56 protein-coding genes, 2 rRNA genes and 1 pseudogene are annotated in these 54,966 nt (G+C 69.7%); 38 read left to right on the top strand and 21 right to left on the bottom strand.

What is annotated here, in order from left to right:
* Positions 1-166 precede the first annotated feature (166 nt).
* The 3 genes from AB0M48_RS10530 (at position 167) to AB0M48_RS10520 (ending at position 2,240) form a co-directional block, all read left to right on the top strand.
* Positions 167-889, top strand: a complete 723-nt coding sequence (locus tag AB0M48_RS10530) for a MaoC/PaaZ C-terminal domain-containing protein (protein ID WP_363838575.1) — start codon at positions 167-169, stop codon at positions 887-889.
* Positions 890-908: 19 nt separating this feature from the next.
* Complete coding sequence (locus tag AB0M48_RS10525) at positions 909-1,469, top strand: LuxR C-terminal-related transcriptional regulator (protein WP_363838571.1); 561 nt, start codon at positions 909-911, stop codon at positions 1,467-1,469.
* A 147-nt stretch (positions 1,470-1,616) separates the two neighbouring features.
* The gene (locus AB0M48_RS10520) at positions 1,617-2,240 is read left to right on the top strand and encodes a DUF1345 domain-containing protein (protein WP_363838568.1); all 624 of its coding nucleotides are present in this window, start codon (positions 1,617-1,619) and stop codon (positions 2,238-2,240) included.
* 15 nt (positions 2,241-2,255) lie between these two features.
* Here the strand turns inward: AB0M48_RS10520 and AB0M48_RS10515 are convergent, their stop codons facing one another.
* Positions 2,256-4,199, bottom strand: a complete 1,944-nt coding sequence (locus tag AB0M48_RS10515) for a LuxR family transcriptional regulator (RefSeq protein WP_363838565.1) — start codon at positions 4,197-4,199, stop codon at positions 2,256-2,258.
* A gap of 189 nt (positions 4,200-4,388) precedes the next feature.
* Here AB0M48_RS10515 and AB0M48_RS10510 point away from each other — a divergent pair, with 189 nt between their 5' ends.
* Positions 4,389-4,805: an SsgA family sporulation/cell division regulator gene (locus tag AB0M48_RS10510; RefSeq protein WP_363839902.1), complete on the top strand. Its 417-nt coding sequence runs from the start codon at positions 4,389-4,391 to the stop codon at positions 4,803-4,805.
* A gap of 1,386 nt (positions 4,806-6,191) precedes the next feature.
* Here the strand turns inward: AB0M48_RS10510 and AB0M48_RS10505 are convergent.
* The 3 genes and pseudogenes from AB0M48_RS10505 to AB0M48_RS10495 form a co-directional block, all read right to left on the bottom strand.
* Positions 6,192-7,103 (bottom strand): annotated as a pseudogene (locus tag AB0M48_RS10505) (helix-turn-helix transcriptional regulator); the annotation flags it as partial.
* Between the two features lie 4 nt (positions 7,104-7,107).
* On the bottom strand, positions 7,108-9,363 hold the full coding sequence (locus AB0M48_RS10500; RefSeq protein WP_363838561.1) for a helix-turn-helix domain-containing protein: 2,256 nt from the start codon (positions 9,361-9,363) through the stop codon (positions 7,108-7,110).
* Positions 9,364-9,373: 10 nt separating this feature from the next.
* Positions 9,374-10,027 (bottom strand): GntR family transcriptional regulator, encoded by a 654-nt coding sequence (locus tag AB0M48_RS10495; RefSeq protein ID WP_363838557.1) that lies wholly within the window; start codon positions 10,025-10,027, stop codon positions 9,374-9,376.
* A gap of 103 nt (positions 10,028-10,130) precedes the next feature.
* On the opposite strand from AB0M48_RS10495, the gene AB0M48_RS10490 reads away from it, so the two are divergent.
* From AB0M48_RS10490 to AB0M48_RS10445, 10 genes are all read left to right on the top strand, one after another.
* Complete coding sequence (locus AB0M48_RS10490; RefSeq protein WP_363838552.1) at positions 10,131-11,084, top strand: asparaginase; 954 nt, start codon at positions 10,131-10,133, stop codon at positions 11,082-11,084.
* Between the two features lie 64 nt (positions 11,085-11,148).
* The gene (locus AB0M48_RS10485; RefSeq protein ID WP_363838547.1) at positions 11,149-11,439 is read left to right on the top strand and encodes a hypothetical protein; all 291 of its coding nucleotides are present in this window, start codon (positions 11,149-11,151) and stop codon (positions 11,437-11,439) included.
* A gap of 112 nt (positions 11,440-11,551) precedes the next feature.
* A complete protein-coding gene (msrB, locus tag AB0M48_RS10480) occupies positions 11,552-11,974 on the top strand; it encodes a peptide-methionine (R)-S-oxide reductase MsrB (protein WP_363838544.1) in 423 nt (140 codons plus the stop codon).
* A 258-nt stretch (positions 11,975-12,232) separates the two neighbouring features.
* On the top strand, positions 12,233-13,126 hold the full coding sequence (locus AB0M48_RS10475; protein ID WP_363838539.1) for a TIGR04222 domain-containing membrane protein: 894 nt from the start codon (positions 12,233-12,235) through the stop codon (positions 13,124-13,126).
* Positions 13,127-13,215: 89 nt separating this feature from the next.
* Positions 13,216-13,989: a TIGR04222 domain-containing membrane protein gene (locus AB0M48_RS10470; RefSeq protein WP_363838536.1), complete on the top strand. Its 774-nt coding sequence runs from the start codon at positions 13,216-13,218 to the stop codon at positions 13,987-13,989.
* 11 nt (positions 13,990-14,000) lie between these two features.
* Positions 14,001-14,771 carry a TIGR04222 domain-containing membrane protein gene (locus AB0M48_RS10465; RefSeq protein ID WP_363838532.1) on the top strand — a complete coding sequence of 257 codons (771 nt, stop codon included), beginning with the start codon at positions 14,001-14,003 and terminating at the stop codon, positions 14,769-14,771.
* On the top strand, positions 14,771-15,532 hold the full coding sequence (locus AB0M48_RS10460) for a TIGR04222 domain-containing membrane protein (protein WP_363838529.1): 762 nt from the start codon (positions 14,771-14,773) through the stop codon (positions 15,530-15,532). The genes AB0M48_RS10465 and AB0M48_RS10460 overlap by 1 nt, the downstream gene beginning before the upstream one ends.
* The gene (locus AB0M48_RS10455) at positions 15,532-16,350 is read left to right on the top strand and encodes a DUF692 domain-containing protein (RefSeq protein WP_363838525.1); all 819 of its coding nucleotides are present in this window, start codon (positions 15,532-15,534) and stop codon (positions 16,348-16,350) included. The genes AB0M48_RS10460 and AB0M48_RS10455 overlap by 1 nt, the downstream gene beginning before the upstream one ends.
* A complete protein-coding gene (locus AB0M48_RS10450) occupies positions 16,343-16,714 on the top strand; it encodes a hypothetical protein (protein ID WP_363838521.1) in 372 nt (123 codons plus the stop codon). Before AB0M48_RS10455 ends, AB0M48_RS10450 begins: the two co-directional genes overlap by 8 nt.
* A 174-nt stretch (positions 16,715-16,888) precedes the next feature.
* A complete protein-coding gene (locus AB0M48_RS10445) occupies positions 16,889-19,969 on the top strand; it encodes a S8 family serine peptidase (RefSeq protein ID WP_363838518.1) in 3,081 nt (1,026 codons plus the stop codon).
* A gap of 51 nt (positions 19,970-20,020) precedes the next feature.
* On the opposite strand, the gene hemQ is transcribed toward AB0M48_RS10445, so the two are convergent.
* From hemQ to hemE, 3 genes are read right to left on the bottom strand one after another with little or no spacing between them, the layout of a single operon-like run.
* Positions 20,021-20,713, bottom strand: coding sequence for a hydrogen peroxide-dependent heme synthase (gene hemQ, locus AB0M48_RS10440; protein WP_363838515.1), 693 nt, complete (start codon positions 20,711-20,713; stop codon positions 20,021-20,023).
* Between the two features lie 23 nt (positions 20,714-20,736).
* Entirely contained in the window at positions 20,737-22,164 is a 1,428-nt protein-coding gene (gene hemG, locus AB0M48_RS10435) for a protoporphyrinogen oxidase (RefSeq protein ID WP_363838512.1), read from the bottom strand.
* The gene (gene hemE / locus AB0M48_RS10430; RefSeq protein WP_363838508.1) at positions 22,164-23,198 is read right to left on the bottom strand and encodes a uroporphyrinogen decarboxylase; all 1,035 of its coding nucleotides are present in this window, start codon (positions 23,196-23,198) and stop codon (positions 22,164-22,166) included. Before hemE ends, hemG begins: the two co-directional genes overlap by 1 nt.
* A 72-nt stretch (positions 23,199-23,270) precedes the next feature.
* On the opposite strand from hemE, the gene AB0M48_RS10425 reads away from it, so the two are divergent.
* On the top strand, positions 23,271-23,819 hold the full coding sequence (locus tag AB0M48_RS10425; protein ID WP_229905701.1) for a DUF3000 domain-containing protein: 549 nt from the start codon (positions 23,271-23,273) through the stop codon (positions 23,817-23,819).
* Here the strand turns inward: AB0M48_RS10425 and AB0M48_RS10420 are convergent.
* Positions 23,816-24,964, bottom strand: coding sequence for a dipeptidase (locus AB0M48_RS10420; RefSeq protein WP_363838503.1), 1,149 nt, complete (start codon positions 24,962-24,964; stop codon positions 23,816-23,818). The two genes, AB0M48_RS10425 and AB0M48_RS10420, sit on opposite strands and share 4 nt — an antisense overlap.
* Before the next feature lie 318 nt (positions 24,965-25,282).
* Between AB0M48_RS10420 and AB0M48_RS10415 the strand changes: the two genes are divergently transcribed.
* Entirely contained in the window at positions 25,283-25,936 is a 654-nt protein-coding gene (locus AB0M48_RS10415) for a response regulator transcription factor (RefSeq protein WP_181320591.1), read from the top strand.
* Between the two features lie 70 nt (positions 25,937-26,006).
* A complete protein-coding gene (locus tag AB0M48_RS10410) occupies positions 26,007-27,269 on the top strand; it encodes a ribonuclease D (RefSeq protein WP_363838499.1) in 1,263 nt (420 codons plus the stop codon).
* Between the two features lie 11 nt (positions 27,270-27,280).
* Here the strand turns inward: AB0M48_RS10410 and AB0M48_RS10405 are convergent, their stop codons facing one another.
* Positions 27,281-27,766, bottom strand: a complete 486-nt coding sequence (locus tag AB0M48_RS10405) for a class I SAM-dependent methyltransferase (RefSeq protein ID WP_363838496.1) — start codon at positions 27,764-27,766, stop codon at positions 27,281-27,283.
* Between the two features lie 69 nt (positions 27,767-27,835).
* On the opposite strand from AB0M48_RS10405, the gene AB0M48_RS10400 reads away from it, so the two are divergent.
* The gene (locus AB0M48_RS10400; RefSeq protein WP_363838493.1) at positions 27,836-28,429 is read left to right on the top strand and encodes a TetR/AcrR family transcriptional regulator; all 594 of its coding nucleotides are present in this window, start codon (positions 27,836-27,838) and stop codon (positions 28,427-28,429) included.
* Positions 28,426-28,914 (top strand): GNAT family N-acetyltransferase, encoded by a 489-nt coding sequence (locus tag AB0M48_RS10395; RefSeq protein ID WP_363838488.1) that lies wholly within the window; start codon positions 28,426-28,428, stop codon positions 28,912-28,914. Before AB0M48_RS10400 ends, AB0M48_RS10395 begins: the two co-directional genes overlap by 4 nt.
* Positions 28,915-29,275: 361 nt before the next feature.
* Here the strand turns inward: AB0M48_RS10395 and AB0M48_RS10390 are convergent, their stop codons facing one another.
* Positions 29,276-29,917 carry a MerR family transcriptional regulator gene (locus AB0M48_RS10390; RefSeq protein WP_363838485.1) on the bottom strand — a complete coding sequence of 214 codons (642 nt, stop codon included), beginning with the start codon at positions 29,915-29,917 and terminating at the stop codon, positions 29,276-29,278.
* Between the two features lie 106 nt (positions 29,918-30,023).
* Between AB0M48_RS10390 and AB0M48_RS10385 the strand changes: the two genes are divergently transcribed.
* The 4 genes from AB0M48_RS10385 (at position 30,024) to AB0M48_RS10370 (ending at position 34,717) form a co-directional block, all read left to right on the top strand.
* A complete protein-coding gene (locus AB0M48_RS10385; RefSeq protein ID WP_363838482.1) occupies positions 30,024-30,860 on the top strand; it encodes a hypothetical protein in 837 nt (278 codons plus the stop codon).
* Positions 30,857-31,306 carry an ABA4-like family protein gene (locus AB0M48_RS10380; RefSeq protein WP_363838479.1) on the top strand — a complete coding sequence of 150 codons (450 nt, stop codon included), beginning with the start codon at positions 30,857-30,859 and terminating at the stop codon, positions 31,304-31,306. Before AB0M48_RS10385 ends, AB0M48_RS10380 begins: the two co-directional genes overlap by 4 nt.
* Before the next feature lie 91 nt (positions 31,307-31,397).
* Positions 31,398-32,612 (top strand): thiolase family protein, encoded by a 1,215-nt coding sequence (locus AB0M48_RS10375; RefSeq protein ID WP_363838475.1) that lies wholly within the window; start codon positions 31,398-31,400, stop codon positions 32,610-32,612.
* Positions 32,609-34,717: a 3-hydroxyacyl-CoA dehydrogenase NAD-binding domain-containing protein gene (locus AB0M48_RS10370; protein ID WP_363838472.1), complete on the top strand. Its 2,109-nt coding sequence runs from the start codon at positions 32,609-32,611 to the stop codon at positions 34,715-34,717. The genes AB0M48_RS10375 and AB0M48_RS10370 overlap by 4 nt, the downstream gene beginning before the upstream one ends.
* Before the next feature lie 75 nt (positions 34,718-34,792).
* On the opposite strand, the gene AB0M48_RS10365 is transcribed toward AB0M48_RS10370, so the two are convergent.
* On the bottom strand, positions 34,793-35,119 hold the full coding sequence (locus tag AB0M48_RS10365) for a hypothetical protein (RefSeq protein WP_363838469.1): 327 nt from the start codon (positions 35,117-35,119) through the stop codon (positions 34,793-34,795).
* A 59-nt stretch (positions 35,120-35,178) separates the two neighbouring features.
* Between AB0M48_RS10365 and AB0M48_RS10360 the strand changes: the two genes are divergently transcribed.
* The gene (locus AB0M48_RS10360) at positions 35,179-35,721 is read left to right on the top strand and encodes an HAD domain-containing protein (RefSeq protein ID WP_363838465.1); all 543 of its coding nucleotides are present in this window, start codon (positions 35,179-35,181) and stop codon (positions 35,719-35,721) included.
* On the opposite strand, the gene AB0M48_RS10355 is transcribed toward AB0M48_RS10360, so the two are convergent.
* The 3 genes from AB0M48_RS10355 to AB0M48_RS10345 all read right to left on the bottom strand — a co-directional run bounded on the left by AB0M48_RS10355 (position 35,672) and on the right by AB0M48_RS10345 (position 36,998).
* Entirely contained in the window at positions 35,672-36,175 is a 504-nt protein-coding gene (locus tag AB0M48_RS10355) for a DUF2199 domain-containing protein (RefSeq protein ID WP_363838460.1), read from the bottom strand. The genes AB0M48_RS10360 and AB0M48_RS10355 overlap by 50 nt on opposite strands.
* 140 nt (positions 36,176-36,315) lie before the next feature.
* A complete protein-coding gene (locus AB0M48_RS10350) occupies positions 36,316-36,723 on the bottom strand; it encodes a type II toxin-antitoxin system VapC family toxin (RefSeq protein ID WP_363838455.1) in 408 nt (135 codons plus the stop codon).
* Entirely contained in the window at positions 36,711-36,998 is a 288-nt protein-coding gene (locus tag AB0M48_RS10345; RefSeq protein WP_363838452.1) for a type II toxin-antitoxin system prevent-host-death family antitoxin, read from the bottom strand. The genes AB0M48_RS10350 and AB0M48_RS10345 overlap by 13 nt, the downstream gene beginning before the upstream one ends.
* Before the next feature lie 72 nt (positions 36,999-37,070).
* Here AB0M48_RS10345 and AB0M48_RS10340 point away from each other — a divergent pair, with 72 nt between their 5' ends.
* Together AB0M48_RS10340 and AB0M48_RS10335 are read left to right on the top strand one after the other, a co-directional pair.
* A complete protein-coding gene (locus tag AB0M48_RS10340; protein ID WP_363838448.1) occupies positions 37,071-37,787 on the top strand; it encodes a DUF72 domain-containing protein in 717 nt (238 codons plus the stop codon).
* 94 nt (positions 37,788-37,881) lie between these two features.
* A complete protein-coding gene (locus AB0M48_RS10335; RefSeq protein WP_363838444.1) occupies positions 37,882-39,582 on the top strand; it encodes a cellulase family glycosylhydrolase in 1,701 nt (566 codons plus the stop codon).
* On the opposite strand, the gene AB0M48_RS10330 is transcribed toward AB0M48_RS10335, so the two are convergent.
* Entirely contained in the window at positions 39,537-40,271 is a 735-nt protein-coding gene (locus tag AB0M48_RS10330; RefSeq protein ID WP_363838441.1) for an arylamine N-acetyltransferase, read from the bottom strand. The genes AB0M48_RS10335 and AB0M48_RS10330 overlap by 46 nt on opposite strands.
* A 17-nt stretch (positions 40,272-40,288) precedes the next feature.
* On the opposite strand from AB0M48_RS10330, the gene AB0M48_RS10325 reads away from it, so the two are divergent.
* The 6 genes from AB0M48_RS10325 (at position 40,289) to AB0M48_RS10300 (ending at position 47,871) form a co-directional block, all read left to right on the top strand.
* Positions 40,289-41,098, top strand: coding sequence for a DUF72 domain-containing protein (locus AB0M48_RS10325; RefSeq protein ID WP_363838437.1), 810 nt, complete (start codon positions 40,289-40,291; stop codon positions 41,096-41,098).
* 39 nt (positions 41,099-41,137) lie between these two features.
* Entirely contained in the window at positions 41,138-41,494 is a 357-nt protein-coding gene (locus tag AB0M48_RS10320) for a peptidase inhibitor family I36 protein (protein ID WP_363838434.1), read from the top strand.
* A 155-nt stretch (positions 41,495-41,649) separates the two neighbouring features.
* Positions 41,650-44,016, top strand: coding sequence for an AAA family ATPase (locus tag AB0M48_RS10315; protein WP_363838431.1), 2,367 nt, complete (start codon positions 41,650-41,652; stop codon positions 44,014-44,016).
* On the top strand, positions 44,013-44,399 hold the full coding sequence (locus tag AB0M48_RS10310) for a hypothetical protein (protein ID WP_363838428.1): 387 nt from the start codon (positions 44,013-44,015) through the stop codon (positions 44,397-44,399). Before AB0M48_RS10315 ends, AB0M48_RS10310 begins: the two co-directional genes overlap by 4 nt.
* A gap of 8 nt (positions 44,400-44,407) precedes the next feature.
* Entirely contained in the window at positions 44,408-45,244 is an 837-nt protein-coding gene (locus AB0M48_RS10305) for a metallophosphoesterase (protein WP_363838424.1), read from the top strand.
* Positions 45,241-47,871, top strand: coding sequence for an AAA family ATPase (locus AB0M48_RS10300; RefSeq protein ID WP_363838421.1), 2,631 nt, complete (start codon positions 45,241-45,243; stop codon positions 47,869-47,871). The genes AB0M48_RS10305 and AB0M48_RS10300 overlap by 4 nt, the downstream gene beginning before the upstream one ends.
* 55 nt (positions 47,872-47,926) lie before the next feature.
* On the opposite strand, the gene AB0M48_RS10295 is transcribed toward AB0M48_RS10300, so the two are convergent.
* Complete coding sequence (locus AB0M48_RS10295) at positions 47,927-48,409, bottom strand: very short patch repair endonuclease (RefSeq protein ID WP_363838418.1); 483 nt, start codon at positions 48,407-48,409, stop codon at positions 47,927-47,929.
* A 15-nt stretch (positions 48,410-48,424) separates the two neighbouring features.
* On the opposite strand from AB0M48_RS10295, the gene AB0M48_RS10290 reads away from it, so the two are divergent.
* Entirely contained in the window at positions 48,425-49,057 is a 633-nt protein-coding gene (locus AB0M48_RS10290) for a hypothetical protein (protein WP_363838415.1), read from the top strand.
* On the opposite strand, the gene AB0M48_RS10285 is transcribed toward AB0M48_RS10290, so the two are convergent.
* On the bottom strand, positions 49,054-49,344 hold the full coding sequence (locus AB0M48_RS10285; RefSeq protein WP_363838412.1) for a hypothetical protein: 291 nt from the start codon (positions 49,342-49,344) through the stop codon (positions 49,054-49,056). The two genes, AB0M48_RS10290 and AB0M48_RS10285, sit on opposite strands and share 4 nt — an antisense overlap.
* Positions 49,345-49,444: 100 nt before the next feature.
* Between AB0M48_RS10285 and AB0M48_RS10280 the strand changes: the two genes are divergently transcribed.
* The 3 genes from AB0M48_RS10280 to AB0M48_RS10270 all read left to right on the top strand — a co-directional run bounded on the left by AB0M48_RS10280 (position 49,445) and on the right by AB0M48_RS10270 (position 52,465).
* Positions 49,445-50,344, top strand: coding sequence for a helix-turn-helix domain-containing protein (locus tag AB0M48_RS10280; RefSeq protein WP_363838409.1), 900 nt, complete (start codon positions 49,445-49,447; stop codon positions 50,342-50,344).
* Positions 50,345-50,420: 76 nt separating this feature from the next.
* On the top strand, positions 50,421-51,428 hold the full coding sequence (locus tag AB0M48_RS10275; protein WP_363838406.1) for a hypothetical protein: 1,008 nt from the start codon (positions 50,421-50,423) through the stop codon (positions 51,426-51,428).
* A 122-nt stretch (positions 51,429-51,550) separates the two neighbouring features.
* Positions 51,551-52,465, top strand: coding sequence for a hypothetical protein (locus AB0M48_RS10270; protein WP_363838402.1), 915 nt, complete (start codon positions 51,551-51,553; stop codon positions 52,463-52,465).
* Here AB0M48_RS10270 and AB0M48_RS10265 read toward each other — a convergent pair.
* Positions 52,438-53,238 (bottom strand): NAD(P)H-binding protein, encoded by an 801-nt coding sequence (locus AB0M48_RS10265; RefSeq protein WP_363838398.1) that lies wholly within the window; start codon positions 53,236-53,238, stop codon positions 52,438-52,440. The genes AB0M48_RS10270 and AB0M48_RS10265 overlap by 28 nt on opposite strands.
* An 88-nt stretch (positions 53,239-53,326) precedes the next feature.
* Here AB0M48_RS10265 and AB0M48_RS10260 point away from each other — a divergent pair, with 88 nt between their 5' ends.
* Both AB0M48_RS10260 and AB0M48_RS10255 read left to right on the top strand, forming a co-directional pair.
* A complete protein-coding gene (locus AB0M48_RS10260) occupies positions 53,327-53,686 on the top strand; it encodes a nucleotide pyrophosphohydrolase (RefSeq protein WP_363838395.1) in 360 nt (119 codons plus the stop codon).
* Positions 53,683-54,273: a hypothetical protein gene (locus AB0M48_RS10255; RefSeq protein ID WP_363838392.1), complete on the top strand. Its 591-nt coding sequence runs from the start codon at positions 53,683-53,685 to the stop codon at positions 54,271-54,273. Before AB0M48_RS10260 ends, AB0M48_RS10255 begins: the two co-directional genes overlap by 4 nt.
* A 2-nt stretch (positions 54,274-54,275) precedes the next feature.
* Here AB0M48_RS10255 and AB0M48_RS10250 read toward each other — a convergent pair whose 3' ends face one another.
* The 3 genes from AB0M48_RS10250 to AB0M48_RS10240 all read right to left on the bottom strand — a co-directional run.
* Complete coding sequence (locus AB0M48_RS10250) at positions 54,276-54,440, bottom strand: hypothetical protein (protein WP_319988587.1); 165 nt, start codon at positions 54,438-54,440, stop codon at positions 54,276-54,278.
* 164 nt (positions 54,441-54,604) lie between these two features.
* Positions 54,605-54,721: ribosomal RNA gene (rrf, locus tag AB0M48_RS10245) — 5S ribosomal RNA — on the bottom strand.
* A gap of 108 nt (positions 54,722-54,829) precedes the next feature.
* Positions 54,830-54,966 (bottom strand): 23S ribosomal RNA (locus tag AB0M48_RS10240); the annotation flags it as partial.

Genomic DNA, 54,966 nt, shown 5'->3' with positions numbered 1-54,966 from the left:
GAAGGTTGCCGGGGGAATTCGCGGTCAGACGGGTGCATCGTGGTGCCGCCCCCACGTCCTCGTACTGGATGTACGGGGGCGTGGGGGCGGTGCCGCGAGGCGCCCTGCTGAGCGTGGATCACCTCGCCAACGTTCCGGGTCGCGCCACTGGCCCTATCTTGGGGAAGTGCTCAACCACGACATCCTCGGCGTCGTCGAACGACAGGTCCGCACCTGGTCGGCCGGCGACGCCGAGGTGTACGCGGCGGCGGCCGGCGGCCCCTCCCCCGCGTTCGCCATCCCGTTGCTGCAGCACGGCGGCCCGCAACTCGGCCTGACCGGCGCCGACATGACCCAGGTCCTGCACGCCGAGCAGTCGTTGTGGCTGCACGGCAAGCTCCCGGCCCACGGTTCCACGGTCGTCACCAAGACCGTGACGGACATCTACGACAAGGGATCCGGCGCTCTCGTCGTCAGCACGTGGGAGTCGGAGTACGCGACAACGCGCTCGTCGTGCTTCATCAAGGGCGAGGGCGGCTTCGGCGGCGAACGCGGTGAGACGCGCGAGCTCACCGTTCCCGCCACCCGCCCGGAGATCAGCTTCTTCCGGACGACGGCGGACCAGGCGCTGCGGTACCGCGAGACCGGTGACGTGAACCCGATGCACCACGACGCCGAGTTCGCGCGCCGGGCCGGGTTCGCGACACCCATCCTGCACGGCCTCTGCACGCTCGGGATCACCGTGGCCCACCTGGACTTCACCGAACTGCACGCCCGGTTCACCGCGCCCGTGACGCCCGGCGACGAGCTCCGGATCGAGCGCTGGCCGACCGGCGAGTTCCGCACGTTCGCGAACGGCCGGCAGGTTCTGCTCGGATCGGTTCGGTTTTCCGAAGTGGACAGCCGCTGAAAGTTCGCACGATCGTCACATGAGTACTGCTCTGGCAACCGTGGACTCCGGAATCGAACCGGTGCGCGTGGCGGTGGAGTCCCGTGACCTGATCAGCGCGGCCGGCGTGACGCACCTGTTGAAGAACTCACCGCGCGTGCGCGTGGTGCAAGACCGTTTGGACGCACACGTGCTGCTGGCCCTGGTGAACGAGCTGTGCGCGCAACAGGCCGCACGGCTGAGGGCCTGCGGTTCGCCCAAGATCGTGGTGATCGCGGCCCGAGTGCACGACCTCACCCCGTCGATCGCGGCCCAGGCGGGGCTGGCGGTTCCGTTGCGGCGGGCGGACGTCAACGCCGAACGCCTGATCAAGCTGCTCGTCGGCGGCCAGGCGGTGCAGGACCGCTCACCGGTGCTGAACGACCGCGACCTGCAACTGCTGAAGCTGCTGGCCGACGGCGCGACCATCGCGGAGGTCGCCGCCCGGCTGTTCTGTTCGGAGCGGACGGTGAAGTACGCGCTGCACCAGTTGCTGGAACGGTTCGGGCTGCGCAACCGGGTGCACGCGGTGGCGTGGGCACTGCGCTCCGGTCTGCTCTGACAGCTCCGCGACTCCTGTTGAGACGCAACGGATCGATCAACCGCGGACGGCCTATAACCTCTCCCCGAGATCGCTCCCGCGGAATGGCCTTCGTCATCCGGACGAGGTGGGCGACGACCACCCCTGCTGTTCCGACGAAGGAAAGTCATGCGCTTCAGCCCGTCCATCGTGCTGTCCCGGATCCTCGAGGGCACGCTCGCCCTGCTCGGTGTCCCCATCTTCTTCGCGGAGGTGAACGACACCAGATGGATCGCGTTGTGGGACCTCATCGCCGTCGTCTACCTCACGATCCGCGTCATCCGCCTCAGTCGCAGCAAGCGGGCGGGCGACGACAAGGGCGCGTGGGTCAAGAGCGCGCTGGGCCGCCGCAGCGGCACCCTGTTCACCCTGTTCACCAGCCTCGTCGGGATCACGGCCGGCCTGACCATCGTGCTCATCGAGGAAGGCACCCAGGCGGCGGTGGCCGCCAAGGCCATGGGTGTGCTCGCCGTGCTGCTGGCGTGGGCGATCCTGCACTTCGGCTACGCCGACCGCTACGCGCAGGCCTACTACAGCGCCCTGCCCGAGAAGCTGCTGGTGTTCCCCGGCACCGAGCACCCGACGTACATCGACTTCACGTACTTCTCGTTCACCGTCGGCACCACGTTCGCGGTCTCCGACGTCGACTCGCAGACCTCCGGGATGCGGCTGCGGATCCTCGCGCACGGCGTGCTCTCGTTCATCTACAACACCGCGATGCTCGGCATCGCCATCGGCGTGATCGGCGGCTGATCACCCGAGTGGCCGTCAGGCAAGGCCGAAGACGGAGGAGAGCTGCACTCGCCTGCTGATGCCGACCTTGCGGTAGACGCGGGTGAGGTGCAGCTCGACCGCCCGCTGCGTGACGTTGAACCGCGCCGCGATCGCCCGATTCGTCTCGCCTTCCAGCACCAGCAAGACTATTCGCGACTCGTGCGGCGACAACCTGTCCCACGCCGCCCCGCGCGGCGGCCGGTGTTCCCGGCCCAGCGCCGCCCGTGCCTGGTCCACCAACTCGGCCGCCCCGGCGCGTTCGGCGTCGGCCAGCGCGGCACGGGCGGATCCGAGCGCGAGATGCATGCGAGCGCGCTGGTGCACCAGCAGCGTGCACGCCCGTACCGGCGGCAGCGTTCCGGTGTAACCGAGCCGCACCAGCATCTCCCGTGCCTCGCCAGGACGGCCGCCGTCCACACAGGACGCGACGAACGCCGCCGCCCCCAGCGCCACACAACCCCGCAACGGTGACGCCTGGGCGAGTTCCCGCATCAGCCGCGAGACCTCGGCGTGGTCCCCGCCGGCCCGATGGGCCCACATCTCCAGAGCGGTCAGCCAGTCCCGTTCCGTGCCGACGAGCTGCGACCGCAGCTGGGGCACGAGATCCAGCACGACCCGTTCGGAACCCCGGCGCAGCAGACCGAGTCCGGCGAGGGCGAGCGGAACGACCCGCGGCCCGCTCTCGGGAAGAGTGCGCAGGACCCGCTCGGGATCCTCCGGGACGACGGGGTCGGCCGAGTGACCGAGCAGGTCCTCGTCGCACTGCCAGTCGAGCACCACCGCGTCGAACCACTCCCCCGCGGCGAGCCGCTGCCGGGCGAGTTCATCGGCCCGCGGCGCGATGCCGCACCGCAGGTGGAGCTTCGCCATCGCCACGGCCACGCGTTCCGCGATTCCGCCGTCCAACGGCTCGCGCAGAGCGGCACGCAGGCACCTCACCGCCTGTTCCGGCCGCCCGGCCGCCTGGTGCAGCCGCGCCGCCCCGTGCAGCACCGGCGCCGCCCACCGCGCCCCGACGGGTTCCGCGCACGCCACCACGTGCTCGGCGACGGCTACCGGTGGATCGCACCGCCGATGCAGGACCTCGGCGGCCGCGCGGTGCAAGGACTCGCGCGCCTCAGGTGCCATCTCGTGCCGGATCGCATGACTCAGCGCCGGCGACCGGACGCGCATCGGCTCGCCGACCGCGAGACGCGCGTCGACGAGGCGTTCGAACGCGGCCAAGGTGCGGAACGACCCCATCCCGACGACCTCGCACAGCACGTCGAGCGGCGCGCTGCCCAGCACCGCCAGCGAACGGGCGACCGTGATCGCGTCGGCGTCCAGCACCTCCCAGCTCCGCCGCACGGCCCGCAACAGGCGCGGCAGGCGCAGGCCGGGAAGCACGGCGGGCAACGAGGACAGGTCCGTGACCACGTCCAGGACGTCGCTCAGCACACCGGGAGCCCCGCCGCTGTACTCCAGGCACATCGCGGTCAGCTCCGGCGGCACCTCGGTGTCGAACCGCCGCCGGATCATCTCCGCGACCGCGTCGGCGCCGACCGGCCGCAACGGCACCCGCACGGCGTCCACGACCGCCAGAGCGTCCGGATCGCAGTCGCCCGCGAGCAGCACCGCGCCCCGGAAACGCGCCAGCCGGTCGGCCTCCTCCGCACAAAGCCGCTCGGCGTCGTCGACCACCAGCACCGTGTGGCCGTCCACCCCGCTCAACGCCCGCAATCCGCGCACCGGCCGCAACCCGCTGCGCACCGCGATTGAAGACGCAACGGACAGCAATGCGCTTTTGCCCATACCAGTTGCACCATGCACAACGCACGAGCGAGCGCCACCGCTCAACGCCTCCGTCAGAACGGCGATCTCCCGCTCACGGCCGACGAGCAGGCCACCGGCCCTGCGCACGGCGGTGCCCACGAGACCTGGGCTGAGTGGGGCGACCATGTCAACCAGCAAATCGTGCACCGACCTGCAGGACCATGCAGAACCACCGGCAGAAGTTCCGCAGGTCTGCCCCTTCGCACAGCATCGGACGCCGAAGCACCCGCCGGGAACGCGAAAACATTCGACCAATCAATTGGTAATGACAACAACAGCTCGTGAACCAATTCGCTGCCGATTACGTGATTCCCTATGTACACCTCACGAACACCTCTAGGAGTTCCGATGCGGGTCGCGTCACGCACCGTCTTCGACTTCGTCCGGCCGAACGGCTCCACCGCGCCGGTCGAGACGGAGCTGCTCTACCGGTCGGAAGACCCGTTCGCGGTGACGATGAGGTTCAGCGCGGGCGGCTCGGTCGCCACCTGGATCGTGGGCAGGGACCTGCTCGTCGAGGGCATGGGCGCGAGATCGGGTGACGGCGACGTGCGGCTGCGGCCGCACTCGAGCCGGGTGCTGGTGCTGGAGCTCGTCTCCGACCGGCACATGACGGTCTTCCGCGTGCCGGCGCGCACGCTGCGCAAGTTCCTCGACGCCACCGACCGGCTGGTGCCGCGCGGCACCGAGCGGTTCGACGCCGACGCGTTCCTGAGCACCGTCCTGCGCTGAGAGGCCGAGCTCCTCCGAGAGCTCGTGCTGCAGCTTCGTCATGCCGGGCGACTCGTAGCCCTCGCTCTCGGCCAGCGCCCGCACCCGGTGCCGGACGGCGGCGTCGTGGTCGCCCGCGCGGTCGCATAGCCCGGCGATCTCCATCAGCACGGCCACCTTGACCTCCGGGTCGGACAGCGACTCCACCGCCGCGGCCAGCTGGTCGCGTGCCTCGGCGAACCGTCCGGCGGCGGCCAGCACGCGGCCACGGGTGTGCCTGGCCATCGACAGCAGGTTCGCCGAGCCCCGTCCGAGGAGTTCCTCGGCGTGCGCCACCACGTTCAGCGCCTCGTCGTGCTCGCCGGCCTCGACGAGGGCGTCCGCCAGGCGGAGCGCCAGCTGGGCGGCGTTCTCCAGCGCCACGCCACGCTGGTCGCCGCGCAACGCGCGTTCCTGCTCGACACACGCCCGGTGCGTGTCGACGGCCTCTTCGAACCGGCCCTGCCGTTGCAGCAGAACACCCGAGTACGACAGCGCGAACACCACGTCCATCGGCCGGCCCGCCTCCCGGAACAGCTCGGCGGCCTTCCTGGCGTGGGTCACGCCGTCCGCCTGAGTGCCGTCGCGGTTCGCGATGGCCGCCCGGTAGTAGTGCGCCCAGGCCCTCTCCGTCAGCGAGCCGCACTCCCGCGCCGCCCGCATCGCCTCGTGGTGCCACCGCTTGGCCAGCGGGATGTTGGTGTGCCGCGCGATGTAGACCCAGCACACGAAGTTGAGCTGCTGGGCGCGCTGTTCCTCCTCGCCCAGTGCCGTGGCCGCGCCGACGCCCGCCGTGTAGACCTCCCGCCACAGCTCGCCCGTGCCGCGGTGGTCCGAGTACCAGTGCATCGACATCGCCAGCGCCAGCACCTGCTCGTGAGCGCCGTCGGCGACCGCCTCGCGGAACGCGCCACGCCAGTTCGCGAGCTCCCCCGACAACCAGCGGTCCGCAGCGGCCAGATCGGCCGCCCCCTGGTCGTCCGGCAGGAACGCCGACGCGAACCGAGTCGCGGTGGCCAGCAACCAGTCACGCGTGCGCAGGCGGTGTGTCTCGACATCGGGTTCGTCGCTGTGCAGCCGTTCGCGCGCGTAGTCGCGGATCAGGTCGTGGAACGAGTACCGGCCCGGAACGCCCGCACGGAGAAGGCTGGCGTCCACGAGCTCCTCCAGCAACGCCTCGACGTCGTCGGCTCCGGCCGCCACGGCGGCGAGTTCGACGGACGTGTCCGGCCCGTGGATCAGCGCGAGCCGGCGGAACAGGGTCGCCGCTTCGGGTGCGAGCAGACGGTAGGACAGCTCGAACGCGGTGCGGACCTGGACGTCACCGGTCGCGAGCACGCCGAGCCGTTCGCGTTCGTCGGAGAGCTGGTCGGCGAGGTGCCGCAACGACGACGTGGTGCGGCCCGCGATGGTGAGCGCCAGCGGCACCCCTCCGCACAGCGCCGCGACCCGGTCCGCCGACTCCAGGTCGGCCGCGATCCGCTCGGCCCCGGCGGTCGCGGCGAGCAGAGCGACGGCGCGGTCGTGCCGCAGCGGGCCGAGGTCGAGCCGCGTGCGGCTGTTCAGTCCCGCCAGCACGTTGCGGCTGGTCACGATCACGAGCGAACCGGGGCTCACGGCGAGCAGCGGCCGGACCTGGGCCTCGTTCGCGGCGTTGTCGAGCACGAGCAGCACCGTCCGTTCGCGCAGCAGCGAGCGGTAGAGGCGAAGGCCGTCGTTCGGATCGGACGGCATCTTGGCGTCCGGCACTCCGAACGCCCGCAGCAGCCGCGCGACGGCCCGTTCCGCCGAGAGCGGCGACGGGTCCATGCCGCGCAGGTCGAGGTGCAGGCAGCCGTCGGTGAACTGACCGGCGAACCGGTGCGCCGCGTCCACCGCGAGAGAGGTCTTCCCCACGCCGGGAGGTCCGTGCACGACCACGACGTCCAGCACGGGCGACGCCGCCGCACGGCTGACGTAGTCGGCTATCTGCTTCTGCTCGGCTTCCCGGCCGATGAGTGTCTCGGCCTTGGGTGGCGTGCAGCCTGTGCGTTCAGGACGCGGTTGCGAGGCCTCAGACGACCGTGCGAGCGCTACGAACCCCTCAGCCTCTTCGTTCCGCAGACCCAGTCCGCTCACCAGCAGGTCGACGGTCTGGGCCTGCGGGGTGTGCACGCGGCCGCGTTCGAGGTCGCTCAGCGTGCGGACGCCCAGGCCGGTGCGGGCGGCGAGGTCCTCCTGGGTGAGTCCCCTGCGGCGCCGGTAGAAGCGCAGGAACTCGCTGAAGGTGGTCGCCCGCATCCCCTCACCCTCCGGACAGGCACTTCCGCACCTCGGCGGCGATCTCGCGCGTCGCGTCCGTGTCCCACCGTTCGCACGCCGCGAGCGAGTCTCGCAGAAGACGACGGCACGCGCTGTGGTCACCGCGTAGCTCCGCGTTGTCCGCGAGCGCCCGCAGGATCTCGATCTCGCCCACGCCGTCACCCAACGCGCGGAACGCGGTGAGCGCCCGGTCCAGGTCCTCGTCCGACTCCGCGAGGCGGCCTGCCGCGCGGTGGGCGAGACCGCGGTGCCACAAGGTCGTGGCGAGCCAGGACGCCATCTGGGCGCGCCTGTAGACGGCCTCCGCCTCGGTGAGCGCCGTGACGGCGTCGTCCGGCCTGTCGACGTCTATCAGCGCGAGGCCGAGCCATCCGAGCGTGCGGCCCAGGGCGGAGAGTTCGTAGATGGTGTCGGCGTAGGCGCGCTGTTCCTTCGCTACTTCTTCGTGTGCGGTCACGGCGGCGATCGGGCGGTCCATCAACCGCCACAGGACACCGAGAACGGACCGCGCGTAGTGCTCGTCCATCGGTTCGTGCATCGAGTCGATCGCCTTGAGGCACACGCGTTCGGCCTCGTCGAACTGCCCGAGCCCGCTGTACGAGGCCGACGCGATCAGCCGGACCCAGCCGAGGTGCCCGGTCTCCCCCGACTCCTCGGCGATCCGGACCGCGCCGGTCAGCACCTCCAGCGCCGGTCCCGGCCGGTGCGCGACGTCGAACAGCACCCAGCCGAGCTGGGCGCGCACGACGACCTCCTGCCACGGTTCGCGTGCGGAGGCGAGCGCGAGGCGGTAGACGCGTTCCCAGACCAGGCCCGGTTCGATGGCCGCGTAGTGCGAGAGGGCGATCACCGCGCGGGTCACGTCCTCGTGCAGACCCCTGGCCTGCGCCCGCTCGACGATCTCGGGCAGCAGGTCGCGGTGCTCGTCCAGCCAGCGCCGTCCCGTCGCGACGTCGTCGAAGGTCCTGCGCCGCGGACTCACCCGGCGGGCGTCCCCGGTCTGTCCGAAGAGGACTCCGGCGGCCACGGTCGTCTCCAGGAGCCAGGCGAGCATCCTGCGGTCCGCGTCGTCGTCGGTGGCGTCGACCAGGCCGGTGGCGAACGTCCGCACGAGGCCGTGGATCGCGTAACCGCGGTCGTCGGGGTCGAGGAGGCTGACGTCGGCGAGGTCCTCCAGCGCCTGTTCGGCCTCGTCGACGGTGATGCCGGCCAGCTCGGCCGCGAGCTCCGGGCCGACGTGGGTGCCGACGAGCAGCCCGAGCCGCCGGAACACCAGCCGCGCGGTCTCCGGCAGGTGCGCGAGCGACACCTCGAACGCGCCGCGCACGTCCAGGTCGCCCGCGGTGAGCGCGGCCAGGCGGCGTTCCTCGATCTGCTCCACGAGGTGACCGAGAGGCCAGCGCGGACGGCTGGCGAGCCGGTTGCCGGCGATCCGGAGCGCGAGCGGCGACGCCCCGCAGAGCCGGACGAGTTCCCGCGCGGTGCCGGGATCGGCCTCGACGCGGTGGGCGCCGATGATCGACGCGAGCAACGCGACGGCGCACGGTTCGGTGAGCCCGCCGAGCCGGATCCACGTCGCGCCCGCCAGCCCGGCGAGCCGGTGCCGGGACGTGACGATCGTGAGGCAGCCCGGATCCGCTCTCAGCGTGCGGACCTCCTCCTCCGTGGTCGCCCCGTCGAGCACGAGCAGCAAGCGTTTGCCCGCGAGCAACGACCGGTAGAGCCGCATCTGGCCGTGCACATCCTCTGGCACGTGTTCGGCAGGCACCCCGAGGTCTTTGAGCAACCGCTGGAGCGGCTGCGCAGAGCTCTCCAGGTCGATGAGCAGCTGACCGTCCGGAAAGCGGCCCTCCAGCAGATGGGCGGCCCTCACGGCGAGGCTCGTCTTACCGGTGCCGGCAGCCCCGTGCAGCACTACGAGCCCGTTGGATTTGTGCGCGATGGCGTCGAGTTCGGCGTCGCGGCCGACGAGGTCCGCCACGTACATCGGGAGCGACCAGACCGGGCCGGTCAGCGCGACCCGGCCGGTCCTGGCGAGCCGCCGCAGTTCGGCCTGGTCGTGTTCGCCGAGGTCCAGCGCGTCGATCAGGGCCTCGGTCGTGCGGCGCTGCGGGCAACGGGCGCGGCCGCGTTCCATGTCGCTGATCGCGCGGACGCTCACCCCGGACCGCTCGCTGAGCTCTTCCTGGCTGAGCCCGGCGTTCTTGCGGTGCCGCAGGAGCCGGGCGCCGAACGTCATGTCACAGAAGTTAGTGGGTCAAGCTCGTGATCATCTGGGCGCACACGCGGGAGAGGTGCCGGCGCATCACCGTCGCCGCCCTGGCCGCGTCTCCGTCCGCGATCGCGTGGACGAGTTCGTCGTGGTCGTCCATCGACGCGTGCTGGTGTGGCGGGTCGTCGTCCAGCGCGCTGCGCAGCAGCACCACTCGTTGCTGCACGAGCCGCACCTGCTCGGCGATGTACGGGCTGCGGGCGGCCTCGATCAACGTCTGGTGGAACGCGAGGTCCAGCCGGTACGGGAACGGCTGCCCGGCCTTGTAGTTGCGGCGGCTCTCCGCGCACACGTCCTGCAGCCGCACGAGGTCGACATCGGTACGCCGCGACGCCGCCAGCTCCGCGGCCGCGCATTCCAGCGCGGTGCGCAGCTCGAACAACGCCCGCACGTCCTCGGGGCTGGCGTCGGGCACGAACGCGCCGCGGTGCGGGACGAGCGTCAGCAGCCCTTCGGAGGCCAGGTGCCGGATGGCCTCGCGCAACGGGCCACGGCTGATGCCGAGCTTCTGCGCCACCTCGACCTCGTTGACCCGCGAGCCCGGCGGGATCTCCCCGGTGAGCACCTGCTCGCGCAGCACGTCCACGGCCTGCCCGGCCAGGCTGAGGTGCAGTGGGACCGGAGGTGTCACCTTCGTCTCCTGATCTGGACGGCACCGGCCGTCCTCCCGCTAAACTAGCGAACGTGTCAACTGTCGACAGTTGGCAATTTTACTCACGGGCTGGAGGGGCGACATGGCACACGAAGTGGTGGCTGAGGTCTGGCGGGGCGATTTCCTCGAGTCGGTGCACCACGGCACCGTCGTCGCCACCGATGCCTCCGGTGACCCGATCCTCTCCATCGGACGCCCCGGCGACGTCGCGTTCCCGCGGTCGTCGAACAAGCCGCTCCAGGCCCTCGCGATGCTGCGCAGCGGCCTCGACCTCGACGGCGCGCTGCTCGCCCTGGCCTGCGCGTCGCACTCGGGCGAGGACTTCCACGTCGCCGGCGCCCTGCGGATCCTGGCCTCGGCGGGTCTCGGCGAAGACGCCTTGCAGTGCACTCCCGACCTCCCGCTCGGCGAGCAGGCGCGCGCCCAGCACCTCGCGCAGGGCCTGGCCCCCGCCCCGAAGTACATGAACTGCTCCGGCAAGCACGCCGCCATGCTCGCCACCTGCGTCGTCAACGGCTGGTCGACCGGCGACTACCTGGACCCGGCGCACCCGTTGCAGGTCGCGACCCGCCTCACGATCGAGGACGTGGCCGGCGAGCCCGTCGCCCAGGTCGGCGTGGACGGCTGCGGCGCCCCGATCTTCGCCATCAGCCTCACCGGCCTCGCCCGCGCGTTCGGCCGTCTCGCCAGCGCCGCCGAGGGCACCCTCGAACACCGCGTCGCCACCGCCATGAACACCTACCCGCAGTGGGTCGGCGGCACCGGCCGCGACGTCACCACGCTCATGGACGCCCTGCCCGGCGTCGTCGCCAAGGACGGCGCCGAGGGCGTCTACGCGGTCGGCCTGCCCACCGGCGAGGGCGTGGCGCTGAAGATCGCGGACGGTTCGTCGCGCGCCCGCGCGGTCGTCGTCGTCGCGGTGCTCAAGCGGCTCGGGGTCGACGTGAGCAAGGTCGAGGACCTCGCCACGGTGCCGGTCCTCGGGCACGGCCGCGCGGTCGGCGCCGTCAGGCCGTCGCTCGCGCTGGCGAGTTGACGCCCGCCGCCCGTGAACGGCCGCCGAGCCCGAATCCCGCGCCCCAGCCACTAAGCTGGGGTTTATGGGCGATTCGAAGGACGAGGACGAGAAGTTCCAGGAGGAACTGATCGGCCTCGACCCACACGACCCCGAGACGAAGGCGTTCGCCGACCATCTGGACAAGATGAAGCGGCAACGCCCGGGCTTCACCGTCGAGGGTTACCTGGAGGGCGTGCGGGACTTCGCCGACTCGGCGAACCGCACGACGGGCCACCAGAGGCTCGTCGCCGTGATCGTCGTCGGGCTCATCCTGCTGGGCGTGCTCCTCACGATCTGGTTCGCACTCGGCGACATCATCGCCATCATCTTCTGAGTCGAACGTCTTCTGGGCACAAACGAGAACGAGACCTTAACGGGGCCTTACGGCGCCGCACCCCACAGCGTCGCCGGGAAGCCCTGAGGGCAGGCCGGAGTTATAAAGAGACATGGAACCTGTTGTCGGCGCCACCCCCAAAGTCGTGCGTTCCGAAGAGGAATGGCGCGCCCAGCTCAACCCCGCCGAGTTCGCGGTGCTGCGGCAGGCGGGCACGGAGCGTCCATGGACCGGCGAGTACACCGAGACCAAGACCGAGGGCGTCTACGAGTGCCGTGCCTGCGGAGCAGAACTCTTCCGCAGCGACACCAAGTTCGACTCGCACTGCGGCTGGCCGTCGTTCTTCTCGCCGCTGGCCGGAGACGCGGTCATCCTGCGTGAGGACCGCGCCCTCGGCATGAAGCGCGTGGAGGTCATCTGTGCCACGTGCCACAGCCACCTCGGGCACGTCTTCGAGGGCGAGGGGTATCCCACCCCGACGGATCAGCGGTACTGCATCAACTCCGTCTCCTTGAAACTCGTTCCGTCCGAATAGGAGACTGAGCGCCAGTCCGGTCACCAAGGCATCGGACGGACCCTGGGAGGCACAATGATCTTCCGCATCGCCCTGCGCGGCACTGACGGTGAAGGCTCCGGCGGAGTCGACGGCGGCTCCTCGAGCTAGCCACAGGCAGTAGCCAGAGGCAGAAGACCGGCAACCCTAAGGCTTCGTCAACAAGCCTTGTGGGGCTGTGGCGCGGACCACACCATTGACTCACCGAAGCAGTTTCGGGGCAGTCAGGGGGTGGGTCGCATGCCAAGGCCTTGGGGATTGTCCGGACCTGAGTTCCTTCAGCTGTACTGGATCGGGCTGGCACTGGCGGTGCTGGTCGCGATCGTCGTCCGGGTACGCGTGCGGGCGGGTCACAGCACCCAGCCCGTGCGCTCACTCGACATGGACGAGCTCGCATTCCTCGCGGGCGGTCCAAGGCGCGTGGTCGAAACGGCCGTCGCGCGGCTGCTCACCTCGGGTGAGCTCAGGCCTTCACGGCGGGGCACCGTTCAGGTCACGTCCACCACGCAGTCACTCAACCCGGTGGACCGCGCGGTCATCACCGACTGCCAGCGCTACACCAACCGCACGGTCAAGCTGATGATCGAGTCCGTCTCGGCGGACCGCGTGGTCACGGGGATCGGCCAGCGACTCGAGGACATGGGTCTCCTGGTCAACCGGGACGTCGCGAAAAGCGCGTTGCGCAAGGGATCCATCGCCCTCTGGGCGCTGCTCGCGATCGGGATCGCGCGCTGGGTCAACGGCATCGCGATCGACGCGCCCGTCGGCTGGCTCACGCTGCAGCTCGTCCTCACCGGCCTGCTGATCCTGTTCCTCACCCGGCGCGGCACGAAGATCGTGCGCACCGGCAAGGGCAGTGCGGTTCTCGACGACGCTCGCCGCACGAGCACCAAGGCGGCGGGAAGCGTGGACGAGGTCCTGTACGCGGGCGCGGCCGGCGCGGTCCTCTTCGGCGGTCTCGTCATGTATCCGGATCTGGCGGTGCGCACGTCGTTGCTCGCCTCCTCCAGTACCAGCAGCTACAGCAGCGGCAGCCACAGCACGTGTTCGACCGGTTCTTCTTCGTGTTCAAGCGGAAGCAGCTGCGGCGGCGGCGGGGGCGGCGGTTGCGGCGGCGGCGGAGGCGGCGGCTGATCGGTCGTTCGGTCCTTTTCAGGTAACAACAGGAACCCAGGGGTAGATCTCACGTCGAAGAGTCACTGACACCAGTGAGGGGAGTGCTGATGTCCGAGTCTTCGGCACCGCACCGGACCACGTGGTCCGCGGAGGAGATCGGGTTCCTGGCAGGGGGACCGGGAAGAGCGGCACACGCCGCTCTCGCCCGGCTGGTGGACGGCGGTCTCGTGCGCGTCTCCCGCGAGGGACTCGTGACCGCCGTTCACCAGAACGGCTGGGGTGCCTCGACTCCGCTGGAGGCGTACGTCCTCGCCGGACTCCAGGGCACCGCTCGTCCTGTCCCGCAGGTCATCCAGGTGGCGATGGCGAGCCACGAGATGGGCGCGCTGGCGCAGAGCTTGATCGCTCGCGGAGTCGTGCAGCCCCGGTGGGGCAGGCCCGACGGCGGCAGGAGCGCGCTGCGCGTGGTGTTGTTCCTGCTGGCCTTCATCTCGATCTTCGTCGCCTTCGCGGTCGAGTCGTGGGTGTTCGTGCTCACCGGGATGCTGTTGGTGGGGGCACTGCTGTTGCGCAAGCAGGGCAGGCTCACGGCGAACGGCAGGACCGTGGTCCGGTACGCCTTCCGGAGCGCGCGCAGCCGCGCGGAGCACGTGGCGTTGTTCGGACTGCGACCGGGCAAGCCCGGCATGAAGACGTCCACTCCGCACGTGAGCAGCGGCAGTTGTGGTTCCTACGACTGGAACCACCACGGCTGCGCCGGTTCGTCGAGCTGTTCGAGCAGCAGTTGCAGCAGTTCCAGCAGCAGTTGTTCCAGCAGCAGCAGTTCAAGTTGCAGCAGCAGTAGCAGCAGTAGTAGCTGCAGCAGCAGTTCCAGCAGTTGAGGGGGAAGCTGATGGAAACACCGGCAACGGCGCAGGGGACGTGGCTGTCCGCGGAGGAGGCCGGCTTCCTGAAGGCCGGTCCCCGACGGGCCGCGGAGACCGTGCTGGCCCGGCTGATCGACACCGGACTCGTGCGGGTCTCCCGCGACGGCCTCGTCTCCGCGGTGCACCAGGACGACCACGGCGCCACCACCTCGGTCGAGGCGCGGCTGCTGAGCCACGCGCAGACTCCCGTCCGGTTCGACATGATCGTGCAGTCGATCGCGCGGAGCACGGAGATCGCCGACCTGTACCGGCACCTGTTCAGCCGCAGGCTCATGCAGGTGCCTCGCCGCCGCGGCGAGGGCTGGTGGTTCTCCCTCGCGGTCGCGGGCCTGCTGACCCTGGCGGGCTTCGTCTCACCGCCGTTCTTCGCCGGCGTGCCGATCGCCCTGTGCTTCTCCTTCCTGCAGTACGGCAGGAGCCCCGTCACCAAGGCCGGCAAGGCCGCGCTGAAGCAGGTGACCACGCACGACAGGGTGCACGCGGTGGCGCTGCACGGGTTCACCGGAAAGGCCGGCGGGCGGAACGTCAGCGAGTTGTTCGAACTGCCGCAGAGCGTCGTGAAGATGATCCCGCCCAAATCGCGCAAGCCCGGGAAGCGGTCCCACTCGGACGGTGGCGGAGGCGGTGCGGCGTCGAGTTGCAGCAGCTGTGGTACCACTTCCAGCGGTTGCGGCAGTTCGAGCGGTTCGAGTTGCGGCGGCAGCAGCAGCTGTGGCGGCGGAGGAGGAGGCGACTGATGGCGACACCGACGACAGCACGCGGAACGCGGTTGCCCCCGGAGGAGATCGGCTACCTGGTGGCGGGACCCGGCCGGGCGGCGGAGACCGCACTGGCCAGGCTGCTCGACGCCGACCTGGTGCGCGTGTCGCGCGACGGGCTCGTGTCCGCCGTGCACCAGACCGAGCTGGGGGCCTCGACCGCGGTCGAGACGGTCATCCTCGTCAACCTGCGCAAGGCGGTCCGGTTCGACGCGGTCGTGCGGAACGCCGCGAAGAGCGCGGAGATGCGGGCGTTGCACCAGCAGCTGCGGGCACGCGGGCTGACGCGTGACCCCCGTCCCCGGCTCGCGGTGTGGTGGGTCTTCCTCGCGATCGGCGTCGTCCTGAGTGCGCTGGCCTTCCTGGAGCCGTGGACCCTCTTCGGTGCGGTGATGTTCCTGGGAGTCGCGTACTGGACGTTCGGCGCGAAGCCGCTCACCAGGGCGGGCCGGGCGGCCTTGAAGGACGTGACCGCGAGCGACAGGGTTCTCGCGGTGGCACTAAAAGGCTTCCGCGGCAGGATCGGCAACCAGAGCGTCGGCGAGCTCTTCGGGCTGCCGCAGAGCGTCGTGAAGATGTTGCCGCGCAAGAAGAAGAGGAAGGCCGGCAGCGGAGGCGCCGCGGGCACGGCCGGCTGTGGCAGCAGCAGTTGTGGCACCAGCAGCAGTTGTTCGTCGGGCAGCGGCAGCAGCTGCGGTGGCGGCAGCAGCTGTGGCGGTGGCGGAGGAGGAGGCGACTGATGGCGGGCATCAAGGACCTGGGTGTCGGCATCGGCTGGCGTTCCGAGATCGACCTGACCGTGGAACGGCTGCCCGGCGTGGACTTCGTCGAGGTCGTCGCCGAGAACCTCCACATCGGACACCTGCCGGAGTCGGTGACGCTGCTGCTGGAGCGCGGCGTACCGGTGCTCCCCCACGCCGTGTCGCTCTCGCTGGGCAGTGCCGACCAGGTCGACCTCCACCGGGTCGAGCACCTGGGCGCCGTCGCCGAGGCGGTCGGCGCGCCGATGGTCAGCGACCACGTGTGCTTCGTGCGGGCGGGCGGGCTCGACTCCGGCCACCTGATGCCGGTGCCGCGCACCAGGGACGCGCTCGACGTGCTCGTCGCGAACGTGAAGCTGGCGCAGCGGAACCTGCCCGTGCCGCTCGCGCTGGAGAACGTCGCCGCGCTGCTGGAGTGGCCGGACGGCGAGCTGTCCGAAGGCCAGTTCCTCGCCGAGCTAGTCGAACGCACGGGCTGCTGGTTGCTCGTGGACGTCGCGAACCTCTACGCGAACGCCCGCAACATCGGCACGGACCCGGAGCGGTTCCTCGACGAGATCCCGCTGGAGCGCCTGGCCTACGTGCACGTGGCCGGCGGCGAGCAGAACGGCGACATCTACCACGACACGCACGCGCACGCGGTTCTGCCGGAAGTCCTGGAGGTGCTGGACGAACTGTGTTCGCGCGTCGCCCCGCCCGGCGTTCTGCTGGAACGGGACGACAACTACCCGTCCGACACCGAAATCGCGAGCGAGCTGGCCGCGATCCGCGCGGTGGTGGACAAACATCGTGGCTGAAATCGCGGAAGGAAATGGCCTTTCGTCCGCACGCGAAAGGCTTGCCACCCAGCAGGCCGAGCTGCTAAATGCATTGCTCGCGAACGGACCGGCACCGGCGGGATTCGACGAACAACGCCTCGGCGTCGAACGTCGCGCGTTGCTGTCGAAACGGCGCGGCATCGTGCGGATGCTCGGCCCCGCGGTCGCCGACGAGCTCGGCGACCGGTTCCGGCCGCTCTTCGACGCCTACGCCGCTGATCACCCACGTCGTGCGGGGTCTCGCGCACGCGAGGATGCCGCGGCGTTCGCGGAATGGTGCCGCGCTTCCGGAGAACTGCCAGAAAAGCGCAAGGCGCGCTGGAAGTTCTGGCAGTCGAACTGACGGGCGAGCAAAACGGGGGCCAGAATCCCCCGTTCGGCCCTGTGTGACCCTCAGCGCCATCGATACGTTCGAAAGGGTTGGGGGACCTTTTCGCACTGCCTTCGCTTTACCGCGAAAGGCCTTCCGGCCTGCGCGGACCACAGCGCGCAGAATTCGAACCACGAGGGGATTCGAATGCGCGGAAAATCCAAAGTGCTGGGCGCCGTCACGGCGCTCGCCCTGACCGTGGCACCGGCCGCCACAGCCGCGGCCGCTCCACCAGCGGGCAACGCCCCGCAGAAGACCGCCGACGAGGTCACCCTCGTCACCGGCGACAAGGTCCTGCTGGGACACGACAGGCAGGTCGTCGCGATCCAGCCCGGTGAGGGCCGCGGGAACATGGCCTTCAAGACCGCCCGCACCGCGGACGGTCACACGATGGTCGTGCCGAAGGACGCGTTCGAGCCCCTGGCGGCGGGCCGGCTCGACCGCAGGCTCTTCGACGTCACGACGTTGCTGGAGTTCGGCTACCGCGACCGCATGCCGTTGATCGTGGACGGCCGGGCGAGACTCGGCGCCAGGTCCTCGAATGACTGGACGGCGCTCAAGGCCGAGGCCGCGACCGGCGACAAGGTCTGGCTCGACGGCATCCGCAAGCCGAGCCTCGACCGCAGCGTCGCCCAGATCGGCGCGCCGGCCGCCCACCAGAACGGCATCACCGGCCAGGGGATCAAGGTCGCGATCGTCGACACCGGTGTCGACGAGAAGCACCCGGACCTCGCCGGCCAGCAGATCGCGGAGAAGAACTTCACGACCGACCCCGACAACACCGACAACGTCGGCCACGGCACGCACGTCGGGTCGACCGTCGCGAGCCGCGACTCGAAGTACGGCGGCGTCGCGCCCGGCGCGCAGCTCATCGACGCGAAGGTCTGCGTCGAGTTCGGCTGCCAGGAGTCCTGGATCCTCGACGGCATGCGCTGGGCGGCGGAGCAGGGCGCCCAGGTCGTCAACATGAGCCTCGGCGGTGGCGACACCCCCGAGATCGACCCGCTGGAGCAGGCCGTCAACGACCTGACGGCCCAGTACGGCACGTTGTTCGTCATCGCGGCGGGCAACTCGGGTTCGTCCGGCTCGGTCAGCTCACCCAGCACGGCCGAGGCCGCGCTGTCGGTCGGCGCCGTCGACCGCGACGACAAGATCGCGCCGTTCTCCAGCAAGGGCCCTCGCGTGGGAGACAGCGGGCTCAAGCCCGAGGTGACCGCGCCGGGTGTCGACATCGTCGCCGCCAAGGCCGGTGGCGCGGACCACTTCGCGGCCAGCGGCACGTCCATGGCGACCCCGCACGTGGCGGGCGCGGCGGCGTTGCTCAAGCAGCAGCACCCGGAGTGGACGCCCGCACAGCTCAAGTCGGTGCTCGCGACCACGGCCAAGCCCACCGAGGGCGTCAGCGCGTTCGACCAGGGCGCCGGGCGCATCGACGTGGCCAAGGCCATCGGGCAGGTGCTGACCGGCGACGTCACCGTCAACCTCGGCCTGCACGAGTGGCCGCACGGTGACGACAAGCCGGTGACCAAGCCGATCACCTACACCAACCCGACGGACGCGGCGATCACGCTCGACCTCGCGTTCAGGGGCAGTGCCCCGGCGGGCATGTTCACGCTGGGCGCCACGAAGGTCACCGTGCCGGCCAAGGGCACCGCGTCGGTGAACGTCACCGGTGACTCGCGTGCCGGCACCAAGGACGCCGCGTACGCGGGCGAGGTCGTGGCCACGTCCGGTCCGCACACCGTCCGCACGCTCGTCGGCATCGACCGCGAGGTGGAGAGCTACACCCTCACGATCGACATGATCGGCCGCGACGGCGGGGACCCGGATTCGTTCACGTTCCTGGTGGGTCTGGACAACAACACGTTCAAGCCGGTCGCCGGTACGGGCGACGTCAAGATCCGCCTGCCCAAGGGCACGTACTTCCTCGACACGACGATGTTCAGCGGCGAGCGGGGCACGGACCTGCTCTACCAGCCCACCGTGAAGCTGACCGGCGACACGACGATCAAGCAGGACGCCCGCCTGGCCCAGCCCGTGTCGGTGAAGGCGCCGGAGGAGACCGGTGACTTCACGCTCGGGATCATCGCCTTCCGCCGTGCGGTCGACGGTGAGAGCCGCCTGCAGGGCACGATGCTCATGTTCGGCGGGTTCGAGGGCGTCGGGATCGCGCAGGCAGGCGGACCGTTGCCGCCCGCCGACCTGTCGTCGCTCGCGATGCTGCAGGCCAACACCACGGCCGACCCGCACACGTTCTACCGGCTCGCCTATCCGGTTCCCGGCGGTCTCCCCGTCGGCCTCGTCAAGGCGCCTGCCCGCAAGGACCTGGCCAGGGTCGAGGCCACCATCGGCGGCCAGAAGCCGGACAGCCAGGCGTCGAAGGGCGAGCTGCCGGTGACCCAGCTGGGTTTGGGCGGCAGCACAGCGCTCTACCCGGTGGCGCCGGGCGCGACCGCGGTCGACTACGTGAACACCGAGGACGTGCGCTGGCAGTCCGCGATCATGACGCGCCACGCCAACGGCGCCCAGGAGCGCATCACCTCGGCGACCCGCACGTACAGGGCGGGCAAGACGTACGAGGAACGTGAGGTCCGGCCGGTGTTCTCGCCGGGTCTGCCCGAGGCCGAGTACGGGTTCCTCGAGCGGTACGGCACGCAGTTCTACGTCAGCCCGCCGATGACGAGCGACGGCACGCACGGCGACGGCACGTCCACTGTGGACACGGCGAGGGCCGCCCTGTACCGCAACGGGGTGCTGCTCGGCGAGACCGACACCCCAGGCGGCCTGTTCTCAGGCGTGCCGCTGCCGCAGGGCGACTTCCGCGCCGAGGTGAGCCTCGACCGGAGCTCGCAGTTCGAGTTCAGCACCAAGGTGTCGGCGGCGTGGAACTTCAAGTCCCAGGGCACCGAGGGCGAGATCGTCGCGCCTTCGCTGCCGGTGGTGAAGTTCGAGCCGAGGCTCGACGCCGACGGCGCGGTGCCCGCGGGCACGTTGCAGCGCGTCGGACTGCTCACCCAGTCGCAGGGCGACGCGGGCAGGGTGCGCGTCACCGGCGTCGAGTACTCGCACGACGACGGCAAGTCGTGGCGCCGTGCGGGTGTGGTGGGCAACAGCGCGTTGATCTACCACCCGGCCGGCGCGAAGTGGACCTCGCTGAAGGCCACGGCGAAGGACGCCAACGGCCACACCGTCGAACTGACGGTGATCCGCGCCTACAAGGTGGCGTAGGAGAACGGAAAGGGCCGCCTGGACACCGTCCAGGCGGCCCTTTCGCCGTTGTTACGGCAGGTTCAGCACGAGCTCGGCCGCCGGCACGCGGGTGCCCGTGTAGAACGGGATCTCCTCGCGCACGTGCAGCCGCGCCTCGGTGCCGCGCAGGTGGCGCATGAGGTCGACGATGCGGTGCAGTTCGTCGGCCTCGAACGCGAGCAGCCACTCGTAGTCGCCGAGGGCGAACGACGCGACGGTGTTCGCGCGCACGTCCGGGAAGTCGCGGGCCTCCTTGCCGTGGTCCGCCAGCATCTTGCGGCGGTCCTCCTCCGGCAGCAGGTACCACTCGTAGGACCGCACGAACGGGTAGACGCAGACGTACTTGCGCGCCTCTTCACCCGCGAGGAACGCGGGGATGTGGCTGCGGTTGAACTCCGCGGGGCGGTGCAGGGCGACCTGCGACCAGACCGGCGTGGAGACCTTGCCGAGCGGGGTGCGGCGGAAGCCCGTGTAGGCGGCCTGCACCTGCTCGATCTCCTCGGCGTGCCACCAGATCATGAAGTCCGCGTCGGCGCGCAGACCGGCCACGTCGTAGACGCCGCGGACGACGACGCCCTTGCCCTCCAACGCGTCCAGGTAGTTCTGGGTCTCGCTGGCCGCGGCCGAACGGTCGTCCGGCAGCTTGCCGGGTTCGACCCGGAACACCGACCACATCGTGTAGCGGATGGTGTCGTTGAGCTCGTTGTAGTTGAGGCGCGCCATACGTCCATCTTGGCACGGGCCCCTCAACGGCGAACGCGGCCCAGCAGGTGGGCTGCGACACGGGCGGCGGCCGCGTCGGCGGTCGCGATGCAGGCAGGCACACCCACTCCGTGCAGCGTGGCGCCCGCGACGGCGAGGCCCGGCACGTCGGCGATGCCGCGTTCGATGGTGTCCACCAGGTCGACGTGACCGACGCCGTACTGCGGCAGCCCTCCACCCCAGCGTTGCACCACGTAGTCGATCGGCGCGGCCTTGATGCCCGTCAGCTCGTGCAGGTCGTTGCGCACGGCCTTGACGAGGTCGGCGTCGCTGCGCTGCAGGAGCGCCGTCTCGCCGTGCCGCCCGACCGAACCGCGCAGGACGACCGGCTCGCCGTAGTGCGCCCACTTGCGGCTGGAGAACGTGAACGCCTTGGCGGTGAAGGGGGTGATGCGGTCGGAGTACCGCTCCCCCTCCGCGATCAGGATGCCGGAGCGCCGCGGCAGTTCGGTGCCCGGCGGCAGCGCCAGCGCGACGACCGCCATCGAGGCGACCTCGACCTTGCCGTACGCGGCGGACACCTGCGGGGCGATCTCGTGCAGCAGCTTGCGCGCGGACGGGGCCGGGACCGCGAGGACGACGCCGTCGCACTCCAGGTACTCCGGGGTCGCGGCCGAGCCGATCTCGAGCCGCCAGCCGGCGCCGAGCCACGACAGCACGCGGACCGGCAGACCTAACCTGACCTCGGGCTTCGCGACCTCGGCGAGCCTGTCGACGAGCGACGACACGCCGCCTGAGAGGCTGGCGAACACCGGCGGGCGCGCGGCACGGGGCTGCGGTGGCGCGGGCATCATCATCGCGGCGGCCGCGAGCAGTGAGCCGACGCCCTTGTCCAGCAGGGTGGCGATCTGCGGCATCGTGGCGCGCAGGCCGAGCTCGTCCGCGCGACCCGCGTAGACGCCGCCCAGCAACGGGCTGACCAGGCGGTCCGCGACCTCCGGGCCGAACCTGTCCTTCATCAGCGCGCCGACCGCGACGTCGCCGCCCCGCAGTTCGATCGACGGCAGCGTCGGTTCCATCTCGACCCGCAGCGCGCCTTCGGACGACAGCATGTGCCGCACGCTCTCGACGCTCGCCGGAACGCCCATGAACGTGTGCGCGGGCAACTGGTGCGTGCGCCCCGCCGCGTGCACGCTCGCCTTCGCGTCCGTGGGGTGCACGACGTGATCGGTGAGGCCGACCTCGTTGATCAGCTCCTGCGCCTCGGGCTTGCGGTGCAGGAACGCCTCCGCGCCCACGTCGAACCGCACACCCGCGAGTTCGGTCGTGCGCAGCTTGCCGCCGAGCCGGTCGGACTGCTCGATCACCGTGATCCGCGCGGCGGGTCCGAGCAGCATCCTCAGCCGGTGTGCGGCGGCCAGACCGGAGATGCCTCCCCCGACGACTGCGACGTGCGGCGCCCTTGCGTGCATTACAAGCTGTGGATCAGTTCGACGGTCCGGGTGATGATCTCCGGATCGGTGTCGGGCAGCACGCCGTGGCCGAGGTTGAAGATGTGGCCCGCGGCGGCCTTGCCCTCGGCGTGGATGCGGCGCACCTCGCGTTCGACGGCCTCGAAGCCCGCGAAGAACAGCGCAGGGTCGAGGTTGCCCTGCACGACCGGCTTCGGCAACTCGGGGTTCGCCTGCTCGAGGCGCTGCACGGCGACGTCCAGGGGGATGCGCCAGTCGACGCCGACGACATCCGCGCCGGCCTCGCGCATCGCGGGCAGCAGCTCGCCGGTGCCGACGCCGAAGTGGATCCGCGGGACGGTGGTGATCGTCTCCAGGACGCGCTTCGAGTGCGGCAGAACGAACTCGCGGTAGTCGCGCTCGGACAGCGCGCCCGCCCACGAGTCGAACAGCTGCACGGCCTGGACGCCCGCGTCGAGCTGCGCGTGCAGGAACGCCGTCGTGACGCCTGCGATCTTGGCGAGCAGCGCGTGCCACAGCTCCGGGTTGCCGTGCATGAGCGCCTTGGTGCGCTCGTGGTTCTTGCTCGGCCCGCCCTCGACGAGGTAGGAGGCCAGCGTGAACGGCGCTCCCGCGAACCCGATCAGGGCGACTTCCTGCGGGAGTTCCTTGAGCAGCAACCCGATCGCGTCCGCGACCGGCTGGACCTGCTCGGCGTGCAGCTCGGGAAGAGCCTCCACGTCGGCGAGCGTCCTGACCGGGTTCGCGACCACGGGACCGGTGCCCGCGACGATGTCGAGGTCGACACCGGCGGCCTTGAGCGGCACGACGATGTCGGAGAAGAGGATCGCGCCGTCGACCCCGTGCCGCCGGACGGGCTGCATGGTGATCTCGCAGACCATCTCCGGGTCCATGCACGCGTCGAGCATCGCGGTGCCCTGGCGGAGCGCCCGGTACTCGGGCAGCGACCGTCCCGCCTGCCTCATGAACCAGACAGGGGTGTGCGACGGGGTGCCGCCACGAGCGGCCACGAGGAGGGGGACTTGAGTGCTCATATCTCTTTCATGGTCCCACGTCCCGGCGTGCCGCCATCACTCGGCCGGATTGCGAGGCATACAGTCAGTTGTGTGACCGAGCCGGAAATCTTCCGCCGGGCGGTGGGGACGCTCAAGTCGGTTCGCCACAGGCCCGAGATCGAACTCACCGAAGTTCGCCCACCGCAGCGGCTCGCTCCGTGGGCGTACGCGCTGACGGCTGAGGTCACCGGCCCGTCGGACGAACTGTCGACCGGAAGGCTCGTGCTGCTGCACGATCCGGACGGCGACGAGGCGTGGGGCGGTGTCCTTCGCGTCGTGGCGTACGTCCGCGTCGAACTGGACCACGAGCTGGCGTCCGATCCCCTGCTGCCCGAGGTCGGGTGGTCGTGGCTGACCGAGGCGCTGGAGCAGTCCGGGGCCGGGTTCACCGCGCTGGGCGGCACCGTGACGCAGACGTCGTCGGCCCGGTTCGGCGACATCGCGGGTCCCGCGCGCACCGACGATCTGGAGCTGCGCGCGTCGTGGACCGCGCTCGACGGAGAACTCGCCGAGCACGGCACCGCGTTCTACGAGCTGATGGCGACGGCCGTGGGGCTGCCGCCGGTCGGCGTCACCCTCTTCGGGCAGCGCCAGCCCTAGGGCGTGTCCGCCTCCCGCAGGACCCGGAGGACGTTCGCGCCCGCGAGCTTGGCGCAGTCGTCCTCGGACCAGCCCCTGTCGAGCAGCGCGCCGAAGAGGCTCGGGTAGGTGGAGACGTCCTCCAGGCCCTGCGGCAGCGCCTGGACGCCGTCGTAGTCGCCGCCGATGCCGAGGTGGTCGACACCGACGACCTCACGGGCGTGGTCGAGGTGCAGGACGACGTCGTCGAGCGTGGCGGCCGGCTTCGGGTGCTCGACGATCCACTTCTCGCCGAACGCCTTGCGCTCCCCCATGTCGGCGTGGTTCGCGCCGGCGGCCGTCATGGCCTCACGAAGGGCTGCGTCCCATTCAGCGACACGAGGTGAGACGAAGTCCGGCACGAATGTGATCATGGCCACACCGCCGTTTGCCTTCAACTTGGTAAGGACGTCGTCCGGGATGTTGCGCGGGTGGTCCGCGACGTGGCGGCACGACGAGTGGCTGAAGATGACGGGCTTGACGCTCGTGTCGAGCGCGGCGTGCATCGTGCTGGGCGCGACGTGGCTCAGGTCGACGAGCATGCCGATGCGGTTCATCTCGCGCACGACGTCGCGGCCGAACTCGGTGAGCCCGCCGTGTTCTGGCTGGTCAGTCGCACTGTCGGCCCACGGGGTGTTGTCGTTGTGGGTCAGCGTCATGTACCGGACGCCGAGGCGGCGCAACGCCCGCAGGACGCCGAGTGAAGAGTTGATGGAGTGGCCGCCCTCGGCTCCGAGGAGGGAGGCGACACGCCCGGTGGCGAAAACTTTTTCGGCTTCCGCGGCGGTCGTCGCGATGCCGAGGTGATCGGAGTAGCGCTCCGCCAGCTCGTAGACCAGTTCGACCTGTTCCAGCACGGCGGTGACGGCTCCGTCGCCCGCGAGCCTGCCGGGAATCCAGACGGACCAGAACTGCATCCCCAGTCCGCCCTCGCGCATTTTCACGAGATCCGTGTGCAGGCTGGGATGACGTTCCGTGAGATCGATCTTCGCGGCGGTCGTGTAGACGTCCTCGCCCGTTCCGTCGCCGAACTCGCGCAGAGCCCACGGGAGGTCGTTGTGGCCGTCGACGAGGGGGAAACGCTGCAGCAACGCCCGCGCTCGTTCGAGACCGGAACTGCTAGGCACAACCAACTCCAAGATGTCGTTCTGAGAGGGGCTCGCGTTACACCCCCTATCTAGTTGTCATCCAATCGTGTGACACGTGGGGCCATCTGTCACAACTCAATAGGGATAGATACCCGATTGATCGTCCCGTAGACCCGCATGGGCGGCTACGCTGCCCCAGACGACACCACTTTCGGTCGATCAGTGGCGCGGCTGATTGGACGAAAGTCTCCGGTGCCGGTCGGGGGGCACGACCGACTCCAGGGAGGTAGTGACGTGGCTGCCGTCGGCTTAGGTCAGGCCGTTCGTACCACGCCAGCCGGCTCGTTGCCGGCGAACATGGTCCCGCACCCGCGGGAAGAGCTTTTTTCAGTGCTGGTGGTCGACGACCACCCACTGCTGAGGGAGGCGATATCAGCTCGGCTCACACAAATGGGAGCCGGGACAGTGCATGAGGCCGCATCGGTGGCAGAGGCTCGGGCGCGGGCACTTGCAACCGGTCCTTGCGACCTCGCGATCCTCGATCTGGGTCTGCCGGATGGCACCGGCATCGACCTGGTCACGGAACTCCGTGCCCAGGGCTGGCCCCGCATCGTGGTCCTCGCATCCTCCGACGACCCCTACGCGGTCAGGTCGGCCTTCCAGGCGGGCGCCCAGGCGTACCTCCTGAAGTCCGCCTCTCCGATGGTGGTCACCGACGGGGTGCGCAGGGTTCTCGATGGTGGCGTTTACGCAGATCCGAGCGTGGCACCAGTACTCGCAGCGGGTACTCGGGTGCCGGGCACGGACAACACGCCGCGGGAACTCTCCGCGCGTGAGGTCGAGGTGCTCCAGCTGGTCGCCGATGGCCAGAGCAACAAGGAGATCGGCGAGGCTCTGAGCTTGTCCGCGTTGACGGTGAAGTCTCACCTGTCGCGGATCGGCCGGAAGCTGGGCACAGGAGATCGCGCTCAGATGGTCGCGCTGGCCATGCGTGCCGGCGTGATCCGTTAGATACCGGTTTGAAGCACTGAACCGGCCGAGAACACCTGTGAGTGGTGCGATCGTCGTAGGGTCATCCGCTGTGGATGTACCCGCCGACGAGCCAACCGCACCAACCGGACCAGAACCGGTACCGCTGACGGAACCTGCTGATGGGGTCCCGCCCGTGGTCGCCGATCCAGCTGCGCTCCGGCGAGCCGCTGACGCGCTCGCCGGGGCGAAGGGCCCGGTCGCGGTGGACACCGAGCGAGCCTCGGGCTACCGCTACTCACAGCGTGCCTATCTGGTGCAACTGCGCCGGGAAGGCGCCGGCACCTGGTTGGTCGACCCGATCGCCTTGGGCGGACGGCTAGACCCCCTGGTGGAGGCGCTCGAGGGCACTGAGTGGGTGTTGCACGCGGCGTCTCAGGACCTGCCGTGCCTCGCCGAACTCGGGCTCCGACCCGGCGTGCTGTTCGACACCGAGCTGGCGGGCAGGCTGGCTGGGTTCGACCGTGTCGCACTGGGCACGCTGGTGGAACGGCTACTTGGTTACAGGCTCGAGAAGGGGCACGGCGCGGCCGACTGGTCGCGCCGGCCCCTTCCTGCCGATTGGCTGACGTATGCCGCTCTCGACGTGGAGCTGCTCGTGCAGCTGCGCGACGTTCTCGAAGCCGAACTGGAGCGCCAGGGCAAACTCGCCTGGGCGCTCGAGGAGTTCGAGGCGGTGCGCACGGCGCCATTGCCGCGCCCCCGCACCGACCCCTGGCGACGCACGTCCGGTATCCACCGCGTGCGCAACCAGCGGCAACTGGCCCTCGTGCGTGCGCTGTGGGAAGCCCGCGACACCGTGGCCCGTGAACGTGACATCGCCCCCGGCCGAGTCCTCCCGGACTCCGCGCTGATGGAGGCGGCCGCCCGCAACCCGGCCAACGAGGCGGAGCTGCTCGCCCTGCCGGTGTTCCGAGGCCGAGCCCAGCGCCGCATGTCCGGCGTCTGGATGAACGCCCTGCGCAAGGCAGGCGCTCTGGCGAAGTCGGAGCTCCCGGAGCCCGCGGGCCAGCACGACGGCCCGCCCCCGCCCAACCGCTGGGCGGACAAGGACCCGGACGCCGCGGCCCGCCTGGCCGCGACCCGAGCGGCACTGGCGACCATCGCCGAGGCGAACACCCTCCCGGTGGAGAACCTGCTGCTGCCCGACCTCGTGCGCCGCACCTGCTGGCAACCGCCGGCCGACCTCTCCCCCGAGTCCGTGGCCACCGTGCTGCGCGACGGAGGCGCCAGGTCGTGGCAGATCGAGCTGACCCTGGACGCCCTCTCCAAGGCGCTGACAGCGACAGCACCGACGCCGTCCGACTCCGACTGACATCCGACAGATCAGCTGCCGTGCGTGATCCGCTCACGCACGGCAGCTGATCTCCATGCCGTCCTCGACGGGGAACGCGACGCTGACGTACCCGTTTGCCGGGCGTCGCCGGGCAGGATCGTCACGACCCCACCGAGCCCCGCCTCGTCGAGGTTCTTCCTCGCCGCGGCGACCTTCACTGCGGACATCTCCGTCCCGTAGACGTGCCCGCGCCCGTTGTCCGCGACGGCCGCCGCCAGGTAGAGCGTCGAGATCCCGAACGACGTGCCGAACTCGACGACGGTCTCCGGCCGGCCCGACCTCACCAGCCCGTACAGAAGCTCCCCACCGCGGGCCGAGATCGGCATGTAGACCCCGGCCAGCGCATCAGCGCGTTCCTGCGCACTACCCGTGCGCACCACGTCCCGCGGCGCGTCGAAGTTGTCGTCCGCGCCAGCCGCGCCGAAGAGCCGGTCGAGCACCGAACGAACCCGCGTCTCGTGCAAGGTGATGGTCATGGCAGCCAGAGTAGACGCAACGTTGCGTCTAGCCTAGCCCTGGCTAAAGTACGCCCCCTGGAGGTGACGATGGGGAGCAACACCGCGCATCGCGGAAACCGGCACGGCCGCAGCGAGGAAGCCAGGCAGGCCGTCCTGGAGGCCGCCGACGACCTGCTGGCCGAACGGGGATTCGCCGGCGTGACGATCGAAGGCATCGCCGCACGCGCGGGCGTCGCGAAGCAGACGATCTACCGCTGGTGGCCGTCCAAGGTCGACGTGCTGCTGGAGGCGTTCACCGAGGACATGGCCGAACACCTCACCCCACCGGACACCGGCGACCTGGGCACCGACCTGCGCACCCACCTGGCGACCCTGGCCGAGTTCCTCACCACCACAGACCCAGGCGCGGTCTTCCGCGCCCTCACGGGCCAGGCCCAGCACGACCCGCACCTGGCCGCCCGCCTGCGCGACGACCACCTGAGCCACCAACGCGAACGCGACCGCCTCCCCCTGCACCGCGCGATCGAACGCGGCGACCTCCCCGCCGACCTGGACGTCGAGGCGGCACTCGACCACCTGGTGGGCCCGATCTACTACCGCGTCCTGGTCACCGGCTCCCCCGTCCCCCGCACCTTCACCGACGACCTGGCAGCAGCCTTCCTGCACCGCCACCAGCGATGATCAGCACCGCCCGCCTGGACCTGCTCCCGCTGCGAGCCGAACACGCCGCCGAGATGGCCGAGGTGCTGGCAGACCCGGCGCTGCACGCGTTCACTGGCGGCACCCCGCTTTCCCCGGAAGCACTGCTCGCCCGGTACCGGCGACTGGCCGAGGACTCCCCCGACCCGGCCGTGCGGTGGCTGAACTGGGTGATCCGGCTCCGCGACGAAGACCGCCTGACCGGCACCGTCCAGGCGACGATCACCCACGCCGACGGGTCAGCCGAGATCGCCTGGGTCGTCGGCACGCCGTGGCAGGGCCGCGGCATCGCCCGCGAAGCAGCCCGCGGCCTCGTCACCTGGCTGGCCACGCAGCCCGTCCGCACCGTGATCGCGCACATCCACCCCGACCACCACGCGTCCGCCGCAGTAGCCGAGTCCGCTGGCCTCACCGCCACCGACGAGGTCCACGACGGCGAGACCCGCTGGCTCCTCCACCTCCACTGACCCGCCCTTGCAATGGCTCATTTGCGGACGAAGTCCAAAGAGTCATTGCTAAGCAGCAGGTCACAGGCAGTGCTGAACTGATATATCGGCCTATATCAGTCGGCCCTGCACTCACCGAGCCGCTGAGCCAGTTGCGCCACCTCGTCGTGGGGCACGTCGAGGATGCCGCGCGAAACCTCGAAGACGGCGATTCGCTGATCTTCGTAAGGCACACCCGGCAGGACGCCCGCTCTTTCACTCCGTCCGGCCGAACTCCCCTGCTCCCCAGACCCTTTGCAACGAGTCTTTTGCGGACGAAGTCCAAAAAGTCATTGCTAATCAGCAGGTCACAGCCGCGCAAACTAATATATTGCGCGATATATCAGTTCTGGGCAGGCCCGTCGCCCAACACCTCGCTAGACACCTGGGCATGCGCGAGCCGCCGCAAGGCCTTGATGACGGTGTCACCGATGAGCGTGCCGACGACCATCGCCTCAATGACGTCGTCGGGCGACGTGTGCCGGACGACGTACTCGAGGTCGGCCTGCGCGATGATCTTCAACCCCTCGAAGTAGGCGTCGAGGAGGTCGCGGAAGTGGCCGTGCCCGACTGACCGGGCCGAGGACAGGGCGGCCGCGAGCATGTGGGTCACGTTGGACTCGGTGACGTCGATGCACTCGGACTGACCGTGCCTCGCGAAGAACGCCTGGACGTCCGCGATCGCCAGCGGGTCGAGCTCGGCCGCACCCGGCTGGCTGATGGCCTCCTGGACGGAGCCGAGTTTTTTGTGCAGTGACTCGTCGCGGGTGTCGATGGCGGAGAGCACCTCGCGCACGGAGGCGATGGACAGGCCGCCCACGTCGACGAGCGCGCGGACCAGGCGGAGCCGGCGCAGGTGCTCGTCGTCGTAGTGGGCCTGGTTGGGGCTGGTCAGCACGCCGGCGGGCAGCAGTCCCTCGCGCAGGTAGTACTTGATCGTCGGCACCGCGACGCCGCTTCTCTTGGAAAGCTCGCCAACACGCATATGGATAGTGTAGCTTCCGGATAGTAGAGAGTGTCGCTATCCATTCAGGGGGTAAAGAGAGATGCTTCGCACGTGGCACCGCCCGTTAGTCCTCTTCGGCTGGTCGATGGTGCTTCTGATCCCGATCTCGCTCCTCGGGCTGCTGTTCGACGAGCGGATGATGGTCAACTCGCCGATCTGGCTCAAGCCGTTCAAGTTCGCCGTGTCGCTGGCGCTCTACGCCTTCACGCTGGCGTGGCTGCTCACGTACCTGAAGAGGTTCCAGCGCGTCGGCTGGTGGGCCGGCACCGTTCTGGCCGCGGCCGGGGCGCTGGAGATGGTCGTCATCGTCGGCCAGGTCGTGCGCGGCAAGCGCAGTCACTTCAACTTCGAGACCCCGCTCGACGGGGCGTTGTTCTCGATCATGGGCGCGACGATCGTCGTGCTGTGGGTGACGCACGCGATCGTCGCGATCCTGCTGTGGCGCACGAAGATCGAGAACGAGGCCCTGTCGTGGTCGATCCGGCTCGGGCTCGTCATCTCGTTCCTGGGGCTCGGCGTCGGTTTCCTGATGACGCAGCCGAAGCCCGGCCAGGCCCTCGACGGCGGCACTCTCGGCTCGCACACGATCGGCGCGCCCGACGGCGGTGCCTACATGGCGATCACCGGGTGGAGCACCGAGCACGGTGACCTGAGGGTCGGGCACTTCGTGGGCATGCACGCGCTGCAGGTGTTGCCGGTGCTCATCGCGCTTCTGGGCGACCGCGCCAACGCGAAGCTCGCGTGGGTCGCCAGCGGGTCGTTCCTGGGGATCTTCCTGCTCGTGACCTGGCAGGCGTTGCGCGGCCAGGCCCTGCTCCAGCCCGACGGCACGACGTTGCTGGCACTCGCCGGGATCATCGGCGCGACCGCACTCGGCGTGATGTGGGCGCGTGCACCGAAGAAGGAGCTTGTGAACGCATGACCGCCATCCTGTTCGACCTGACGTTCCTGCTGATCGCGCCGTTCTGGGCGCTCATGATCCTGGCCCCGAAGTGGACGTGGACGCGGCGGATCGCCGAGTCCCACTTGATCGTGCTGCCGCCGGTCGTGATCTACGTCGTGCTGATGATCCCCGTGCTGCCGGAGCTGCTGCCGCTGGTCACGAGTCCCGAGATCGGCGCGCTGGCCGAGTTCATGAGCACGCCGACCGGCGCGGCGCTGGTGTGGGCGCACATGCTCGCGTGGGACCTGTTCGTCGGGCGCTGGATGTACCTCGAAGGGCGACGGCTCGACGTCCACCCGCTGGTCATGGCACCCGTTCTGGTGATCACGATCCTGCTGGCGCCCGTCGGGTTGCCGCTGTTCCTGATCGTGCGCAAGGTGTGTGACACAAAGAACAGGGGTGCCGCTGTGGTTACTCACCAGTAACTAGGGTTAGAGTTGGCGTTACCGACCGGTAGGGATGTCGCGCAGCCCCACCGGAGTGGACAGAGTTGTCACCACAAGTGGAGGAGACGCCGTGGCCGCACCAGCAGCGCCGGCACGCGTTCGGAACGTGGTCTTCGTCGACGGCGTCCGCACGCCGTTCGGCAAGGCCGGCCCCAAGGGGATTTTCGCCGAGACCCGTGCAGACGACCTCATCGTGAAGGTCATCCGTGAGCTGCTGCGCAGGCACCCCGAGCTGCCGCCGGAGCGGGTCGACGAGGTCGCCATCGCCGCGACCACGCAGATCGGCGACCAGGGCCTCACGCTCGGCCGCACCGCCGCACTGCTCGCGGGCCTGCCGAAGTCGGTCCCCGGCTACTCGATCGACCGCATGTGCGCGGGCGCGATGACCGCCGTGACCACGGCCGCGAGCGGCATCGCGTTCGGCGCCTACGACGTCGCCATCGCGGGCGGTGTCGAGCACATGGGCCGCCACCCGATGGGCGAGGGCGTCGACCCGAACCCGCGCTTCCTGTCGGACAAGATCGTCGACACCAGCGCGCTCGTGATGGGCCAGACCGCCGAGAACCTGCACGACCGGTTCCCGCACATCACCAAGGACCGCACCGACGCCTACGCGGCCGCTTCCCAGGCCAAGTACGCCGACGCGATCAAGAACGGCAAGATCGGCCCGGAGCTCGTACCCGTCGCGACCCGCTCCGCGGAGAACGGCTGGGGCCTCGCGACGGCCGACGAGCCGCCGCGTCCGGGCACCACGGTCGAGGACCTGGCGAAGCTCAAGACGCCGTTCCGCCCGCACGGCCGGATCACCGCGGGCAACGCGGCCGGTCTGAACGACGGCGCGACCGGCTGCATCCTCGCCGAGGAGGAGACCGCGCGCGAACTCGGCCTTCCCGTCGGCATGCGGATGGTCGGCTACTCCTTCCTGGGCGTCGAGCCCGAGGTCATGGGCATCGGCCCGGTCCCGGCCACCGAGAAGGCTCTCGAGCGCGCCGGTCTGTCCATTGAGGACATCGGCCTGTTCGAGGTCAACGAGGCGTTCGCCATCCAGGTGCTCGCGTTCCTCGACCACTTCGGCATCGCCGACGACGACCCCCGCGTGAACCAGTGGGGCGGCGCGATCGCGACCGGCCACCCGCTCGCTTCTTCTGGCGTGCGCCTCATGACGCAGCTGTCGCGTCAGTTCGCCGAGCGTCCGGACGTGCGCTACGGCCTCACCACCATGTGCATCGGCATCGGCATGGGCGGGACCGTCATCTGGGAGAACCCGAACTGGAGTGGCAAGTGACCATCACCGCTGAGGAAGCAAAGGCGATCTTCCCCGACGAGGTCGTCACCCACGCCAAGACGCGTCTGATCAGCGTGCCCGGCCTCGACAAGCCGGTCGCGTTCATCACGATCGACAACGGCCTGGACCACACCCGCCCGTCGACGTTCGGCCCGCAGTCGCTCGTCTCGCTCGGCGCGGCGTTCGACGAGGCCTACGCCGCCTCGCCCGCCGCGATCGCGGTGACCGGCAAGCCGTTCATCTTCGCCGTCGGCGCGGACCTGACCGCCGTCGAGCAGGCCACGGACCGCTCGCAGGGCGTCACGATCGGTCAGCTGGGCCACGAGGTCTTCAAGAAGTTCACCGACTCGGACATCCCGACCTTCGCCTTCGTCAACGGCGCGGTCATGGGTGGCGGCCTGGAGCTCGCGCTGTCGTGCCACTACCGCACGCTGGCGTCGAACGCGGCCGCGATCGCGCTGCCCGAGGTGTTCCTGGGCCTGTTCCCGGGCTGGGGCGGCACGCAGCTGCTGCCGAACCTGATCGGCGCCAACGACGCCGTGACGGTGATCTTCGAGAACGCGCTGAACCAGAACAAGATGCTCAAGCCGAAGGAAGCTCTCGCGCTGGGCATCGCGGACGTGCTGTTCGACTCCGCCGACTACCTGGAGCAGTCGCTGCTGTGGCTGTCCGGCGTCGTGCGCGGCGAGATCTCCGTGCCCCGCAAGGAGATCGACCGCGGTGACGCGTGGGACGCCGCCGTCGCGCGCGCCAAGGGCATCGTGCACGGCAAGACCAAGGGCGCGGCGCCCGGCGCGTTGAAGGCGCTGGAGCTGCTGGAGCTGGCGCGCGAGAACGACCTGGAGAAGGGCTACGCCGCCGAGACCGAGGGCCTCGCGGACCTCGTCATGAGCGACGAGCTGCGCGCGGGCCTGTACTCGTTCAACCTGGTGCAGAAGCGCGCGAAGCGTCCGGCCGGCGCGCCGGACAAGTCGCTGGCGCGCAAGGTCACCAAGGTCGGTGTCGTCGGCGCGGGCCTGATGGCCTCGCAGATGGCGCTGCTGTTCATCCGCCGCCTGCACGTGCCGGTCGTGCTGACCGACATCGACCAGGCGCGCGTGGACAAGGGCGTCGGCTACGTCCACAGCGAGATCGACAAGCTGGCGGGCAAGAAGCGGATCTCGCCCGACGAGGCGAACCGGCTGAAGGCGCTGGTGTCGGGTTCGCTCGACAAGTCCGCGTTCTCCGACGCCGACTTCGTGATCGAGGCCGTGTTCGAGGACCTCGCCGTGAAGCAGCAGGTGTTCGCCGAGGTCGAGGAGCACGTCTCCGCCGAGGCGATCCTCGCCACGAACACGTCGTCGCTGTCCATCACGGACATGGCGTCGAAGCTCAAGCACCCCGAGCGGGTCGTGGGCTTCCACTTCTTCAACCCGGTCGCGGTCATGCCGCTGCTGGAGATCGTGCGCGCCGAGCAGACCGACGACGCCACGCTCGCGACGGCGTTCTCGATCGGCAAGCAGCTCAAGAAGTCCTCGGTGCTCGTGAAGGACGCGCCCGCGTTCGTCGTGAACCGCCTGCTGACCCGCTTCATGGGCGAGGTCATCAAGTCGGTCGACGAGGGCACGTCGTTCGAGGTCGCCGACAAGGCCACCGAGCCGCTCGGCCTGCCGATGTCGCCGATGATCCTGCTGCAGCTCGTCGGTTCCGCCGTCGCGCTGCACGTGTCGGAGACGATGCACGGCGCGTTCCCGGACCGCTTCGCGGTGTCGGAGAACATGAAGAAGTTCGTCGCCGCCGGCAAGGGCGCGGTCTGGCAGTGGGACTCCACGGGCAAGCAGACCGTCGACCCCGAGGTCCAGGCGCTGTGGGAGTTCGGCGACTCGCCCCTCACCGGTGACGAGGTCAAGACGCGCGCGCTCGAGGCGCTGGCCGAGGAGATCCGGATCATGCTCGACGAGGGCGTGGTCGCGGAGGCGCAGGACATCGACCTGTGCATGCTCCTGGGCGCCGGGTGGCCGTTCTGGCTGGGCGGCATCACGCCGTACCTGGACCGCACCGGCATCTCGGAGAAGGTGACCGGTAAGCGTTTCCTGGCACCGGGTGTGGCCTCCGTGCCCGCCTGATCGCCGCGACGTTCAGGGGCGCCTTCCACCGCTGGTGGAGGGCGCCTCTGTCGTTGGACCGCCAGGAGCGGGGTCCTAGGCCTCCGGTGCCATCTCCGGCTGGTGGAGCTCGGCCGACCCGTCCTCGCGGATGAAGTAGGCGTCAATGTTCGTCGCGCGCAGCGTCACCTCGGAGCCGGCCACCAGTTCCCGGTAGCGCAGCAGGTCGGGCAGGCCGATGGCGACGGTGTCGAACGGGTGCGTCTGGCGCAGCATCAACGACCTGCGCAACGCCTCGCTGAACGCCCAGCGGGGTGCGTCGTCGTCTCCGGGAACTTCTACCAGCGCGCCTTCGAGGTGGCGTTCGAGCGCGGCTCGCACGTGGTCCGCCGTACCCCACGACGCGATGTCCGTGACAGTCATGTGTCACGTATCGGGATGAATCGCGGGATCATTAGCCGTTGGGATGTTTCGATCAGGTCATGTTCTTGCGTCCGGCGATCCTGCTGGACGTCGACGGCCCGCTGAACCCGTACCTGGCGAAGCCGACCCGGCGTCCGGCCGGCTACACCACACATCGAATCCGTCCGTACGGCTTCTTCCGCCCTCTGCGCGTGTGGCTGGACCCGTCACACGGCCCGTGGCTGCTCTCGCTCGCCGCCGCGACCAGTGCGGACCTGGTGTGGGCGACGACCTGGGAGCACGAGGCGAACGAGTTCATCGGGCCGCGCATCGGACTGCCCGAGCTGGAGTGGATCGACTTCGGCGGCCGCGGCTCCGATCATGCCGACGGCCACCACGGCAAGGTTCCGGCGATCACCGAGTGGGCGCGAACGCGTCCGATCGCGTGGCTGGACGACGAGTTCCAGCCACGCGACCAGGAATGGGCGGCGAGCAGGCCGGACACGCTGCTGGTGCCGGTCGACCCGCGCAAGGGCATCGGCGTGGACCACCTGGAACGGGTCCGGGCGTTCCTCACTGGTGCAGAGCGATCTCCGCGAACTCCTGCACCCGCGCGACCGTGATGCCCTCGCGCTGTTCCACGGCGAGCGGGTGAGCGGTGGGCTCGACCTCGACCAACGGCCGCACCCCGACCTCCTGCGTGTGCAGGTTGATCTTGAGGTTGAGCGTCGTGGGCTCGTAACCGGGCAGGATCGTCGACAGCCAGCCGAAGTAAGGCGGCTCGTTCACGCGGGCGGGGTCTTCGAAGACCTCGGTCATGCGCAGGAAGTTCGCCGGCGAGAGCGACACCCACACTCCCCACTCGAAGTCCTCGTCGGCGTCGCGCACCGGCAGGACGATGCGGCCGCGCACGAAGAAGTGCTCGTTCTCGATCACGCACTGCTCCCCGTCGAGGAAGCTGCCCGGCTTCCCGGCGACGTCCGGCGACCAGTACACGGGCGCGACCATCGAGTAACCGGACGGAAGGCCTTCGTGCACCTCGCCGCAGCACGAACAGGTGAACCCCGGAGAGATCATGGCGGGCAGCCTAGAGCTTGCCGGACGGTTGCAGTTCATCTCCGCCACCTACCCTCGCCGCCGTGGCACTCGTCGCGATCACTGCTCTACGGCATGCTCGTGTTCACCGTCGGTCTCAGCCAGTACTTCTTCCACAGCGCTCAGACCTGACGGATCGGCACGACCTCCACGAGCCGCCCGACGTCCTTGAAGTCCTTGACGTTCATCGTCAGCACGGGCAGGCCCGCGACCGCCGCCGTGGCCGCGATCTGCAGGTCCATCCGCCGCGGGCGCGGGCTCCGGCCGGCCCGGCGCACCAGCGAGGCCATCTGCCCGTAGACCTTGGCCTCCTCGACGCCGAACGGCAGCACCTCGAACGTCTGCAGCGCCGCGTAATACCGTTCCGTGCGCGCGAACCGCTCGACCGGGTCCTCGGTGTCGAGCCCGAACGCGAGCTCCGCGATCGTGACGGTGCTCAGGAACGGCTGGGCGTTCACGTACTCGCCCAGATTCGCCCGCTCGAGCCTGATCAGCACACACGTGTCGAGCAGACAGCTCAGCTCTGCCACGGGTCGTCCAGCGGGTCGTCCGCGCCGAACACCTCGTCGGCCGCGCGGCGGTCGGCCTCCCACCGGTCCGCGTCGACCGAGGGCAGCGTGCCGAACAGGACCTGGACATCCCCCAGGGGCGGCCGCGTCACGGCGTCCTCCCGGTACGGCAGGAGCTGGGCGACGGGCTTGTTGTTGCGGGTGACGACGAAGCCCTCACCCGCCTCGACGCGCCGCATGATCTCCGCGTTGTCGTTGCGGAGCTCACGCTGGCCGATGGCTTTGAGCTGCTGCATGCCACCACCGTAGCGCAAAATGCAGAAAAGTGCTACGGAGTAGCTACAGCGGCGCCGGGCTACCCGGACGGGGTGATCAGCATCGGCACGTCGGGCTGGCGCTACCCCGAGTGGCGCGACGGCTTCTACCGCGGCGTCCCTCAGCGGCTGTGGCTCAGTCACCTGGCCGCCCAGATGGACACGATCGAGATCAACAGCTCCTTCTACCGCCTCCAGCCCGCGTCGAACTACCGCAAGTGGGTCGCCGAGACCCCGCCGGACTTCGTCTTCGCCGTCAAGGGCCCAAAGCTGATCACGCACGTCAAACGCCTGCGGCACATCGAGGACCCGCTCAAGACGTTCACCGAGTCGCTCGCGCTGGGCCCGAAGCAGGGACCGGTCCTCTGGCAGCTGCCGCCGTCACTGCGCTTCGACCGCGCGACGATCCAGGACTTCCTCGCCGCACTCCCGCAAGGCCGGCACGCGTTCGAACCGCGCCACGAGTCGTTCCGCACGGACGCCTACTTCGACCTGCTCCACGCGCACAACGTCGCCCACGTCGTGTCGGACGCACCGACGTTCCCGTGCATCGAGGCCGTGACCGCCGACTTCGCCTATCTGCGCCTGCACGGCCACGACGAGCTGTACATCAGCTCCTACGACGACGAACAGCTCGACGAGTGGGCCGGGAAGATCCACGAGTGGAACCGCGACACCTACGTCTACTTCGACAACACGATGCACGGCGCGGCGCCGTACAACGCACAGGAACTCGCCAAGAAACTGCTGCCCGCGACATTTCGATCTTGAAGACCAACGTCTCGATCCGCCCTGCGGACGACTCGGGGATTCTGCGGGAGCTGTTGCACCGCTAGCCTGCTCAGATATGAGAACGATTCGCGTCTTGGCTCCCCTGCTCCTGGCCGCGAGTCTCGTGGCTCCCGTGCAAGCGCACGCGGAGGAGGCGGCCTGGACCGGCCCCCTCAGCACCCGAGGCCGGTGGATCGTCGACGCCCACGGCGACCGCTTCAAGCTCAAGTCCGGCAACTGGCACGGTGCGAGCGGCACCTACACCGGCTCCGGCGACATCAACGACCCCGCCAACCACCATTCCGGCGAGAAGGCCGACCAGGTCCCGCTCGGTCTCGACCGCGCGACCATGGCCACGATCATCAGCGGCTTCAAGGAGATCGGCGTCAACAGCGTCAGGCTGCCGTTCTCCAATCAGATGATCAAAGACACCAACCCGGTCAACGGCCTGAAAGACGCGCAGCTCAACGGAAAGCGGCCGCTGGAGGTCTACGACGCGGTCGTGGCCGAACTGACGCGCAACAACCTCGCCGTCATCCTCAACAACCACACGACGACCTCGCGGTGGTGCTGCGGCGTCGACGGCAACGAGCGGTGGAACACCAGCCAGAGCACCGACCAGTGGATCAACGACTGGGCGTTCGTGGCCGACCGCTACAAGGCGAACAAGCGCGTGGTGGGAGCTGACCTCTACAACGAGGTGCGCCGCAACGTCTGGGACGACCCGAACTGGGGCTGGGGCAACGACCACGACTGGCACAAGGCCTCCCAGCAGGCCGCCGACCGTCTCCAGCAGACAGCGCCCGACCTGCTCGTGATCGTGGAGGGCATCAACTGGACGGGCATCCCCGTCGACGGTTTCGCGCACGGCCGGCCGACGCTGGAGCCGGCGCGCTTCCTCAGCCACACGCTCGCCAACCCCGCCAAGCTCGTCTACTCGGCCCACTTCTACGGCTACACGGGGCCGAACCACAGCGGCGCGACGGGAATCGGCGAGACGACCGATCCTCGTTACCAGGACCTCTCGCCGCAGGAGCACGTCAACGTCCTGCAGCGCCAGGCCTTCTTCATCACCGAGGCGCAGAAGCACTTCACCGCGCCGCTGTGGATCAGCGAGTTCGGCGTCGGCGGCCGGGGCGAGAACAACCCGGTGGCGCGCGACTGGTTCGAGCGGTTCGTGAACCAGTTGATCGCCAACGACACGGACTTCGCCTACTGGCCCCTGGTCGGCTTCCACACCAACCGCGGTGGCAACGGGTGGGCGTTGCTGCACTGGGACGCGGCGGGCAACCGCATGGGCGTCAACGACGGTGACGACTGGCGGGCCGGCGCGTGGAACCGTCTCGTCACCGCGCCGAGCCGCACCGGGCAGGTCCCGCAGGAGACCCGGTGGAACCAGCTCCTCAAGGAGTCCTGCCCGCAGAGTGAAAAGCTCGTCGGCATCAGCCACACCGGTAACCGCGGCCTGTGCGTCAGTGGTCCACAGTGGAGCAGCACGACCAGGGTCACCAACGAGCAGCACGTGACCAACGACTGGGCTTCCGGCTACACGAAGCTCCAGTGCCCGAACAACAACGCGGCCGTCGGCTACTCGAACCTCACACTGGTCTGCACACCGGTCGCCGCTGGATCCACCAGCCGCGTCCTCTGGTTCGACCGCGGCGACAACCGGCCGGACCAGGGCGGCGACTGGGCCAACGGGCACTACAAGGGCCAGTGCGCGCAGGACGAGCACATCGCCGGTGTCGCCTACAACTGGCGCAGGACCCCGGACGCGTTGCTCTGCCGGAAGTGAAGCCCGAAGTGCTCCAGGAGAGCGGCTGCGGGATCTTCGACGTCCGTCGAGGTCTTGTGGCCGTTCTCCGTCCGCACGACCTTCTTGTCCGTCACGGTGATCCGGCCCGCCGGCAACGCGAGCGACGCCATCGGGCCGGCGCGGAAGTGCGATTCCGGCGCGGTCTGGTGCCACCAGCAGGTCGGCACGAACTCGGCGAGGTCACGCGGCCGGCGTTCGAGCCGGTAGCTGGGCTTGCCGTTCATCCGCACCTCCACGTCGTCGCCCGAGTCCACGAGCCGGAACACGCCGAACGGGTCGTGCTGGTCCTCGCGCGAGGTCCAGTCGAGCGGGTGCAGCGTGAACGACCCGAACCCGACGTCGGCGAGCCACTTTCCGTCCACGAGCAGTGCCAGGTGGTCGAACGGCGGCCCGAGCCGCTGGTCCTCGCCCACCGTCCGGGCCGCGAGCAGGTCGACGCTGTGTCCCAAGTGCCGCAACAACTCCGCGAACAACCCGTTGAGCTCGTAGCAGAACCCGCCCCGCCGCTGCGTCACGATCTTGTCGTGGAGCCACGGGATCTCCAGCACGATCCGCGTGTCCATGTGCGTGTAGAGGTTCTCGAACGGGACGGTCAGCAGGTGCCGTTCGTGCAGCTCTGCCAACGACGACGTGCGAGAGGCACCGATGCGCTGTAGGTAGTCGTCCACCGTGCCACGATATCCACATGGGTGAGGTCAGGATCGGCACTTCGGGGTGGGTTTACCCACCTTGGCGCGGCGTGTTCTACCCCAAGGGTGTCACGCAGAAGCGCGAGCTGGCGTACCTGAGCGAGCAGCTCGGCTCGGTGGAGATCAACGGCTCCTTCTACTCGCTGCAACGCCCGTCGAGCTACCGGAAGTGGGCCGCCGACACACCGGACGACTTCGTGTTCTCCGTCAAGGGCAGCCGTTTCATCACGCACATGAAGCGCCTCAAGGACGGCAAGGAGCTCCTCGCGAACTACCTCGCGTCCGGAGTCCTCGCCCTGGGCCCGAAGCTCGGCCCGATCCTCTGGCAGCTCCCGCCCACGTTGCAGTTCGACGCGGATCTGCTCACCGGCTTCTTCGAGGGCCTCCCCCGCACCACCACCGAGGCCGCCGAGGTCGCGAAACTCCACGACCACCGCGTCGACCCGGCCCACACCAGCACGGACGCCGAACGGCCGATGCGCTACGCCCTGGAAGTGCGCCACGACAGCTTCAACACACCGGAGTTCATCGAGCTGCTCCGGCGCCACGACATCGCGCTGGTGGTCGCGGACGCGGCCGGCAAGTACCCGCTGATCGAAGAGGTGACGAGCGACTTCGTCTACGTCCGGCTGCACGGCCACGACGAGCTCTACGTCAGCGGCTACACCGACGAAGGCCTCGACGAGTGGGCCGAGAAGGTCCGCGCCTGGCAGAAGCAGGGCGACGTGTTCGTCTACTTCGACAACGACGCCAAGGCCTACGCCCCGCGCGACGCCATAGCACTTCAAGATCGTCTGGCACGTTGATCCGAACGGACGCACACTCATCCGGACGGAGGTGCGCCCATGTCGACGAAGAGCATCATCGCCGCCCTGGTGATCACTGCGGGTTCGGTTGCCTCCAGTGGGGTCGCCGTAGCGCAGAGTGACAAGACCTGCGACAAGGGGGAGTTCTGCGTGTGGTCGGGTGCCGACTACACGGGAACCGTCCAGCGCCTCGACGTGGAATCGGCGAACCCCGGCGAGTGCATCACGCTCACGGTGACCGGGAAGTCCTTCGCCAACCGCCTGAGCAGGGACGCGACCGTCTACCAGCGCGAGAACTGCTCGACCGAGGCCGAGTTCACCACCTATCCGAAGCACGGCACCTATGTGCCGGACGCCTACTTCGTGATCAGGGGCCTGCAGGTGTGGGGTCCTTAACGACGGCGGCCTACTTTAGTCACCCTATGTAACACCACTCGATCGTGTGAGTACTCGTCAGTAGGTCCCCTTTCGTGCCTAAGTTGCCGCCCTATCGAGTGGTGGCAGCTGGAGGAAATGTGACCGTGGCGGGTGAAGCCGGGTTACTCGAACTGATGGCCGGGAGACTGGCCAAAGACGATCTCACCCCACGTGCGGCAGAACTGGTGCTGGCGGCGTGCCGGGGAGACGCGGCGCTGGAGCGCGCTCTCGCCGGTGTGCCCTCGCGGGATGAGCCTCCGCGACAGCGGACCGACGGCCCCGGCCAGGAGATCTTCGTGTCGGAGATCCGGGTGCGGGGCTTCCGGGGCATCGGCCCCCAGACGCGCCTGCCGCTGGCACCGGGTCCAGGACTGACCGTCGTCACCGGACGCAACGGCTCGGGCAAGTCGAGCTTCGCCGAGGCTGCCGAACTGGCGCTGACCGGCTACAACTCGCGCTGGACCCGAGCACGGCACGACGTGTGGCGGCAGGGCTGGCGCAACCTGCACCAGAGGGACACCGCCGTCGAGCTGGAGCTCTTCCAGAGTGCCCGGACGGACAGGACGACGATCCGAAGACGGTGGGCGCCGGAGGACGAGCTGGCGCAGGGCGAGTGGACGCAGGACGACCAGCCGTTCGACGACAGCAGGTGGCACGAAGCGCTGGAGACCTACCGGCCGTTCCTGCCCTACAGCGAGCTGGGGACCGTTCTCGACGCGCAACCCGAGGACCTCTACGAGGCGATGCACCGCCTCCTGGGCCTGGAAGCGATCACCGAAGCGCAACAGGCGCTCGCCGAGCACCGCAAACGTCTCGCCGAGGTCGTCGCCCGCCCTCACGACCGGCGGGAACGCGTGCGCGCGGAGTTGCTGGCGTCCCAGGACGAACGGGCCCGCCGCGCCGCCGCACTGCTCGGCAGCGACTCCCCCGACCTCGACGCCGTCGCGGACCTCGCGCTCGGCGCGGACGTCGGCACCGGCACGAACCTGCTGCACCAGATCGTGGACGTGACGCTGCCGCCCGACGACGAGGTCGAGCGGGTCCGCGAGACGCTCGACCTGGCGCTCGGCGCGGTCACCGCGGTGGCCACGGCCAACGCGCAGGACTCGTTGCGGTGCAGCGAGATCCTGCGCCTCGCGATCCAGCTGCAGGAGTCGGGCGGCAGCCAGACGTGCCCGGTGTGCGATCTCGGCCGGCTCGACGGGATGTGGCTCGGGAAGGCCAAGGAACGCGCCGAGCACCTCGCGAGGGCCGCCGCCGAACTGCACGAGGCCGCCGACCGCCTGGACGTGGCCGTCGCCGCCACGCGGGCGTTGTGCGTGCCGGTGCCCGAGGTGCTGGCCGAGGTGCAGGACGTGCTCGACACGACGACCGCGCTGCAGGCCTGGCAGGCGTGGGAGGCCTGCGCCTCGATCGACGACCCGGTGCGGCTGCGCCAGGAGTCGTTCGACCGGTACGCGGACCTCGTCCAGGCCGTGGACCAGCTCAAGGCCGTGGCGCGCGACCAGATCGACCGGCGTGACCTGGTGTGGCGGCCGATGGCGATCGCGTTGTTCGAGTGGCATTCGCAGGCGCAGCAAGCGCTTGCGGACGCCGAGGTGCTCGCCGGCGTGACGGAGGCGGAGAACTGGATCCGCAAGACCGCGGCCACGCTGCGGTCCGAGCGGATCGCGCCGTTCGCCAAGGAGTCGCAGCGGATCTGGCAGCGGTTGCGCCAGCAGAGCAACGTCGACCTGGGCGCGGTGCGGCTCGGCGGCACCCGCAACGTCGAGCTGGACGTGTCGGTCGACGGCGTCTCGAACTCGGCGCTCGCGGTGATGAGCCAGGGCGAACTGCACTCGCTGGGGCTCGCGTTGTTCCTGCCGCGCGCGTTGGTGGACGAGAGCCCGTTCCGGTTCGTGATGATCGACGACCCGGTGCAGGCGATGGACCCGACCAAGGTGGACGGTCTCGCGCAGGTGCTCGCCGACGTCGGGCTGACCCGCCAGGTCGTGGTCTTCACGCACGACGAACGGCTGGTGGAGGCGTTGCGGCGGCTGCGGTTGCCGGCGACGGTCTGGGAGGTCTGCCGCGGCGAGGACTCCGTCGTGCAGGTGCGGATGTCCGACGACCCGGTCGGCCGCTGCCTGGCCGACGCCCGCGCGATGCGGGTCGACGAGGACCTGCCGGAGGCGTTGCGGGCCGAACTCGTGGCGTCGTGCTGCCGCACGGCCCTGGAAGCGGCGGCGCACGCCCGGTTCCGCCGCGAACGGCTCGGCCGCGGCGTCCCGCACGCCGAGGTCGAGCGCCTGCTCGAATGCGCGCTGACGACCAGGCAGAAGCTCTCGCTGGCCGTCCTCGACGACCTCACGGAATCCCCGAAGCTGTTGCCACATCTGGAGGAGGTCGTCGGATCGTGGGCGGTGGACTTGCTGCTGGCGTGCCGGGTCGGAGGCGAGAGCGGAGATTTGGACGTTCTGATCCGCGACACCGAGCTGCTCGCGGGGTGGCTGCAGCGATGAGCCTCCCCTCCGATGTCCAGGACCGGCTGACCTGCGTGGCGAACCTGCTGGCGCGCCCCGATCAGCTCGACGGCGTGCGGATCCGTTGCTGTGCCGAGCTGTTGCGCACCGCGGTGGAACGGTCGGTGGCCCGCGCCTGCGGGGCCGGGAACACCGACCAGCCCGTGCACGCGTTGCTGATCAGTCTTCCGTCCCATGTGGACGCCGACGTGGCGCACGACGCCTCCCAGCTGTGGCACGCGCTGAGCCGCGCGATCCGGCACCACGGCTACGAGCTGACCCCGACCGTCGCGGAGCTGACCGGCTGGCACTCCGACACCGCCTCGGTCGCGGCCTCTCTCCGGCCGACCCTGACCCTGTCCGGCAACATCGACCTCACCTGAGGGCATTGGTGAAACTGCTGCTGTTCGCGGACCTGCACCTGGACACGCGCTTTTCCTGCGCGGGCCCGGAGCGGCGTCAAGCGTTGCGTGACACGCTGGGCCACATCGTCGACCTCGCCGAGGAATCCGGCGTGGACGCGATGCTCTGCGCCGGCGACCTGTACGAGCACGACCGCTGCTCCCCTTCGACGGCGGAGTTCCTGCGGTCGTCGTTCGACTGCCCGGTGCCGGTGTTCCTGGCCCCGGGCAACGACGACTGGTACGGGCCGCAGTCGGTCTACCGGCAGGTGGACTGGACGCCGAACGTGCACGTGTTCTCGTCGGAGTCCATGACACCCGTGGAGCTCGCCGACGGCATCACGCTGTGGGGCGCCGCGAACGTCGGACCCGGCCCGGCGCGGGACGTCCTGGACGGGTTCGCGGTGAACCGGAGCGGCGTGAACGTGGCCCTGTGCCACGGTTCCGCACCCGAGGACGTCGCGATCACCGGCCTGGACCACGCGTTCCTCGGGCACGTGCACACCCCGGAGCACGCCGCCGACTACACGTTCCCCGGCAACCCCGATCCGCTGACGCCGGGCGAGACCGGTGAGCGCGGAGCCGTTCTGTGCACGGTGCACGAGGACGGTTCGGTGTCGCGCGAGGTGTTCGACGTGTCGGCGTCGCGGTCGCTCGGCTGGCTCGACGCCGAGAGGACGTTCCCGTTGCTGGACTTCGACACCGTCGCCGCGGAACGGACCGTGCGCGGTCAGTTCGTGCGCGATGTGCTCGCTGATCCCGCTCTCGACGTGGCCCTGCGCGGACGCGTGCTGTCGGCCGGCCTGCGCGCGCTGGAGGAACGATGAGGATCGAATCTATTACAGCGCACGCGTTCGGGCCGTTGCACGACCGCAGCTTGTCGCTGGCGCCCGGTCTCACCGTGGTGTCGGGCGCGAACGAGTCCGCGAAGTCGTCGTGGCACGCGGCGATCCGCGCGGCCTTGTGCGGCGATCCCTCGGCGCGGCACCGTCCGTGGCAGGGCGACTCCTGGCGGGTGGCGGCCACGGTGGCGCTGGAGTCGGGCGAGGTCGTCTCGGTGGACCGCGACCTGAACGCCGACCTGGCGCCGGACGCCGCGCGCTGGGTGGGGCTGGACCGCATGTCGTTCGCCGCGACCGCGTGCGTCGACCAGGCGCAGCTGCTGACCGTGCTGGACGCGGCGGACGGCCTGCAGAACCACCTGCGCCGCGCGGCGGCCACCGCGGGCACGGACGGCACGGTGGAGCAGGCGTTGCAACGGCTGACCGCGCCCGTGGACACGTTGCGCAACGCACGGAACCGCCTGCGCGAAGCCGAAACCGATCTGGCCGCGGCTCGCCGCGAGCACACCCGCTACCTGGAGCTGAGCGCGCAGGCCCGTTCGGCCGCCGCCGCGCGTGCCCGCCTGGCCGTCCAGCAGCACGCGGAGTCGCTCGACTCGATCTCCGCCAGGGTGGCCCGGCTGGCCGAGTTGCAGGAGCGCTTCGGCGACTCGCCGCCGTCCGGACTCGCCGCACAGGAGGAGCTGACCCACCTGGTCAACCGCGCGCTGGCCGCGTGGCGTGCCGCACCGACCCCACGCGTGCTGACGGGCCCGTCCGCGGCGGCGCTGGAAGCGGAACTCGCGGCCCTGCCGGACTTCCCCGTCGGCGAGACCGCGCTGGACGACGAACTCCGCGTCGTGGCCTCGGCCTACGCGACCGCGTCCGCCGTCGCCGCCGCGCACCACGAACGCCGGCCCTCGCCGCCGACGAACGCCGAACCGTCCGTGCTGCGCGGCATCGCCACGCGCCTGGACCCGGCCGCCGGTGCCCGCCTGACCACGGCGTCGGTCGACGTGGACAACGCCCGCCAGTACCAGGACGAGGCAGCCGCCTGCGCGGCCCGCACCCAGGTCGAGGCGGACGTGGCGGCGGCGCACGTGCAGGAGATCGCGGTGCCGAACCCGTTCCTGCGCAACGCTTTGCTGGCGTTGAGCTGTCTCACGAGCCTGGTGGGCCTGCTGCTGTTCCTGACCGGCCAGCAACTGGCCGCCGCCGGCGTCCTCGTCGCCGCGCTGGTAGCCGGGGTCGGCGGCGCGATGTCCCGCGGCAACGCCGATGAACGCGAGACCGCCGTGACCTTCGCCGCCGAACGCGCGGCCGCCGCCACCCAGGCGCGGGGCGTGCTGTTCAGCGCGGACCGCACCATGGCCGAGGCCGAAGGCCAGCGCGCGGTGGCCGCGGAGGCCGCGCGCGTGCACGACGAGGCGGTGGCCGAGTGCGCGTCCCTGGGCGTGCCCGCGGACCGCGAAACGTTGTGGCGCCTGGCCAACCGCGCCGCGTGGGAGGCCGACCACGCCGACCTGCTGTCCGAGGTCGCCCGCACCGAGAAGGCCATCCGCGTGGAACTCGCGGCACGCGGCAAGATCGACCCCGCGATGACCGTGCCCGACCTGCTGGTGGACTACGAGACCGACTGCAAGGTGCGCGCCCGCCAGGCGTCGATGGCGGCCCAGCGCCCCCAGCTGTCCCAGACCCTGGCGGACCGCCGCCTGGCCGAGGCCACCGTCGCCGAGGCGACCGCCGCGCACGACCGAGCCCTGGCTCTGCTGCGCGAAGCCGTCACCGCGATCGGCGGCACCGGCGAGCGCCCGGAGGACCTGCTGCGCGCGATCGCCGAGTGGCAACGAGGCTGGGACCGCCTGCTGCGCGAAGCCGAGGACGAGCAGAAGGCCTGGGCCGAACTGCAAGCTTTGATCGCCGCAGGAACCCTGGACGACCTGGAAGCCACCCGCTCAGCCGCCCAGACCCACCACGCCACCCTGCTGGAAGCGGCCGCCCGCTACGCGGCCTGCGACCCGGTGGACCCGGCTTCGGCCGCCTCCGCGGACTCCCTGGCGGCCACCGTCGCCGAACTGGCCCGCGCCCTGCCGAGCGTCCCGGACGCCGAGGAGGCGGTGCAGGCCGCCAGCGCGTTCCTCACCGAGGTGACCGCCGAGGTGGAGGCCATCGGCCTCGCCTCCCGCTACCTCACCGCGGCCCGCGAGAAGGTGCACAGCACCATCGCCCCGGCCCTGGAGAACACACTCCGGACGTGGCTGCCCTCGGTGACCGAAGGCCGCTACGTGGACGCCGCCGTCGACCCGTCAACACTCACCGTGCGCGTGTGCGCGGCCTCCGAGTCGTGGCACCAGGCCTCACGCCTGTCCCTCGGCACCGCGGAACAGATCTACCTGCTGCTGCGCGTGGCCCTCGCCCAGCACCTCGCCACCGAATCCTGCCCGCTGCTGCTGGACGACGTCACCGTGCAGGCGGACGACGCCCGTACACGTGCCGTGCTGGACCTGCTGCTGCAACTGTCCGCGGACCGGCAGATCGTCCTGTTCGCGCAGGACGCGGCGGTGGCCGAGTGGGCCCAGGAGCGGCTGGGTGAGCGGGACGTGCTGCACCAGCTCACGCCGGTGGCGGCCTGACCGGGAGAAAGGCCGCCGGTGCGGTGCCCTGGACTTGACCTGGGGCACCGCACTCTCACGTCTTGGCCCGGCTGCCGGCCACGAGCCTGGTGATCTGGTCAGCGACGTCGCCCGGGTCCTCGTGTTCCCACACGCGGACGACGAGCCAACCTGCGGACGTGAGCTGGGCATCGGTGTCCCGGTCGCGAACGACCACTCCGTGCAGTTTCACGCGCCACCACTCGCGGTTCGCCTTCGGCAGTTGACCGTGCTCCGGGCACGAGTGCCAGAAGCAACCGTCGACGAACAACGCGATCCGCGGCCCGCGCAGCAGCACGTCGACACGTCTGCGGCGGTTGGTGCCGGGCGGGGCGACGTCGACGAGGTAGCGCAGCCCCCGCCGGTGCAGCGCTCGCCTGACCGCCAGTTCCGGCGCGGTGCCGACGCGGCGAGTGCGGCGCATGACCCTCGAGGTGGCCTCGGAGGTGGCGGGCGGAGCAGGGCCTGCATCGACGTAGCGGTACACGACCAGCAGTTTCCCGGAAATGTCAGACCCCATCGCTACCGTCGGCCCATGACCAACGCCGCCTTCCGCAAGCTCACCCCCACCACCGACGACAGGCTCGCCGACCTGGGCCTGCGCACCGCGGTCCTGGACCGGGCGATCGCCGCCGGCATCGACGCGCGCGCCGCCTCGCCGCCGTTCGGGCCGACCAACGCGCCGGGCCTGCTCGACTGGATCCACCGGGTGGGCACGCTGCGGCAGCTGCTGGCGGCCGAGGGCTGGCAGCGCCTCGACCACTGGAACGCGGGGCTGATCCGGCACCCGTCACGTCCGGTGCTGCTCGGCACGTTGCAGGGCAACCGGGGCACGGGGTCGCTGGAGGCGCCGTTGCGCAGCGATTACGCGAAGGGGCCCGCCCTCGCGGCGATGATGCGGGACAATGACCACGACCAGTTCGCGCTGTTCGAGGGCGCGCGCAGCGAGGGGCTGAAGTTGTGGTTCCTGGTGACGTACCCGCTGCAGCTCGAAGACCGGCTCGTGGTGTTGCGCGAGGTGTCGCAGCCGGAGCCGACGCCGCAGAACCAGGTCATCGAGCGGTGGGCGCACCGGATCACGTTGCCGCCGATGGAGTTCCCGCAGCTCAAGGCTCCCAATGTGGACGGTCCTGAGGAGGTGGACTTCCCGATCGCGCTCCGCCGTTAGAACACCGGCCTGGCGACGTCGACGGCGACGTGCGTCAGTGCGCCGGCACCTGCCAGCAGCACGAGGGTCAGCAGGCCGAGCCGGATCGTCCCGCCGAGGTGCCGCAGCCGGTAGACGGCGGCCAGCGCGAGCAGCGCGCAGGCGATCGGAGGCGCCCACACCCAGTGCGGCCACCGGATGAGGCCGACGACCGCAAGGCCCAGGAACAGCAGGCCGAGCAGCCAGCCGCCGAACCAGGCGTTGCGCGCGATCGAGTCCCGCCACAGGTCATGATCCCTCCGGGCCACGCGCCCGAAACTACGCCGAACAGCAGAGCCGCGCTGATCCGGCCGGCGCACCAGGACCCGCCTGGCAGTCCGCCGCGCCACCAGCGACAATGACCGGATCATGCTCACGCCCTCGCGACTCACGCTCGCCCGCACCCGGCGCGGACTCACCGCGGCCGAGCTGGCGCGGAAGTCGGGCGTGCCGGCGCGGGCCATCGACGAGTACGAGCGAGGTCAGCGCAGGCCCAAGGCCGCCGCGGTCGAGTCGCTGGCGGGTGCGCTCGGTTTCCCGGCCGAGTTCTTGACGGCGCCGGAGCCTCCGCGGCCGCAGAACGCGCCGCACGACGCGCAGGCGACGGCGGCGGCGCAGCTCGCGATCGAGTTCAACGGATGGCTGGACCGGCTGTTCGTGCTCCCCCAGCCCGACCTGCCGCCGCCGCGCACCTCGCCGCAGGGCACGCGCGACGCGTGGCGGCTCGCCACCGGGCCGGCGCCCAACATGGTGCAGCTGCTGGAGTCCCACGGTGTGCGGGTGTTCTCGCTGCCGGTCGACTGCGCCGGGCAAGCGGCTTTTTCCTGCTGGCACAACGGAACACCGTTCGTCTTCCTCACGCCGTCGGCGACGCCGGAGCAGGCCCGGTTCGACACGGCGGTCCAGCTCGCCGTGCTCCTCGGGCACGACGAACCGCACGAGTTCGCCGCCGAGTTCCTGATGCCCCAGCGACAACTGCCCGGCACCGACCACCGGCACTGGCACGTGGACAGGGAGCAGTTCACGAAGTGGGCGAACGTCCACAGCCTCGTGCCGGGCGGTATGACGCGCCGGGAGACCTCGAAGCTGCTCACGAAGGTGTTCCGGGTTCTCCGCGAGAACGGCACGACACCGTCGCACGTGGCCAAAGAACTGAACCTGGGCCTGGAAGAACTGAACGGACTGGTGTTCGGGCTCGTGCTGACCGCACTACCGGGTGGCGGAGAACCAGGGCCGAGAGGACGCGCACGCCTTACCCTGGTCCACTGATCAGACCTGGGGGCCTGCACATGATGTTCTTGCGGTATCTCGTTGCCGTGCCGTTGATCCTGCTCAGCTACGCCGCGTGCCGTTCGGATACCTGACGCTGTCGTCGTACCTGTTCCAGCGATCACTGCCCGGCAGGCGGGAGGAGTTCGACTTCGCGGCCGAGTTCGCGGAGAAGTTCACCGACCTCAACGGGTTCTGGCCCGTCCCGGTGGCGCTGCTGCTCTTCGTGGTGCTCTGGTGGATGACGGCGGCGTGGACGCGCATCGCGTTGCTGCCATCGGCGCCGGTCGCCTTCGTCGGCCTGCTCGCCGGGACGAGCTGGGAGAAGTCCGTGCTGTCCGTGGCGACGCCGTTGGTCGCATGGGGGCTCGCGTGGCTCGCGGCGAAGGTCGTGTCGTGGCCGGTCACCGGTGACGTGCGGCGCTCGGCCGTCGAGGTCCTCGTCGGACTGCGTGGCGGGGGCCGGCTGCGAGTGCAGTCGCGCAGGTTGCTGCTCGACAAGCTGCCGCCGCCGCGGCACAAGGAGGCACCGGTCGGTCGGGTCGCGATCCGGTTCGACCGGATCGGTCACGTCGAGGCCGGCTTCGTGCACTCGCCCGCGCAGTGGCGGTTCGGCAACACGAGCGAGCTCACGATCACGCCGGGGCCGGTGCTGCGGATCATCGGCGGCGGGCAGCAGTGGCTGCTGCCGGTCGACGACGTCGAGACGGTGACGCGGCTGGTCCTGGCACGGGCGAAGGTGCGCGCGAAGGCAGATCCGCGGCCGCCCCTGGAGAGCCCGCGGTGGGCGAACGCCAAGAAGCTGTGGGGCCTGAGCCGCTCGCCGCCGATGCAGCCGAACCAGCAGAAGGTGAAGCACGGCATGCATCACGTAATGCTCGTGCTCAGTGTCCTCACGGCGGCGATGGCCGGCTATGCGGTGTTCCGGGCGTTCACCGGCAGCTGGAGCTTCGTCTTCGGGGCTCTCATCTTCGGCGGCGTCTCCTACGGAGTCGCTCGCGGATGGGCTTCCATCGGTGCCGCACTGAAGCTCGCCGAAGAAAATCCTCACTCACCGTTGGCGGACGATCCCGATCCGCGATAGAGCCCGGTCACTGGCTGGAGCGCTCAGCCCGTCGTACTAGGCCAAACGAGCGATTTGTGAAACGCATCGCCCGGCTTCCCCGACACTGAGAGTGACGGGAAGCCTAGTCGTGAGGATGCCCCATGACGATGCAGCAACGCACAGAACCCTCGCCTGCCGCCGTTTTGATCGCCGTAGCCGTGCTCGCGCTGGTTCTGACCGTTGCTTTCGGCCCTGTGGGGTTCGTCATCGGTCTCGCGCTGTTCGCGTTGATGTTCATCGGTACGAAGAACAAGCCGGCCGACCAGATCGTGCCGGCGCGCACCCGTTCACGCCTTCGCCGCCTGTCGACAGCCGGCCGGATCGCGGTCGTCGGCGAAGCACATCACCAGGACGCCATCGCCGAGGTGGTCAGGCTCTCGGCGCCCGATCCCAGGGACGACACGTCGGCCCTGGCGACCGCGGTGCTCATCCCGGAGGCCGCCGGCCGCCACGAGCGCGCGGTGCGGGTCGACCTGCTGCGCGGCGACGGCACCGCCGTCACCGCCGGCTACCTGCGCAGAGAGCAGGCCGCCGAATACCAGCCGCTTCTGCTCGACCTGGCCGAACGCGGCGAGGTCGGCTCGTGCCCGGCCCGCATCCTCGGAGGCGGCCAGCGCTACGGCGTGCACCTGCATCTCGGTGCCCCGCGCCTGCTGCTGCTCGATCACGAGGCACTCGGCACCGCGCCGACGTTGCCGGCTGAACAGCAGGTCGCCGTCGTGGGCGAGGACGCCCACCAGTACGTGCTGCACCGCGTGGTGAACGGCCGCACTCCCGTGCACGTCATCGCCGAACTCCGCGACTGCAGGATCGTGAAGGGGTCTCACACCGGTGAACACACGCTCGAGGTCCTCCTCGAAGGCGAGTGCATCGGCCAACTCACCTATGCGATGGGCCTTCGCTACTGCGACATGACGCAGGAGTGGCGAGCCCGCACCGGACGCGCGCTCTGCGAAGCCGTCATCACCAACGAGGGCACGCGTGGTCTTCAGGCGAACTTGCTGCTGCCCAAGTAGTCGGCGAACGTCCGCGGCTCACGGCCGAGAACACGCTGCACACCGTCGGACAGGTGCGCCTCTTCTCCCGTGCGGATGCGCACGAGCAGCATCGTGACGAGGTCCGCGATCTCGTCCGGGTAGCCGAGCCCGCGCATCCCTGCCGCGAACTCCTCCGGCGCGATGTCCGCGTACAGCACCGGGCTTCCGGTCACCGCGACGATCCGCGCCAGCACCTCGGCGAACGACAACGCCTCTGGTCCGCTGAGATCGTAGGTCTCGCCGTGGTGACCGGGCTGGGTCAGTGCGGCGACCGCGACCTCGGCGATGTCCACCACGTCGATGAACGGGTGGACGCCCTGACCGGCGGGCACCGCGAGCTCACCCTGCTGGACGGGCCCGGCGAAGATGTCCTCGTCGAAGTTCTGCATGAACCAGGTGGGCCGCAGGATCGTCCACTCCGCACCAGACTCCTTGATCGCCGACTCGAACGGGTCGTCGTCGGGAGCACCGCGCATCGACAGCAGCACGAGCCGGGTGACGCCGGCCTTCACCGCGACGCGCACGAAGTCGTTCAGCAGCAAGGGGTTCTCCGGCGGTACGACATAGACGGCGGTCGTGCCCGCGAGGGCAGGCTCCCACGTGTCCGGGGCGGACCAGTCGAACCTCGTCGACGCGGACCGCGATGCCGGACGTGCGGCGGGGCCGAGGAGGTCGGTGACGCGGCGGCCGGTCTTACCGGTGGCACCCAGTACGAGGACAGACGAGGCGTTGATTCCGCTCAATGTTGACATGACTGGAGTCAATCAACGTTGACCCGGACGATCCATGCTTGATCAGCCGCCATCCTTGCTCGTTCGTCCACGTGGTAGTTAGTGGAGCATGAGTCAGCGTGATCTCGTGGACCTGAGGGACGCCCTGCGTGCGTTCGCCGCTGCCCGCGACTGGGACAGCTACCACACGCCCAAGAACCTGGTGATGGCCTTGTCCGCGGAGGTCGGCGAGCTCACCGACCTCTTCCAGTGGCTGACGCCGGAAGAGGCCCGGGACGCGATGAAAGACCCGGAACTCGCCTGGAACGTCCGCGACGAGCTCGCGGACGTGATGCACTACCTGACCAGGCTGGCGGACAAGCTCGGTGTCGACCTCGTCGAGGCCGCGTTCGCCAAGATCGACCGCAATGAACAGCGGTTCCCGACCGGGAGCCTGATTCCCGTGCCAGTCGAGAAGGGTGAGCAGTGAGTCTCCAGAACGTGCACGTCCTGCATGTGCACCAGAAGGTCACGTTCATGGTCAACCGGTACGAGGTGTTCGTCGACGACAACGGCGCACCGGGCCAGCTGGTCGGCTTCGCCGAGCAGAAGAGGCTCAAGATCAAGGAACGGGTCACGATCTACACCGACTCGTCGAAGAACCAGGTGCTGTTCGAGTTCAACGCGCGCAAGGTGCTCGACCTGGGCGGCGGCTACGACGTGACGGACGGGCAGAACAGGTCGATCGGGTTGTTCCGCAAGAACTTCGCCAAGTCGCTGCTGCGGTCCACCTGGCACCTGGAGCAGCACGGCTGGGGTCAGGCGACGGGCGCGGAGCGGAACAAGTTCCTCGCGGGCTTTCGCCGGCTGTGGCAGTGGATCCCGGTGATCGGAGATGCGCCGTTCCCCATGCGGTATCACTTCGACTTCGTCAAGGAGAACGGCGCGCCCGTGTTCAGCGTCGACAAGAAGACCTGGCTTCGGGACCACTACGTGGTCTCGATCCAGGATCCTGGCGTCGACCGCCGGCTCGTGATCGCACAGGCCGTGGCGCTCGACGCGCTGCAGTCCCGCTAGGACTAGAGGTAAGTCAGCAGGAGGAGGATCAGGCACACCAGCAGCACGACGCCGAACACTGCGGGCAGGATCGACTGCGATGACGGCGCGGGCTCGCGGGCGTGCCTGCCCCGCCTCCTGCGCGCTCGCCACCGCAAAGGTGCCTCCCCTGCCCACTGCTCGTTCATGACGATCACGGTAGGGAGGAACAACCCGCGCTTGACTCACGTCACCCGCTCGCCGGGGTCGCATCACCCGGACAGCCGCTCAATGAACACAGCGCCACATGTTCGAAGACATGAAAAAGCCCTGCGGGGAGCGCTTGTGGCGCTCAACCCGCAGGGCAAATTAAGTTCGGCGGCGACCTACTCTCCCACACCGTAACCAGTGCAGTACCATCGGCGCAGAAGGGCTTAACTACCGGGTTCGGAATGGGACCGGGTGTTTCCCCAACGCTATGACCACCGAAACACTATGAAATTACAACCTGAACCCCGAGACCAGCAGAAACCCTGCCGGCGGGCTCGATCGGTCCTGGTTGTTCTTCCAGAACCGCACAGTGGATGCGTAGCGTCTTTGTAACAAGTCCTCGGCCTATTAGTACCAGTCAGCTCCAACCGTTACCGGTCTTCCACCTCTGGCCTATCAACCCAGTGGTCTAGCTGGGGGCCTTAACTCACGAAGAGTGGGATACCTCATCTTGGAACGAGCTTC

The organism is Lentzea sp. NPDC051208 (genome assembly GCF_040682435.1).
Taxonomy (GTDB): Bacteria; Actinomycetota; Actinomycetes; order Mycobacteriales; family Pseudonocardiaceae; genus Lentzea; species Lentzea kristufekii.
Note: the sequence above shows the minus strand (reverse complement) of the source record. Positions and strands in the feature narration are given on the sequence as shown.

Bases quoted from the DNA above. Each gene is read 5' to 3' on its own strand.
- AB0M48_RS10345 (WP_363838452.1), bottom strand. From the start codon at position 36,998: ATGCAGCAGCTCAAAGCCATCGGCCAGCGTGAGCTCCGCAACGACAAC.
- AB0M48_RS10520 (WP_363838568.1), top strand. From the start codon at position 1,617: ATGCGCTTCAGCCCGTCCATCGTGCTGTCCCGGATCCTCGAGGGCACG.
- AB0M48_RS10385 (WP_363838482.1), top strand. From the start codon at position 30,024: ATGGTGCTTCTGATCCCGATCTCGCTCCTCGGGCTGCTGTTCGACGAG.
- AB0M48_RS10415 (WP_181320591.1), top strand. From the start codon at position 25,283: ATGGTCCCGCACCCGCGGGAAGAGCTTTTTTCAGTGCTGGTGGTCGAC.
- AB0M48_RS10460 (WP_363838529.1), top strand. From the start codon at position 14,771: ATGGCGACACCGACGACAGCACGCGGAACGCGGTTGCCCCCGGAGGAG.
- AB0M48_RS10270 (WP_363838402.1), top strand. From the start codon at position 51,551: ATGACGATGCAGCAACGCACAGAACCCTCGCCTGCCGCCGTTTTGATC.
- AB0M48_RS10265 (WP_363838398.1), bottom strand. From the start codon at position 53,238: ATGTCAACATTGAGCGGAATCAACGCCTCGTCTGTCCTCGTACTGGGT.
- AB0M48_RS10510 (WP_363839902.1), top strand. From the start codon at position 4,389: ATGTACACCTCACGAACACCTCTAGGAGTTCCGATGCGGGTCGCGTCA.
- hemQ (WP_363838515.1), bottom strand. From the start codon at position 20,713: ATGGCGCGCCTCAACTACAACGAGCTCAACGACACCATCCGCTACACG.
- AB0M48_RS10320 (WP_363838434.1), top strand. From the start codon at position 41,138: ATGTCGACGAAGAGCATCATCGCCGCCCTGGTGATCACTGCGGGTTCG.
- AB0M48_RS10360 (WP_363838465.1), top strand. From the start codon at position 35,179: ATGTTCTTGCGTCCGGCGATCCTGCTGGACGTCGACGGCCCGCTGAAC.
- AB0M48_RS10485 (WP_363838547.1), top strand. From the start codon at position 11,149: ATGGGCGATTCGAAGGACGAGGACGAGAAGTTCCAGGAGGAACTGATC.
- AB0M48_RS10455 (WP_363838525.1), top strand. From the start codon at position 15,532: ATGGCGGGCATCAAGGACCTGGGTGTCGGCATCGGCTGGCGTTCCGAG.
- AB0M48_RS10490 (WP_363838552.1), top strand. From the start codon at position 10,131: ATGGCACACGAAGTGGTGGCTGAGGTCTGGCGGGGCGATTTCCTCGAG.
- AB0M48_RS10395 (WP_363838488.1), top strand. From the start codon at position 28,426: ATGATCAGCACCGCCCGCCTGGACCTGCTCCCGCTGCGAGCCGAACAC.
- AB0M48_RS10260 (WP_363838395.1), top strand. From the start codon at position 53,327: ATGAGTCAGCGTGATCTCGTGGACCTGAGGGACGCCCTGCGTGCGTTC.
- AB0M48_RS10390 (WP_363838485.1), bottom strand. From the start codon at position 29,917: ATGCGTGTTGGCGAGCTTTCCAAGAGAAGCGGCGTCGCGGTGCCGACG.
- AB0M48_RS10445 (WP_363838518.1), top strand. From the start codon at position 16,889: ATGCGCGGAAAATCCAAAGTGCTGGGCGCCGTCACGGCGCTCGCCCTG.
- AB0M48_RS10325 (WP_363838437.1), top strand. From the start codon at position 40,289: ATGGGTGAGGTCAGGATCGGCACTTCGGGGTGGGTTTACCCACCTTGG.
- AB0M48_RS10400 (WP_363838493.1), top strand. From the start codon at position 27,836: ATGGGGAGCAACACCGCGCATCGCGGAAACCGGCACGGCCGCAGCGAG.
- AB0M48_RS10515 (WP_363838565.1), bottom strand. From the start codon at position 4,199: ATGGTCGCCCCACTCAGCCCAGGTCTCGTGGGCACCGCCGTGCGCAGG.
- AB0M48_RS10365 (WP_363838469.1), bottom strand. From the start codon at position 35,119: ATGACTGTCACGGACATCGCGTCGTGGGGTACGGCGGACCACGTGCGA.
- AB0M48_RS10300 (WP_363838421.1), top strand. From the start codon at position 45,241: ATGAGGATCGAATCTATTACAGCGCACGCGTTCGGGCCGTTGCACGAC.
- AB0M48_RS10475 (WP_363838539.1), top strand. From the start codon at position 12,233: ATGCCAAGGCCTTGGGGATTGTCCGGACCTGAGTTCCTTCAGCTGTAC.
- AB0M48_RS10500 (WP_363838561.1), bottom strand. From the start codon at position 9,363: ATGACGTTCGGCGCCCGGCTCCTGCGGCACCGCAAGAACGCCGGGCTC.
- AB0M48_RS10290 (WP_363838415.1), top strand. From the start codon at position 48,425: ATGACCAACGCCGCCTTCCGCAAGCTCACCCCCACCACCGACGACAGG.
- AB0M48_RS10315 (WP_363838431.1), top strand. From the start codon at position 41,650: ATGGCCGGGAGACTGGCCAAAGACGATCTCACCCCACGTGCGGCAGAA.
- AB0M48_RS10250 (WP_319988587.1), bottom strand. From the start codon at position 54,440: ATGAACGAGCAGTGGGCAGGGGAGGCACCTTTGCGGTGGCGAGCGCGC.
- AB0M48_RS10380 (WP_363838479.1), top strand. From the start codon at position 30,857: ATGACCGCCATCCTGTTCGACCTGACGTTCCTGCTGATCGCGCCGTTC.
- AB0M48_RS10295 (WP_363838418.1), bottom strand. From the start codon at position 48,409: ATGGGGTCTGACATTTCCGGGAAACTGCTGGTCGTGTACCGCTACGTC.
- AB0M48_RS10405 (WP_363838496.1), bottom strand. From the start codon at position 27,766: ATGACCATCACCTTGCACGAGACGCGGGTTCGTTCGGTGCTCGACCGG.
- hemE (WP_363838508.1), bottom strand. From the start codon at position 23,198: ATGAGCACTCAAGTCCCCCTCCTCGTGGCCGCTCGTGGCGGCACCCCG.
- AB0M48_RS10525 (WP_363838571.1), top strand. From the start codon at position 909: ATGAGTACTGCTCTGGCAACCGTGGACTCCGGAATCGAACCGGTGCGC.
- AB0M48_RS10310 (WP_363838428.1), top strand. From the start codon at position 44,013: ATGAGCCTCCCCTCCGATGTCCAGGACCGGCTGACCTGCGTGGCGAAC.
- msrB (WP_363838544.1), top strand. From the start codon at position 11,552: ATGGAACCTGTTGTCGGCGCCACCCCCAAAGTCGTGCGTTCCGAAGAG.
- AB0M48_RS10465 (WP_363838532.1), top strand. From the start codon at position 14,001: ATGGAAACACCGGCAACGGCGCAGGGGACGTGGCTGTCCGCGGAGGAG.
- AB0M48_RS10355 (WP_363838460.1), bottom strand. From the start codon at position 36,175: ATGATCTCTCCGGGGTTCACCTGTTCGTGCTGCGGCGAGGTGCACGAA.
- hemG (WP_363838512.1), bottom strand. From the start codon at position 22,164: ATGCACGCAAGGGCGCCGCACGTCGCAGTCGTCGGGGGAGGCATCTCC.
- AB0M48_RS10280 (WP_363838409.1), top strand. From the start codon at position 49,445: ATGCTCACGCCCTCGCGACTCACGCTCGCCCGCACCCGGCGCGGACTC.
- AB0M48_RS10470 (WP_363838536.1), top strand. From the start codon at position 13,216: ATGTCCGAGTCTTCGGCACCGCACCGGACCACGTGGTCCGCGGAGGAG.